A 57,671-nucleotide genomic window follows, 5' to 3' on the forward strand; every position below is an offset into this window, starting at 1 on the left:
CGCCGTGTAAAGCGCTCTGCGAGCTCGTATTCGCATAAGGCCGCCAGATAGTCACTGTGCGACCAGCCTTTTTCTACCGCGGTTTGCCAGAGTTTTTCATAGTGTCTGACGAACGCCGGCAGCCGTAATTCTTTGAGCAGTAATGCAACGGAGGAGGTCAAAATGGCACCTCCACATCGTGTTTCGCCTGGGCCTTTAATGAAGACAGCAGCGCATCATAACTTTGCAGGCTGTGCTGCTGACTCTTCAGCTCTGGCGCACGTTGCGGTGTAAAGAAGCGCGCCTGGATAGTCTGGGTACACTCAAATTGCCCCACTCTGGCCTGTTGCAGCAGAGTTTCACCCAGTGCGTGTTCGCTATCATATTCACAGGCCAACCGTAGCACCGTGACGATCCATTTACAGGCCTCCTGTGCTGGTAAGGCATCATCCACTAACTGCCACAGCTCACGGTAATTGTCGTCAGGTAAGATGTTATCCCGCAGCTGCGAGAAACGAAACGCCTGCGGTTTAGCCGCCAGTGAGCCGATAATATGCCGGTAGTTAATACACCTCGCGCGGCTTTGGCCGGGTGCCGGGTAAATTCTTGGCAAGGTCAATGCCACCTGCTGGCCCACATAGAGCACCAGTTTGTCATGATACAGTCGTACCTGCAGGCGCTCACCAATCAGCCGGGATGGCACGCTGTACACCACACGACGCACTTCGATGGTGGCACTACGGGTGACTTTAATGCTCAGTAAGGTGTAATCAACAGCACCATACTCCGGTAAGGCCTGCAGGGCTTGCTGCTCTTCTAAAAAGCGGCTGCGTGAGCGCTGGTTCAGCTTGCCGACGATTTGGTCAATAAAGGCCTGATAGGCTTCGATACTGTCAAAGTCACTGTGGCCACGAAGCAGCAGGTGCTGCGCCAGGCGGCGCTTAAATGAGCCATTAGCGCATTCCACCACGCCATTCTCATGCGATTGCCCTAAATTATTCCTTGTCGGCGTCATGTTGTAATGCTCGCACAAGTCCTGATAGGCATCTGTCCAAACGTTTTGTGTGTTGTTTCTGGCGGCACTGAGGCTATCGGTGCGGTGCTCTACCGGACAGCCACCGGCCTGCGTCAGCGCACGCTGTAAGCCGGTAGACAAGGCAGAATAACTCTCACCCCCCTGAACCACCGTCACTGAACGCCAGCCGCTATAAGCGAGGCGGAACTGATACAGTAAATGGGCAAAGGGCTGCTGCTTAATGGTGACCGGGCTATCAGGATGAGTGAAATCGGAGAAGCCCTGTAAACCGGCTTGGGCTTGCTGGCGGAAGATGACGTCTTTCTCCGGGCCATGTAGCGCTTTCCACTGCTTAACCCGCCGCTGCAGGGTGCGCAGAACTCGCTGGTCATATTGGTCTGGGTAGTGCGCCTGCAAATGCTCCAGCAAAGTAATGGGCGTGAGCTCGGGCTTGGCGTTTAACAGCACAACCAATTCGGTTTCCCATACAGCTTCCAGTGGATCTTCGCGGGTGCGCCAATCTCTATCAGCTTTAGCGCGGGGTAAGGTGTTGGACTGCTCAATACGTCGGGCAGTTCGGGTGGAAATGGCAGACTTCGCGGCAGCGATTTCTTGAGTCATGCCTTGTTGGCGATGCTGCATATACAGCTCCTCTTGTCGTTGGGTGATATGTTGTCCAGGCACCTTGAACTCCGAACAGAAAACAAGGTACCTATTGTGACACCCAACCGGCCAAGATAATTGTCGTCAACCGGTCATCCTAATTGTCGCCGAACAAAAGTCTGGGTTTTGCAGTCGATGTCAATTTATTGCGGTTTAATAGTAAATCCGATGCGGTACTGCCGTTTTTGCATGGTAAGGTTGACTTGCTGATTGCCTCGGAACTGATTCTGCCGGTATGGTTGGGCCAGCATCAGCAGCAACTCAGTGCAGTGGAAGCGGTAATCGATTTATCGGCCGTTGGGCATAATTATCTGGCATTACACCCACAACTGCCGTTGGAGCAAGTGCAGCGGTTACAGCAAGCGCTGGATCAGCTAAAAGCCAGTAGTGAATATCAGCAACTGATGCAGCACTTTTTACAACCCAAGCCATCCCTGATCCCCGCTCATCCGTAAAACGCCGCATGGCATTGGTGTCACGGTTTTGTCATGTGCTGGCGCTAAGTTAAGATTTTCTGCACTGTCTGGACATTGAAATTGTCAGCGCTAGCCCAAACCTTTGTGCTGGCTGACTAAGGCGAACTTTGCGACGCGCCGGTGGTCTGTTTTGACGCTACGACGTATCAATCAAAGCTGAGCGTTATCAATTAAAGCGATTAGCATGATTTGTTTTATTCGTTTTAAATGCTAATCATGCATGGCTACACTAGCCAGCGTTGAAACATTAACTGTTTTATTAACTGTAAGGAGCAACACATGTCTTCATTAATCAATACCAAAATCAAGCCGTTTAAAGCGACTGCTTACCATCAGGGTAAATTTGTACCAGTAACTGACCAGGATTTATTAGGTAAGTGGACTGTTGTTTGCTTCTACCCGGCTGACTTCACTTTCGTTTGTCCAACAGAATTAGGCGACCTGGCTGACTTCTATGCTAAGTTCCAGGAAATCGGTGTTGAAGTGTACTCAGTATCAACTGACACCCACTTCACGCACAAAGCCTGGCACGATGCGTCAGAAACGATCAAGAAAATCAACTACCCAATGCTGGCTGACCCAACTGGCGCTATCACCCGCAACTTCGGTGTGATGATCGAGGAAGAAGGTCTGGCACTGCGTGGTACCTTCGTCATCAACCCAGAGGGTGTGATCAAGGTATGTGAAATCCATGACCTGGGTATTGGCCGTTCAGCTGCTGAGCTGTTCCGTAAAGTACAAGCTGCTCAGTACGTTGCTAATCACGATGGTGAAGTGTGCCCAGCTAAGTGGACTCCAGGTGAGAAGACGTTAGCGCCTTCTCTGGATCTGGTTGGTAAGATCTAAGTTTGATGCAACTTGCAGGCAACTGCAGTGTTGTAAGCTGATTACAGCCCCTCGGTGAAGCTGTAATCCAGCTTCACACTGCCAAAGGAAACTTTGGTGTCTGGCCGGTGGAAACACTGGCCCGATCCTCCCTTGCCTTGCTGCGCCGCGACTTTCAGTTTTTAAGGACTTATTCTCTATGTTAGATACTAACCTGAAGCAACAATTACAAACCTATCTGCAAAACCTGAAAACCGAGGTTGAGCTGGTGGTATCTTTAGATGATAGCGCCAAAGCAGCCGAGGTAAGTGAACTGGCAACTGAGATTGCCGAATTATCGAATTTAGTCACCTATCGTCGTGACGATAGTCTGGCACAGCGCAAACCTGCGATGCTGGTGCGCTCTGTGGCCAAAAACACGCAAATTACCTTTGCCGGTGTTCCGCTTGGCCATGAATTTACTTCGTTAGTACTGGCCTTATTGCATTCTGGTGGTCACCCGATCAAGGTCGAAGCCGATCTGATCGAGCAAATTAAAAATATCAGCGGCAGCTTCCGTTTTGAGACCTATGTGTCATTAAGCTGCCAGACCTGTCCGGAAGTGGTGCAGGCGCTGAATATTATGTCGGCGATTAACCCGAACATCACTAACGTGATGATTGACGGCGCCATGTTCCAGGATGAAGTTGCAGCCAAAAATATTATGGCAGTGCCCTCGGTATACCTGAATGGTGAGCTGTTCTCACAGGGTGCCATCACGCTGGAGAAAATTATCCAGAAAATTGACATTAACGCCGAAAAACGTCAGGCCGAAGCACTGAAAAACAAAGCGGAATTTGATGTGTTAGTGGTTGGTGGTGGCCCTGCTGGCGCAGCAGCGTCAATTTATGCTGCCCGTAAAGGCTTAAATACCGGGATCGTGGCCGAGCGCTTTGGTGGCCAGGTCGCAGATACCGTCGGCATCGAGAACTTTATTTCGGTGAAGTACACCGAGGGTCCAAAGCTGGTAGCCGGTTTAGAAGCCCATGTGCGTGAATACGACGTGGATATCATGAATAACCAGCGTGCGGTGAAACTGCGCAAAACCGATAAGGTTGAACTGGAGCTGGCCAATGGTGCGGTACTGAAAAGTAAAACCCTGATTTTAAGCCCGGGCGCCCGCTGGCGCGAAATGAATGTGCCGGGTGAACAGGAATACCGTGGTAAAGGTGTGGCTTACTGTCCGCACTGTGATGGCCCGCTGTTTAAGGGCAAGAAAGTCGCCGTGATCGGTGGTGGTAACTCCGGTATTGAAGCGGCCATTGACCTGGCAGGTATCGTTGAGCACGTGACAGTACTGGAGTTCGCCGCCGAGCTGCGGGCCGATGCGGTTCTGGTGAAAAAAGCTAACTCCATGGGCAATATCACCATTATCACCGAAGCCCAGACCACTGAAGTGACAGGTGACGGCACCCGGGTGAACGGTATTAACTATACCGATCGTAAAACCGGAGAAGCGAAACGGATTGAACTGGCAGGTATTTTTGTGCAGATCGGTCTGGTACCTAATACTGAGTGGTTACGTGGTGCAGTGGAATTATCGCCGCGTGGCGAGATTATCGTGGATGAGCGTGGTCAAACCTCGATCCCTGGCGTCTTTGCCGCCGGTGATGCCACCACAGCGCCCTATAAGCAAATTATCATTGCCATGGGTGCCGGTGCTAATGCGTCTTTGGGCGCGTTCGATTACCTGATCCGTCACTAAGCAACCGTTTTACATAGCCTGGGATACTCTCTCATCCCTGTTTGGCGGCACCTTTGGTTGCCGCCTTTTTTATGATGCCTATCGTGTAATGTAACCAATATTGGTGCTAATACATTCAAAAAGTAGAACTGATTTGAACCAGGTAATATCGCTGGAGTTAACTAATTTTGCACTCTAGAGAGTGCTATTCAGCATCGGTAGTTCACAGTGCATTGTTTGCCATCATTGCTACAAGAAAACGAGTCAGGTAAGCAAATGTTGCCTCCTTTATCATCAATAATCTTAATTCCAATTTTAGCCAAATAGTCAGCTAAAGCATGCAAATCAATTGCATTTTTATCAACAACGTAATTGCGAGCTTCTACAGGGTTATGTGGAATTCGCTTGCCATTTGCATCTGTCGCGACTGGTACGTTCGCTAATGTAACATTTAGCAGCAGTCCATCGGTCAGATCATTGGTAAAATTGAAGTTAAATTTGAGCTGGCTACCATCCGAAAACACAACTGTAGAGCTTGTTCCAGTGCTTAAAGAGGTAGTGACAGAAAATATAGAATTGACGCCTAGCTGCAAGTTGGCTGCCAGTGTTTCCGCAATCGCTCTCGTATCAAAAATTGCGCGCTGTAACCCAGCATGTTGGTTGTTCAAAAAATGACTAAAGCTGCTAGAGAAAGCATCAGGATACTGCAATGCTTCTGCAGCACTACGATAAGGGAATGTATCTGGGAGCAAAATTTTACTGCCGGTTAGAACAGTTTTTAAATCTTCAATGGTCCTACGGTAAGCTAAAAGCTGTTGCTGAGTTTGTTCCTCATTGGCTAGCGTTACGCGATTCAGGTTCAACTGTATTTCATCGTCGGTGTTTCGAGGTCCAGCAGAGTGACGAATTACCTCCGCTTGATATAAATGATATTCTGCATTACTGATATTAAGTACTTTTATTTGGTGATTTCCAGTAGGCATTCTCATTGCCACTTGTTCTGCAGCAGCCTTCATATAAGCTGAAGAGCAGTCATTACATGCAACCAAAGATGTCTGCGCAGCTACTGATGAGATAGATAAACTAAGAAAAAATACTGGGTATAAGAACTTCCATATTCTGTAGGCTATGGATGGACGTAAATTGGTATTGTTCATTACGGACCTTTACTGGTTCAGACGGTTTAAAAGTGTCATTATTAATGACCAATACTAGTTCATTAATAAGATTTGCTCAATATTTATGCTTTTTGTAGTTATTGTGTTTATTTTTATGCAGCTTTGTCTCATCCCGTTCGGGGGTACCTTTGGTTACCGCCTTTTTTATGTCTGTTTAATTTTTAAGAAAATTGAGTATAAGTGTATTTGTTTTTGATAGCCTTTGGTTATAACTGAGCGCAAATTGCTATTTCCGCTTTGCCACGCTGCTGGGTAAGCTGTCAGCCTGATGATAAAGGCTGCAACCCGAGGCGACTGTGCAGTATCTGCCACTTTTTGTAAAACTAACTGATAAGCCGGTGCTGATTGTCGGCGGCGGCAGTGTAGCGCTGCGTAAAGCCGGTACCTTATTGAGCGCCGGCGCCCGCTTAACCGTGGTAGCGCCGGATTTTGCGCCGGAATTTCTTCAGTGGCAAAAGCAGGGCAAAGCCGAGTTGTTACCCGGTTGTTTTACACCTCAGCTGCTGGATGGCAAGTTGCTGGTGATTGCCGCCACCGATAATGACGAGGTGAATGCTGCGGTTTACCAGGCAGCGACAGAGCGCAATATGCTGGTTAACACCGTTGATGATCAGCCAAAGTGTGGCTTTATTTTTCCATCGATTATTGATCGCAGCCCGATCTTAATTGCCATTTCCAGCTTTGGTACCGCCCCGGTATTAGCCCGTCGGTTAAGGGAAAAGTTAGAAACGCTGTTACCGCAACATCTGGGGCCACTGGCGGAATTGGTTGGTCGTTTTCGTGACCAGGTCAAAGCGAAATTTCAGGGTTTTGCGGCGCGGCGTCAGTTCTGGGAGCGGGTATTTGACTCAGATGTGGTAAGACAACTGGAGGCGAACCGGCCACAGCAAGCGGAGCAACAGTTAGCAGAGATGCTGCAGAGTGAACAACCACGGCAGGGCGAAGTATGGATTGTCGGTGCCGGCCCGGGCGATCCGGAGTTATTAACGTTAAAAGCCTTACAACTGATGCAGCAAGCCGATGTAGTGGTTTACGATTATCTGGTGTCGCCACAGATTATGGAGCTGGTACGCCGTGATGCGGAGCGGATTTGTGTTGGCAAAAAAGCCGGTGCGCACTCGGTGCCACAGCAGGATACCAATGCGCTGCTGGTACAACTGGCGAAACAAGGTAAAAAAGTCTGTCGCCTAAAAGGCGGCGACCCTTTTATTTTTGGCCGCGGTGGCGAGGAAATTGAAGCCCTGTTGCCAGAGCAGATCCCGTTTCAGGTGGTGCCGGGTATTACTGCCGCAGCCGGTTGCGCCGCCTATGCCGGTATTCCGTTAACCCATCGGGATTATGCGCATAGTGTGCAGTTTGTGACCGGCCATTGTCGTAAAGCCGGCGATGAGCCAGACTGGTACAGTATGAGCCGGCCGCATCAGACGCTGGCTATCTATATGGGTATTCTAAAAGCAGCCGACATCCAACAGCAGTTGCTGACTTACGGCCGGGATCCGGCAACGCCGCTGGCGATTATTGAAAATGGTACCCGTCGTGAACAACGGGTGATCACCGGCACCTTGTCTGAATTAGCCCAATTGGTCGAGCAGCAACAGGTGGTTTCACCAGCGTTATTGGTGATCGGTGAAGTGGTAGCGCTACAATCGCAGTTGCACTGGTTCGGGCAGCGTCCCGGCGCTGCGGTGTTTCAGCAGCCGCTAACCCGGCTTGCCTAACGCCTTGCCGTAACAAACAGGAGAGTAGTGAGCGGTATGACAGAACTTAGCAAAGCGACGCATATTCAGTGGCAGCAATACCAGATTGATGCGGCCGCGCGCGCCCGGTTAAAGGGGCATCAGAGTGCCGTGCTCTGGTTTACCGGCCTGAGCGGCTCGGGTAAATCGACCGTGGCCAATGCGTTGGAGCAGGCATTGCTGGCGCGCGGTGTGCACACCTATTTGCTGGATGGCGATAATGTGCGGCATGGCCTGTGCGCTGATCTGGGGTTTAGCGCAGCGGATCGGCGTGAGAATTTACGCCGGGTCGGTGCTGTTGCCGGCCTGATGGTCGATGCCGGCCTGCTGGTACTGAGTGCCTTTATTTCGCCACTGCGCGAGCAACGCGAGTTGGTAAAAAGTATGCTGCCGCCGGGAAAGTTTCTGGAAATTTATATCGCCACACCGCTAGAAGTGTGTGAGCAGCGCGATGTAAAAGGTTTATATAAAAAGGCGCGCGCCGGGGAAATCGCAAACTTTACCGGCATTTCCGATCCCTATGAGGCGCCATTGGCCGCTGATTTGGTGCTGAATACAGCGCAAAGCTCGCTGGAGCAAAGTGTAGATAAATTGCTGGCGTTATTAGCCAATAAAGGGGTGATTGCCTAGTTGTTGCTTGCCGTTTGGCACAGCATTCTGATAGGTGCAGCGGCCTTGGCAGGGTAGTCTTTTCTCCACCGGCTTCAAGGATCACATCCCTGTGCCCTTTCAGCCTGCGCAGCCTCCCTGCTGCTGTTACGAAAAGACTACCCTACCAAGCCCTGAAGCAGCGTTGTTGAGTCGTCAGTTTCTTTCAATAGCGCTATTCTTAACAGCATGTGTTTGACTGCAATGCTATGATTTTCTGGAATATATAATGAACATATTAAACGCTATTATTGAGATTGCTGAACAGGCCGGTCAGGCGATCTTAGAAATTTATCAGCGGGATCCGCGAGAGTTTAATATTACTGATAAAGCCGATGCCACACCGCTGACGGCAGCCGATCTGGCCGCGCACCAGCTGATTGTTAATGCCCTGACGGAGTTGACGCCGGACCTTCCCATTTTATCGGAAGAAGCCGCCGATATTAGCTGGGCAGTGCGGCAACACTGGCAACGTTACTGGCTGGTCGACCCGCTGGATGGCACGAAAGAATTTATTAAACGCAACGGCGAATTTACCGTCAATATTGCGCTGATCGAACTGGGTGAGCCGGTGCTGGGTGTGGTGCATGCGCCAGTGCTGGCAAAAACCTATTATGCCGCCAAAGCTCAGGGCGCCTGGTTAAAAACCGCCGCCGGTAGCCAGGTGATCCAGGTTAGCCAAACTGCAGAGGTGGTTAGAGTGGTTGGCAGTCGCAGCCACCCCAGCCCGGATCTCGCCGGTTATTTAGCCAGGCTGCCGCAGTATCAACTGGTTGAAGTGGGTAGCTCGCTAAAATTTTGTTTAGTCGCTGAGGGGGTGGCCGATGTTTATCCGCGCTTTGGCCCGACTATGCAGTGGGATACCGCCGCCGGACATATCATTGCGCTGGAAGCGGGGGCCAGCGTGCAATTTGATGGCATTAGCGGCCCGGTTTATCAGCGTGAACAGCTACTTAATCCGAATTTTATGGTCTCGGCGCTAAGACAAAGCTAAACTGTCTTCATCAACTAAGGTGAATTATGCGTTTAGATAAGTTTATTTGTGATTGCACCGGTCTGACCCGTTCGCAGGCCGGCAAAAGTATCCGTCAGGGTTTAGTCAGTATTAATGGCGAGCCGGTTAAGCAAGCTGCCCGTCAGGTCAGTGTAACGGATCAGGTGGAGCTCGACGGTGAGCCACTACAGCTGATCGGCCCACGCTATATTATGCTGCATAAGCCTGCCGGCTACGTCTGTGCCAATGATGACCCCGAACACCCTATTGTTTTTACGCTACTGGATGAACCGCTGGTTGAACGTTTACATACCGTTGGCCGGCTGGATTTGGATACTACAGGTTTGCTGCTATTGACTGACGATGGTCAGTGGTCACATCGCTTAAGCTCACCAAAACACCATGTCGCGAAAACCTACCGGGTTTGGACTGCAGATCCGATCCCAGCTGAAGCCGTTGCCCAATTTGCTGCTGGCGTGATGCTTCGTGGCGAAAAAGAGCCGACCAAGCCAGCACAATTAGAGCTGGTGGCAACGCACGAAGCCCTGCTCACCATTCACGAAGGCCGCTACCATCAGGTAAAACGGATGTTTGCCGCTATCGGCAATAAAGTTGAACGACTACACCGCGAGCGGATCGGTGCTTTGCAGCTGCCGCCAGAGTTGGCAGAGGGGGAGTATCGAGCTCTGACTGGGCCAGAATTAGCGTTAGTTGAAAGTTGAGCAGCAAGCGCGCGGCAAGCTGCTCAAAATCGCTCTAGACAAGTTTTTTGAAGTCAGGGTGATTTACAACTTCTTTTAACAGCTCTTGGACAGCAGGACCAAAGGCATCCGCGACGTTTTTACAAGCTGATGGCGCACTCCAGCTGGTACCGAACGGATATTTCACTGACACTTTATAGCCTTCAGAAAGATTCGACTTTACAGTCATTGATACTTCCCAAAAGGCTGGCGTAACTGAACTGAATTTCAGCTCCTCTACTACAGCTTGGATCTCAGTGCTGGCGCTTGGGTTATAAACCTGAGCTAAAAACAATTCTTCCTGGAAGGCCGCTTCAATATACTGAGGGATGGTTTTGCCCGGAGCTACTTTTACCGGCCCCATTAAGCGACACATTGGGCTTTCATCTACACCTTGTGCAATCTGTACCTTACCCATTTTAACTTTTTTATTTTCAGCCTGAAGTGTTTGCTGAATTGAGATCACATTTGCTGAAGATGCTTTGTAAGGAATGGAATTTGTTGTTTCACAGCCCGCCAGTACCAGGGTAGATGTGATAGCTAAAGCTGCAATCTTTAATTTCATAGATGACTCCGTAGTGTTATTGTTAGATCCGGTTTGAAGCTTGTTGAATTTATAGCTATCTTGATTGCTGGGCAAGATACTGTGTAAAAAATAGTTATCCGCTTTTTAACAAAAAATAGGTTAAAGCAATTATGAATTTTATTCTGTTTCTGATTATCGGTGCGGTCGCTGGCTGGTTGGCCGGCAATATTATGAAAGGTCGTGGCTTTGGTGTGCTGGGTAATATCGTAGTCGGGATCGTCGGCTCCTTCCTCGGTGGTATGCTATTTGGTGCCCTGGGGTTAAAAGCCTTTGGTTTGATTGGCTCACTGATTACCGCAACAGTGGGTGCTGTGGTGTTGCTATATCTGATTAGTCTGGTGAAAAAAGCCTAGAACAAATCCAGTGAACCGGGTTGCGGCTCAGGTTGTGACCCGGCATTAGCTTTCTGCTGTAAGCGCGCCCGGCGCTGAGCCAGCAGTTTTAAAATGCGCGCCCGCTCTGCAGCCGGCTTTAGATGCCAGTTAAAGCGCTCTTCGCGCGAGCGCAGGCAGCCCTTGCAATAACCGCGTTGATTGCTCTCACACACCCCAATGCAGGGGTTCGGTAGCTCAAATAACTCAAGTTGGTCCACGGCCGTGGCGACCTGCTGTTTTACACCTGTACAGATACTCTAGCGGCTCACTGCCGGCGATACAAATTTTAATTATTTTCAGGAAAAGTCATTTTTTCAGCAAAAAGCGGTTGACTCCGGACAGATAGACGTCTATTAATATAGCCAATCTGCTTTTTGATTAAAGCAACAACAATTAACCGTAAGAGTTAGTGAGTATTAAATGCGTTTAGCAGCCGTTCTGAACATCATTGTCCTCGTAATCGTGGTGATTATTAATCTCCGCGGGGGCGGTGTATTGGAACGATAGCGCACACTAAGTCGACTTCCAGCAAAACCCCCGCTCCGCAAGGACCGGGGGTTTTGTCGTTTCAGGGCTGGTGAAAATTGATTCGGGCAACAAGCAAAAAGGGCAACAGCAAATGAAAGGCGCAGAATTGGTATTAAAGGTATTACAGCAGCAGGGGGTAGACACCATCTTTGGTTACCCGGGCGGCGCTATTATGCCAATTTACGATGCGATTTATCACAGCACGGTTAAACACTATCTGTGCCGGCATGAACAGGGCGGCGCCTTTTCGGCCATCGGCTACGCCCGCGCCTCTGGCAAGGTTGGCGTCTGTTTAGCGACATCTGGCCCGGGCGCCACTAACCTGATTACCTCGCTGGCTGATGCCCTGCTGGATTCGGTACCGCTGGTCGCCATTACCGGTCAGGTATCACAAGCGGTGATGGGGACCGATGCCTTTCAGGAAGTCGATGTTTTAGGCTTATCGTTGGGTGTAACCAAGCACAGCTTTATGGTCCGCGATGTCAATGAGCTGGCGCATACGTTACACGAAGCTTTCCGGCTGGCACAAAGTGGTCGCCCTGGCCCGGTATTAGTTGATATTCCGAAGGATATTCAACTGGCTGAGGTCAGTGAACCCGAGTGGCCAACGCTGCCAACTGCCCGCTTAGCGACCTCACTGGCTAACGCGGCCAAAGCGCGGCAGTTGATCGCACAGGCGAAGAAGCCGATTGCCTACATCGGCGGAGGGGTGCAGATGGCGGATGCGCTGCCACAGTTACAGGCTTTTTTGGCCGAAAGTGAAATGCCATCAGTCACCACCTTAAAAGGCATGGGCTCGGTAGCCCGCGCTAACCCGCACTATCTGGGCATGCTGGGGATGCATGGCACCCAGGCCGCCAATTTGGCGGTGCAGCAATCTGACTTACTGATCTGTTTTGGTGCCCGCTTTGATGACCGGGTAACCGGTAAGCTGGATAAGTTTGCACCGCACGCCAAAGTGATTCATGTGGATATCGATCCGGCAGAAATTAATAAGGTGCGCTTTGCAGACTGTGCCTTGCTGGGCGATATGAAGCAAATTCTGCCGGCGATCAGTACCGCCACCCAATGCGCTGACTGGCTGGCGCATTGTCAGCAATTAAAGCAGCAATATGGCTGGCGCTATGATCACCCGGGTGAACGGATTTTTGCTCCTCTTATGCTGAAACAACTGAGTGAACGGATGCCGGATAACAGCGTGGTGTGCTGCGATGTGGGCCAGCATCAGATGTGGGTGGCGCAGCATATGCGTTTTAATAGCCCGCGCAATCATTTATCCAGCGGCGGCTTAGGCACCATGGGCTTTGGTTTACCGGCGGCGATTGGTGCCAAGCTGGCACGGCCACAGGACACGGTGATCGCCGTCAGTGGCGATGGCTCCTTTATGATGAACGTGCAGGAGCTGGGCACCATCAAGCGCTTCCGGCTGCCGGTGAAGATCGTCATTATCGATAACCAACGGCTGGGCATGGTGAAGCAGTGGCAGCAACTGTTCTTTAATGAACGCTATAGCGAAACCGATTTATCGGATAACCCGGATTTTGTGGCGCTGGCAGCGGCCTTCGCCATTCCCGGCCATACCATTACCCGCAAAGATGAAGTGGCAAGCGCGCTGGAAGCGATGTTTAGCTGGCCGGGGCCCTATTTATTACACGTACGGATCGATGAAAAAGACAACGTCTGGCCTTTAGTACCGCCAGGTGCCGCGAACGAAGATATGCTGACGGAGACGAACTGATGCAACATACCCTGAATATCACCACCCGCAATGAAGCCAGCGTGGTAGAGCGTTTACTGCAGGTAACCCGCTATCGTGGTTATCAGCTGGCTGGCCTGGCGATGACCCCGCTAACTGACCGGGCCGGTTTACAAATTACCCTGACAGTGCAAAGTGAGAAACCCATTACGCTACTGACCAGTCAGCTGGTGAAGTTATATGACGTACAGCAGCTGGAATTGGCTTCGGCTGATGTTGCTGTGCTGCGTGCCTAATCGTGCTTAATTGACTTACGTTTTTTACAGGATAACAAGATGCCAAAACTCAGATCCGCTACCGTCACCGAAGGCCGTAATATGGCGGGCGCCCGTGCCTTATGGCGGGCCACCGGTGTAAAAGATACCGACTTCGGCAAGCCGATAGTGGCGGTGGTTAACTCCTTTGTCGAATTTGTTCCCGGCCATGTGCATTTGCGCGACCTCGGTAAGCTGGTAGCCGCCAGCATTGTTGAAGCCGGCGGTATCGCGAAAGAATTTAATACCATCGCGGTTGATGATGGCATTGCCATGGGGCATGGCGGTATGCTGTACAGCCTGCCGTCGCGGGAGCTGATCGCGGACTCGGTAGAATATATGGTGAATGCCCACTGTGCCGATGCCATGGTCTGTATCTCGAACTGTGACAAGATCACCCCGGGTATGCTGATGGCCGCGCTGCGGTTAAATATTCCGGTGATCTTTGTTTCCGGCGGACCAATGGAAGCCGGTAAAACCAAACTCTCGGATCAAATTATCAAGCTGGATCTGGTTGATGCCATGGTATCGGCGGCCGATCCCAAGGTCAGCGATGCCCAAAGCGAGCAAATTGAAAAAAGTGCCTGCCCAACCTGCGGCAGCTGCTCGGGGATGTTTACCGCCAACTCGATGAACTGTCTGGTGGAAGCATTGGGCCTGGCGCAGCCGGGCAATGGCTCTTTACTGGCAACCCATGCCGATCGCAAAGAATTATTTGTGCAAGCCGGTTTCCGGGTTATGGAGCTGTGTAAGCGTTGGTATCAGGACGATGATGTTACGGCCCTACCGCGTAGTATTGCCAATAAGGTTGCTTTTGAAAACGCCATGATGCTGGATATCGCGATGGGCGGTTCAACCAATACGGTGTTGCATTTACTGGCTGCCGCTATTGAAGCCGAAGTGGACTTTACCATGGCTGATATCGACCGCTTATCGCGTATCGTGCCGCACCTGAGTAAGGTGGCGCCCTCTACCCAGAAATATCATATGGAAGATGTGCATCGTGCCGGTGGCGTGATTGCAATCCTGGCGGAGCTGAACCGTGCCGGTTTGCTAAACCCCAATACGCCGCATGTTGCCGGTAGCTCACTGGCTGAGGTGTTGGCGAAGTGGGATATTAAAACCACCACTGATCAGCAGGTAAAACAGTTTTACCTGGCCGGTCCGGCCGGGATCCGCACCACTCAGGCGTTTTCACAGAATTGCCGTTACCCGTCATTAGATGATGATCGGGCCGGGGGCTGTATCCGCGATAAGGCGCATGCCTATTCGCAGGATGGGGGGTTAGCCGTGCTGTTTGGTAACCTGGCGCCAAAGGGGTGTATCGTTAAAACTGCCGGTGTCGAGCCGGAAAACCTGGTGTTTAGTGGCCGGGCGCGGGTATTTGAAAGTCAGGATGACGCTGTTGCCGCCATTCTGGGCGGCAAGGTCGTGGCCGGTGATGCCGTTATTATCCGCTACGAGGGGCCCAAAGGCGGTCCGGGGATGCAGGAAATGTTGTATCCAACCAGTTATTTAAAATCGATGGGGCTGGGCAAAGCCTGTGCGCTGATCACTGACGGTCGTTTCTCTGGCGGTACCTCAGGCTTATCAATTGGTCATGTGTCACCGGAAGCCGCCAGCGGCGGTGCTATCGCGCTGGTCGAAGAGGGCGATCGGATAGAGATTGATATTCCCAACCGCAAAATTGCCATTGCCGTCAGTGACGAGGTGCTGGCCAGTCGCCGCGCTGCGATGCAAGCCAAAGGCAGCAAAGCCTGGAAACCGGAAAACCGTCAGCGCGTGGTCAGCGCCGCGTTAAAGGCTTATGCCTTGCTAGCAAGCAGTGCCGACCAGGGTGCGGTACGCGATCTGTCAAAACTGGAGCAGTAATGGATAATCTGGCACGGGCAGCAACCGACAGCAGCGATGCTGAGGTGATGCAGCACTATCTGCGGGAAATTCTGTTGTCGCCGGTGTATCAGGCGGCGGTAGAAACGCCGCTGGATGAAATGCATAAGTTAAGCGCCCGCCTTGGGCAGCAGGTGCTGTTAAAGCGGGAAGATAAGCAGCCGGTTTATTCCTTTAAACTGCGCGGCGCCTTTCATAAACTGCATAAAGTGCAGCAACAGCAGCCTGATGCCAAAGTGATTTGCGCATCGGCCGGTAACCATGCCCAGGGTGTGGCGCTGTCCGCCGCGAAATTAGGTCTGGACGCAACCATAGTGATGCCGATCACGACGCCGGAAATTAAAGTAGCCGCAGTTCGGGCTTTAGGTGGCAAGGTGGTGCTACATGGCACCGCCTTTGATGAAGCCAACAGCTTTGCGATGCAAAAAGCGCAAACCGAAGGCGCCATCTATATTCCGCCCTTTGACGATGCTGATGTGATAGCCGGCCAGGGCACCGTGGCTAAGGAGCTGCTAAGCCAGCATAACCGCCTGGATGCCGTCTTTATTCCGGTGGGTGGTGGTGGTCTGATGGCGGGAATGGCGGTCTATATCAAAGCCATTCAGCCCCATGTCAAAGTCATTGGTGTAGAGCCGGAAGATGCCGCCTGCTTAAAGGCTGCTCTGGCAGCCGGTGAACCGGTGACCTTGCCGCGGGTGGGGCTGTTTGCCGATGGGGTGGCAGTAAAGCGGATTGGCAGCGAAAACTTTAATCTGGCCAGGCGTTTTTGTGATGAGGTGGTCACGGTAAGCAGCGATGAAATCTGTGCTGCGATCAAAGATATCTTTGATGATTTACGGGCCGTGGCCGAGCCGGCCGGTGCTTTGGCACTGGCGGGCTTAAAAAAATACAGCCAGCTGTTAAAAAACAGTACCTTACCCAGGCCGCAGCATTATGCTGCGGTGCTTAGTGGCGCTAACCTTAACTTTGACACCCTGCGCTATGTCTCCGAGCGCTGTGAGCTGGGCGAGAAAAAAGAAGCGGTATTTGCGGTAACCATCCCGGAGGGAAAAGGCAGTTTCCGCCGTTTTTGCCAAACCCTGGGTGGCCGCGCCATTACCGAATTTAACTACCGTTATGCCAGCGAGCACAAAGCGCAGATCTTTGTCGGCATTAAATTGCGCCATGGTGAGACTGAACTGAATACGGTAAAAAAGGCGCTGACTGAGGCCGGTTATCAGTATCTGGATCTGTCGGACGATGAACTGGCCAAGCTGCATGTAAGGCATATGGTCGGTGGTATGCCGCCACGGCAGTTGCAGGAGCAGGTGTATCAGTTTAACTTCCCGGAATATCCTGGGGCACTGATGAATTTCCTGAATACGCTGGGTGAACACTGGAATATTACGTTGTTTCACTACCGCAACCATGGTGCCGCTACCGGCGACGTACTGGCCGGGTTTGAAGTGGCAGAGCACAGTGCTATCGCCGGCTATCTGGATAATCTCGGTTATGAATACCGGCTGGTAACAGATAATAGTAGCTATCAGGCGTTTTTAACCGCTGCTCAGCCCTAGATCCCTTTAGTACAGCAGAGCGCTGTATATAAATTGAACTAATCACTATTGTGTTAACCTAAGCGTGCAGTTAGACTGCGCGCGTTTTTATACAGGAGAGCAATAATGAGTAAGCAAGCGGCAACCGAGCATGGCCGCGGGGAAATTCGCGACAATGCACTAAAAGCCTTAGTCACCAGTAAGCTGTTTCAACCCCGGGTGGTGAAAGCGAAAAAGGGCAAAGGCTCCTACAACAGAAAAGGGCGTAACTCGAAAGATTACGCCCTTGTTGTTTCTGCGGCCTTAGCTTGCAAGAAAGTATCTAACCAACTCTGGAGAGGTTGAGCCTGCTGCGTACCGATCAGTAAGCTGGCGCCATTTTTTAGCCTGATTCGTAGCCCTTGGTTGCCTGAAACATTATAGCAGCGATTGCGTTTTGAACCGCGAATCCCCCAGCCACCATATTCAGCTAAGGGGCTATAGGTTACGACTTCGCAGCTTTGTATTTCATGCCACTGATGTTGACGCCAGCGCCAGAAAAAAGGCGTAAATCTTACAGCCAGACTATCTTGCTCAAGCCGTAACTGTAAACTGGAAAAGTGCAAGACAGTAACCAATGACAGTAGTAGCAGGGTTAACAGTACCAGTAGCAGATCCGGTGCCGGTTTATCACCATAGGGTTGTTGCAAAATAAGTTGCTGCCAACAGCCATAGACGAAGAATAGCGCAATAGTCAGACATATCCAGTAGCCCCAGGTATAACGAAAACTTTGCTGTTCTTTATAGGATTGCGCTGGCATAACTGCCCCTGAAAAAGTCATATGTTAAAATGCGTTCAAAAATTACCATAAAGGTTAAATTATGACTTGGCAAATATTAGTCGCTTCAGCCAATCCGGCCAAAATCCGGGCGGTTGAGCAGTGTTTTCAGGTGAATTTCCCTGAACAAGCTATTGCGGTGCGCGGTATTAGCGTGCCGTCCGGTGTTGCTGAGCAGCCGCTAAGTAGCGAAGAAACTTATGCCGGAGCGAAAAACCGCTTAATGGCGTTAAAGCAGCAGGGCGCAGCCGATTTTTATGTGGCCATAGAGGCCGGTTTGGATGGTGAGATGACCTTTGCCTGGATGCTAATTGAACATCAGGGCAAGCTCGGCAAGGCGCGTTCGGCCAGTTTAATGTTACCTAAGGCGGCGCTGCAGGCGTTGGAGCAGGGCCAGGAGCTGGGCGATGTGATGGATGAGCTATTTGGTACCCAGAATATTAAACAGGCTGGTGGCGCTATCGGCTTATTAACCCAGAACCGGTTAAGTCGCAGTGGTGTTTATCAGCAGGCGTTGACGCTGGCATTAATACCATTTTTAAATCCGGACTGGTTTTAAACGTGTAGCGATTAAACCGGATACCGTCAACAGAGGTTGGCGACATCCGGCTCCGGCATAATCAGACGCTGGTATGCAACCTTACTTCGATATTGCCGCGGGTCGCATTCGAGTATGGGCAAACCTGATGTGCGGCCGCGACCAGTTGCTCAGCTGCTTGCTGTGCTAAACCAGGCAAGCTAATAAACAGGTCGACATCCAACCCAAAGCCACCCTCAATTTTGCCAATCCCGACTTCTGCACGGATAGACACATCGGCAGGCAGGCTTTGCTTGTTTTGACCGGCGACAAATTTCAAAGCGCCAATAAAGCAAGCCGAGTAGCCGGCAGCAAACAGTTGTTCCGGATTAGTGGCATCGCCCTTACCGCCCAGTTCTTTTGGTGCTGCCAGTCTAGTGTGCAGTAAGCCATCGTTTGACTGTGCCTGACCATCACGACCACCGGTAGCGGTGACCACGGCTTTATACAGAATATCCATTTTGTTACCTCATTCAGTTAAAGGTTGATTGCCAGAGCATACTAACGGCAATTAATCTTGCACGCAATATAATTGTGTGAAATATTTTTGCGCGATAGCGCCGGGCTTCAGTTATAATCAGTGCACTCATTACTTTACTCGCCCGAGGCTTGGTTGATGACGGCCAAAACACTCCCGCTACCACAGCAAGTTTGCTTCGCACTCTATAGCGCCAATAACGCGATGATGCGGCTGTACCGGCCTTTGCTGCAGCCCTTTGATCTGACCTATCCGCAATATGTGGTGCTGCTGGCATTGTGGCAGCAGGATAATATCAGCCTGGGTCAGCTTGGTGCGGCGACACTGTTTGACTCGGGTACCCTAACGCCTTTGGTAAAGAAGCTGGAACAAAAAGGCTGGCTGCAGCGGGTGAGTGATGCCAGTGACGAGCGGGTGAAAAAGGTGCTGTTAACCGCGGCAGGTCGGGCTTTAGAAACTGAGGTCGCAACTGTGATGCCGGCTTTACGTTGCCAGGTCGCACTACCGGAAAGCCAGCTGCTGGCGCTACGTGAGCAGGCGCAGCAGTTGCTGCAACAGCTGCAGCAACTGGAGGCTTGTCGTTAGGGCTTTAGCTGTTCACATTAACCAGCAAGCGGCCCTGAATGTCTCCGGCCAGCAACGCCTGGGCTTGAGGTATGGCGTCTGCCAGGCTGATTTCCTGACTGAGTAAGGTAAAGTCGTCTGTAGTTAATAACTCGGCCAGTTGTGCCCAGGCCGCCAGTCGCGGCGCCATCGGTTGCATCACGCTGTCGATACCACAAAGTGTAATACCGCGCAGAATAAAGGGTGCTACCGAGGCCGGGAAATCCATCCCCTGCGCCAGACCACAGGCTGCCACTACACCACCATAACGGCTCTGAGCACAGGCATTTGCCAGCGTGTGGCTGCCGACTGAGTCTACGACACCAGCCCATTGTTCTTTAGCCAGAGGTTTGCCCGGAGCGGACAGGCTATCACGACTGATAATCTCAGCAGCACCAAGTTGGCGCAGATAGTCAGCGGCACTGGCTTTGCCCGTCGCAGCCGTAACCTGAAAGCCCAACCGCGCTAACAGCAATACTGCAAAGCTACCGACGCCGCCGGTCGCGCCGGTGACCAGTACCGGGCCGGCTGAAGGGGTTAACTGATGTTTTAACAAAGCCTGTACGCACAGCATGGCAGTATAGCCGGCAGTTCCGATAATCATCGCTTGCCTGGCAGTCAGCGGTGCTGGTATTGGCTGTAACCAGGCGGCAGGCACAGCAGCACGTTGCGCCAGGCCACCCCAGTGCTTCTCGCCCACGCCCCAGCCGTTTAACAGCACCTGATCACCGGTTTTAAACGCCGGATTCTGGCTACTCACCACAGTACCGGCCAAGTCGATGCCTGGCACCATCGGAAAGTCCCGCACCACCGGTGCTTTGCCGGTAATCGCCAGCGCGTCTTTATAATTTAACGTGGAATACGCAACGTCCACCACAACCTCCGCTGCCGGTAACCGGCTGGAGTCGAGTTGCTGTAAACTGGCGCGATAATCAGGCGTTTTATCGATCACTAAAGCGTTGAACATTGCAAGTCTCCTTTAGGGTTGGATAGAGGCTAGTGCAAAGGATCATTTGATTCTATGCGGCTTTGGTCGTAACCGTTATAAAAAACGCCGTACATAAGAGCAACTGGCATGAATTTGCAGCCCACTACTTTGTGCCCAGCTTAGGGCATGGCGCACCAGCTTTTCGGCCAGACCCTTGCCGCGAAACTCCGGTGGCACATAGGTATGGCAAAAATCGATGTGTTCGCCGTTTAACTGGTAGTCGAGTAAGGCGCTGGCATTACCCTCGCTCAGAATAAAACGCTGGCCTGCGCTATCATGTTGGATGTTTAACTCACTCATTAATCCTCCTCCAACCAGGGCGTCTCCGGTAACAAAGCAAGATGTTCGGCATAGCGCTCTAGATTAAAGCTTTCCTGACGCTCAATCACGGCATACATTTCCGGTGCTAAGGCACATGCCATCAGCTCTAAAGCTTCGTCACGGCTGTGACCGGTCATCCGCAGTCGCATTAAGGTCGCTGTCACTTCTTTTGGGTAGTTATCGGCTAACTGGTTTTCCAGTACCTCAAAGAGTGTGTTTTGGTCTATCAAATCGTCATCTTGCATTCTGGGCACCATGCGTATGAAACAGAAAAAATAGCAGCACAGTCCTATCGCAGGCTGCTGCTTTCGGCTGTTGCTTAGGCTAAGCTAGCGCTCACCAAATAACAATCAATAATAAGCATTATGCAGCAATCGGGAATGGGGTGGCGCTACTGGGCGCAAAGTTTAGGGCCGGGCATTCTGATGGCGACGGCAGCGATTGGTGGCTCGCATCTGGTGGCCTCAACCCAGGCCGGTGCGCTCTTTGGCTGGCAGTTACTTTGGTTGATCTTACTGGTAAATATTCTGAAATATCCGTTTTTTCGTTTCGGTGTACAGTACACCCTGCAGCAGAACGAGAGTCTGGTCGAAGGCTACTGGCGTAAGGGGCGGGGATATTTTTATAGTTTTGTGCTGCTAAATGTATTGGCGGCGGTGGTGAACACGGCAGGGGTACTGATTCTGACCGCGGCACTACTGCAATATGCCCTGCCCTGGCAGTTATCACTTACCCTGCTGTGTTGGCTGATTCTGGCCAGTTGTTTGCTGATTTTACTGCTGGGGCATTATCGGGCGCTGGACCGGGTGTCGAAAGTGATTATGCTGTTGCTGACACTCACCACCTTAGTGGCGGCAGCAATAGCCTTTAATAATGGGCCTACCGCGCCGGCAGGTTTTCAGGGCCCTTCACCCTGGCAATTGGCGATGTTGGGATTTTTGGTGGCACTGATGGGCTGGATGCCGGCACCGATTGAAATTTCGGCCATCAGTTCCCTCTGGCTAAAAGCCAAACAGCGTCAACAGCCGGTGAGTCAGCGGCAGGGGCTATTCGACTTTAACCTCGGCTACTGGCTGACCACTTTTTTAGCACTGGTGTTTGTGACCTTGGGGGCGCTGGTGCAATACGGTAGTGATCAGCCAATAGCGCTGGCGGGTGCAGCCTTCGCTCAGCAACTGGTGGAAATGTATGGTCAAACTATCGGTAGTTGGGCCAAGCCATTGGTATCACTGATTGCGTTTTTATGTATGTTCGGTACCACCATTACGGTGTTAGACGGTTATGCCCGCACCTTACATGAGTCAGGACGTTTACTGGGCTGGTATCAGGCTGATAACCGCCGGATAGCGGCGTTATGGTTGTTATTGCAAGCGCTGGCAGGTATGGCGTTGATCTTGTTTTTCCGCTCTGCGTTATCGCCGATGCTCACTTTCGCCATGACGCTGGCGTTTTTAACCACTCCGGTCTTTGCCTGGCTGAACTTTAGTTTACTACGCGGCAACTCGGCACGGCCGTTGGCACCCTGGCTAACGGTGCTTAGTTGGCTGGGGTTAGCCTATTTGTTTGGCTTTGCCGTATTTTATCTGGCCTGGTATTCAGGTTTCCTTAATTCCTAATGGAGTAACTATGGCCTGGTGGCAATTAGTTGGCTTGTTTTTAATACAGCTGATGTTGATTCTGTTGGCGGCGCAGCTGTTCGGTCGGCTGGCCAGATATGTCGGCCAGCCGAAAGTCGTTGGCGAGATGATTGCCGGCGTCACCCTGGGCCCGTCTTTATTGGGTTGGTACTTGCCGGAGTTACAACAGGCGATCTTTATTCCAGAAACCCGCAGCTGGCTGTATTTCGGCGCCCAGCTCGGTGTTGGGCTCTATATGTTTTTGGTCGGTCTGGAATTTAATACCCGACTGTTCCGGCAGCAGGCGCAGAGTGCGTTAACCGTATCGCTGGCGGGCATGTTAGTGCCCTTTGGTGTCGCGGCTTTGTTGGCGCTGTGGTTATTACCTATGCCTGGTTTGTTTGCGCCCGGCATCAGCTATGCCAATGCGGCACTGTTTCTCGGTGCCGCCATCGCCATTACGGCCTTTCCGATGCTGGCACGGATTATTTATGAGCGGGGCCTCGCTGGTACTAAACTGGGTACTCTGGCGCTGGCGGCCGGCGCTATCGACGATGCGGCAGCCTGGCTGATACTGGCGCTGGTATTGGCCAGCTTCGGTGGCGGTAGTGAGCTGCTGATTAAAGCGCTGTTGGGCGGTAGCCTCTATGCCTGGTTGATGCTGACCAAAATGCGGCTCTGGTTACAACCGCTGGCGGATCGGGTGGCGTTAACGGAGCAGTTGGTGGCCTGGCAATTTATGCTGATCCTGCTGTTGTTCGCATTGTCGGCTTGGAGTATGGATTTTGTTGGCTTACATGCGGTCTTTGGCGGCTTTTTGCTGGGCGTGGCGATGCCTCGCGGTACTCTGGTTAGCTTACTGCAGCGGCGGCTGGAAAAGCCGGTGTTACTGCTGCTGTTACCGATGTTTTTTACCTATTCTGGGCTAAATACCCGGCTGGATGTGCTGGGCGCCAGTGGTCTTTGGTTGGTGACATTGGCCGTGCTGGCGTGTTCTATTCTGGCCAAATTTGTTGCCTGCTGGGCGGCAGCCCGGCTAAAAGGCGCCGATAATCCAACGGCGCTGGCGATCGGCGCACTGATGAATGCCCGGGGCCTGATGGAGCTGATTATTATCAATATTGCACTAAGCTATGGCGTGATAGAGCAAGGTTTGTTTTCGATGTTAGTGGTTATGGCGATTGTCACAACGCTGATGGCCGCGCCGCTATTTCAGTTGGTATATGGACGCTTTCAGCAAAAAGTAACGGCGACCTGAGTCGCCGTTAGCAGCTGTATCGAACACGGATGAGGCCTAAAGCGCCAGTGTCTTTTCGCCGCGGGAGATGCCAGAGACGCCGCTGCGCACCACTTCCAGGATCTGGGTACCGCTTAACGCCTGAATAAAGGCATCCAGTTTGTCGCTGGTGCCCACCAGTTGCACGGTGTAAGTAGTGGCAGAGACATCGACGATCTGGCCGCGGAAGATATCGGCACTGCGTTTTACTTCATCCCGCTGCTCGCCGACCGCTTTCACCTTGACCAGCATCAGCTCGCGCTCGATATGGGCAGCCTCGCTCAAATCCGTCAGTTTTACCACTTCAATCAGTTTATGCAGTTGCTTGGTAATTTGCTCGATCACCTGATCATTGCCATGGGTCACCAGCGTTAAACGCGACAGCGTGGGATCTTCAGTGGGGGCCACGGTCAGTGAGTCGATATTATAGCCACGCTGGGCAAACAGGCCGACCAAACGTGCCAGGGCGCCGGATTCGTTTTCCAGTAACACAGAAATAATATGCCGCATGCTTAAGTCCTCTCTGTCTTACTTAAAAACATCTCATTGACCGCACCGCCCGGAATTTGCATCGGATAAACGTGCTCTTTCGGATCGATATGGATATCCAGAAACACCAGCTGATCTTTAAGCTCGACAAAGGCGCGCTGCAGGGCCGGTTGCAACTCTTCCGGTTTGGTGACCCGGATGCCGACGTGGCCATAGGCCTCAGCCAGTTTGATAAAGTCAGGTAACGAGTCCATATAGGAGCTGGCGTAGCGCGACTCATAGTTCATATCCTGCCACTGCTTAACCATGCCCAGATAGCCATTATTCAGGTTGATAATCTTCACCCCCAAACCATATTGCTTGCAGGTCGACAGCTCCTGAATATTCATCTGAATTGAGCCCTCGCCGGTGACACAGACCACATCCGCCTGCGGGAAATTCAGCTTGACGCCCATCGCTGCCGGCAAGCCAAAACCCATGGTGCCAAGGCCGCCGGAGTTGATCCAGCGGTTTGGTTTATTAAATTTGTAGTACTGGGCGGCAAACATCTGATGCTGGCCGACATCGCTACAGACAAAGGCTTCGCCCTTAGTGATCTTGCTGACCTGCTCTATCACATGCTGGGGTTTTAACAGCGCAGAAGTGGTGTCATAGCGGCCACCATGCACGGCACGCCAGTCATTAATCTGCTGCCACCATTGCTCCAGCGCACTGCTATCCAGCTTTTTCTTTTTCTGCTTCACAGTCGCCAGCATTTCTTCCAGCACTGGCTGTACCAGGCCAACAATAGGGATATGGGCATTGATGGTTTTTGAGATACTGGCCGGGTCAATATCGATATGGATAATGGTGGCATCCGGGCAGAATTTTTTGGTGTTGTTAGTGACCCTGTCGTCAAAGCGGGCGCCGACCGCCAGGATCAGATCGGCATGGTGCATGGCCTGATTTGCCTCATAGCTGCCATGCATCCCCAGCATACCGATAAACTGCTTATCCTCACCCGGATAGGCACCCAGCCCCATTAGGGTATTGGTCACCGGCAGGTTCAGGTATTGCGCCAGTTCGGTCAGTTCGGCGGCAGCGCCACCCATAATCACACCGCCGCCCGAGTACAGCACCGGCTTTTTCGCTGCCAACAGGGCGCTAACCGCTTTTTTAATCTGGCCGCTATGGCCTTTTAGTTTTGGCTGATAAGAGCGCAGCTTAATTTCGTCCGGATAATGATACGGAAACTTATTGCTCGGAATCGTCATATCTTTCGGAATATCCAGCACCACCGGGCCAGGCCGGCCGCTTTGCGCAATGTAAAACGCCTTCTTAATTAGGTACGGAATATCCTCGGGGCGGCGCACCGACATATTGTGTTTCACAATAGGGCGGGAAATGCCCAGCATATCGGTTTCCTGGAACGCATCTTCACCAATCAGATGGCTCATCACCTGGCCGGTCAGCACCACCATCGGGATTGAATCCATATAAGCAGTGGCAATACCGGTCACCGCATTAGTGGCACCCGGGCCGGAGGTAACCAGTACCACGCCGGCCTTACCGGTGGCACGGGCATAGGCATCGGCCATATGGGTCGCGGCCTGTTCGTGGCGCACCAGCACGTGTTTTACTTTATTTTGCTGAAATAACGCATCGTAAATATGCAATACAGCGCCACCGGGATAGCCATAGACGTATTCTACCCCTTCATCGGCCAGCGCACGGATCACCATTGCTGCGCCCGATAACATCTCGGCATGTTTGGATTGGCTTGTCATAGTCAGGTCTCATCATTTTACTGAGGTCAAAGCGCCTGTTTTTCGGGTACAGAACGCTGTTGGCAGCCTAAATGCTACCTTGTGCTACGTGGTTGGCTGAACGGTATTGGCGAACCTTACCGGCGCTTTAGTGGTTAGCTCTGAGGCTTTTATAGTGCGCCTGATTAATTTACGGTAATGGCCGCGGAAAGTCGATGCCTTTTTCATGCTTTTAGACTTCTTTACTGCTTTGAAAAGCGGCATGTCGCCACCATAGTACAGGAAGTTAAAGCTAAGGAAGTGAAGTATGCAAAACCCTATTGTTGACGTCAGCCTGATCAATGCCCGCGAAGTGCTGGACCGTTCGTTACAGCAGCTGGTGATCTTCCAGTTCTGGTCGGCGCGCAGTGCGCTTTGTCAGCAGTTAAGTCCGGTATTGGAAAAAATTGTCCGCCAGTACCCACAGCAATTGTGTCTGGCCAAAGTAAATTGCGATCAGGAGCAGGACTTGGCGATGCAGTTTGGTGTGCAATCACTGCCTACCGTCATGTTGATTAAAGATGGCCGGCCGGTCGATGGTTTTGCTGGTGCTGAGACCGAGCAGCAAATTCTGACCCGGCTGGCGGCTTATCTGCCAAAACCGGAAGATGAGCTGATTGCCAAAGCGCAGCAATATTTGGCACAGCAGCAACTCGCTGAAGCTTATCCGCTGCTGGCCGAAGCGCTGACGCTGGCGCCAGAGCGGGTGGAAGTTAAACTCTGGTTAGCCGATACCGCTATTGGCCTTGGCCAGTTAACCCAGGCTGAAAAGCTGTTGGCTGAAGTGCGGCTGGCCGATCAGGACGCCTTATATAAAACCGTACTGGCCAAACTGGAGTTGGCGCAGCAGGCCAGCAATACACCGGAGATCCGGGCGCTGGAAGCCCGGCTGGCAGCAGCACCGGCAGATAACAGTTTAAAAGAGCAATTAGCCGTGCAGTACCAGGCCGTATTGCGCTCAGAAGAGGCATTAGCGTTGCTGCTGCAGATTCTGCAGCAGGATCTGAACTTTGGACAAAGCAAAAAGCTGTTTTTAGATATTCTGGCGGCTTTGCCCAAGGGCGATCCGCTGGCCAGCCAGTACCGGCGTAAACTCTATGCGCTGCTGTACTAAGGCCGCTTGTTGAGTGCCTTTAGCTGCAGTGGCGCTGAACTGGAGAAGTTGTTTAGCCAGGTTGCCGCTGTGCTTAACCGCTATCAGCGCTATTGGCAGTTACAGCCGATGGCGCGTTCTGCCTTACCCTTTGACGCTGCACTGAATAGCCTGCTACAGAGCTTATCGCTTACCGAGCTGGCGGCGCTGGAGGATAATCCTGAGCAGCAACAGCAGCTGTTTGGCGGCTTTTTCCCAGAGCTCTTTGCGCTGCCGGCGACCAGTCAGGCTGAGCCGGCAGAGGCCTTACCCGAGTGGCCATTTTGGCTCACCAATGGTATTGGCGGGCGTAAACTCTCGCAAATCCAGCATTTTTGTCAGCAGCTCGCCCCATTGGAGCTGCCGCTGTTGGAATGGTGTGCCGGCAAAGGCCATCTGGGGCGGCTACTGGCGGCACAGGGCCGGCAGGTGACCAGTGTTGAATGGCAGGCCGAACTGTGTCGACAGGGCGAGGCACTGGCAGCACAATTTCAGTTGTCGCAGCGCTTTGTCTGTGCCGATGTGTTGACGCCGGCGGGTCGGGCAGTGCTGTCGCCACAGCAACAGCTGGTCGCTTTACATGCCTGTGGTGATTTACATTTGCAGTTAATCAAACATGCGGTTGCCGTCGGCACGCACGCCTTACAGCTGGCGCCTTGTTGTTACCATCTGATTGCCGCTGAACATTATCTGCCGTTATCGACGCTGGCGCAGCAGCATAATCTGCAGCTGAGCCGACAGGATCTGAAACTGGCGGTACAGGCGCAGGTTACCGGCGGTGAACGGGTCGCACGGCTGCGGCAAACCGAAGTCAGCTGGCGGCTGGCGTATCAGTTATTGCGCACTGAACTGACGGCTGATGCCAGCTATCAGCCGCTGCCATCTTTACCTAAACACTGGTTTAGTGGTGACTTTAGCGCCTTTCTGGCCTATGCGGCGCAGCTGCAACAACTGTTATTACCGGCGGTTATCGATGATCACGCTTTGCTGGCAAGGGCTGACGAGGCGTATTTACAGCTGCAGCGTATTGATGCGGTGCGGCATCTGTTTCGCCGACCATTAGAGTTGTATCTGGTGCTGGATCGGGCGCTATACCTGCAACAACAGGGTTATCAGGTACAGCTGTCGGTATTTTGTGCTTATCAGATCACGCCCAGAAATTTCCTGATCCGGGCCTGGCGCGATACGTCAGCTCTGACTAACCGGTGTAGCCTGTAAGCTGCGTTGGTTCTGCTTCAGATAGCACTCAATTTGCTGATCTTTACGCTGCCAGCGCTGGTTCAGCCACTGCTGGAAGTTATCGCGAAATACCGGATCATTAAAATAATCACCAATGACTGCGGTATCAACCGGCAGGATCTCGGCCTGGATCACTACCCGTTTTAACCGTCCCATTAGCATATCCAGCGCAATATGCTGGGTGTTATCCGGGTAAATCAGCGTGACGTCCAGGATGGCATTAAACTGCTCGCCCATACTGGCCAGCGTAAAGGCAATACCGCCGGCTTTAGGGGGCAGCAAATGGGTAAAAGGGCTGTTTTTCGCGCGCTGTTTTTCCGGTGTGCAACGGCTGCCTTCCACAAAGTTGATGATGGTGGTTGGCGTATGCACAAACTTAGCACAGCTGTTACGGGTGGTTTCGATATCCTTGCCTTTAAGCTCAGGATGTTTGGCCAAAGTCGCGGCGCTGTAGCGTTTCATATACGGCATATCCAACGCCCAGCAGCCAGTGCCAAGGAAAGGTACCCACTTTAATTCATCTTTTAAAAAGAATTTTGGCTCTGGGATCAGGTGATAAGCAAAGGTACTGACCACTGGAATATCAACCCAGCTCTTATGGTTGGCGATCAGCAAATACCAACTGTCTTTATCCAACTGCTGCTGACCGCTGATTTGCCAGTCGACATCATTAAACAGGTTAATTAAAAAGGTGTTCACCGCCGTCCAGCCCCGGTAGCAGCGCCGGCCCAGGGCGGCAATCAGCCGGTGCGCAGCTTTAAAGGGTAACAGCAGTTTCAGGATGCCAAGCGGGGTGACCACTATGCCCCAGAATGCCAGATTTAACGCAAACAAACTAAAGCTAATGGGTAACAGTAAAAATCCGGGTAAAAAGCTTAGCATCGTTGACACACTCCGTTATTTGCCTGCGCTTGTCTCTAGCCTGGCCAGTTGCTGGTCTTTCTCTAACCACAACTGATTTAACCACTGCTGAAAGCGCTCACGATACGCCTGATCGTGGTAATCGCCTATTAACTCTTTGGCAATAGGCAGTACCTTAATATTGACTGTTATAGCATGAACCTTGCCGGAAATATAATCCCAAAATGTTGGAATGCCGCCAGGATAGTGAATGGTCACATCCAGCAGTTTATGTAATTGTTCGCCCATTGCCCCCAGCACAAAGGCGGTGCCACCAGCCTTGGGTTTTAACAGATGCCGGAACGGCGACTGCTGGCGATCGTGCTTATCACGGGTAAAGCGGGTGCCTTCGACAAAATTCATCACAGATACCGGCTTAAAGCGGAACTTGGCACAGGCTTTACGTGTCGTTTCGATATCCTTGCCCTGTAGTTCCGGACGTTTCTGTAGTAATTGTTTGCTATAGCGCTTCATAAAGGGGAAATCGAGCGCCCACCAGGCCAGGCCCATAAAGGGCACATACAGCAGTTCTTTTTTCAGGAAGAATTTAATAAAGGGGATCTTGCGGTTAAAAATATTCTGCAGAATTAAAATATCGGCCCAGGATTGATGGTTGGCGATAATCAAATACCAGTCTTTACGCGAGAGTTTTTCCAGTCCTTCAACCCGCCACTTGATCGAGGTAAAAATACGGGTCGTCAGGTTATTAACGCTGATCCAGGCTACCGCCATCGCATCCAGCAGATAGGTCATCCAGGCTTGCCAGCGTTGGATCGGCAGGAGTTTCAGAATCGCCAATAACATAATGGGTACAAACCAAAATAAGGTATTGACGACATACAGCAGAAAGGAAAGCGACCCCTTTATCGGGTGCGGTAACCAATTTAACATAAGGCACTTATCTCATTTTCAGGTGGCAATACCACCGGCTAAATGGGGAGGTGTAAGTGGTTACACCTCCGATCAGTGCCTATTCTAGCTTAATCTTCGAAGTAGGTGTAACCATAAACGCCGGCTTTCAGCTCATCCAGTAGTTCATCTTTACGTTCGTCCTGCATGTCCAGTTTAGCCAGTTGTTTGGTGTAAGAGGCAATCAGCTTCTTGGCATCAAACTGCACATAGCGCAGCACATCTGCTACCGTATCACCCTTGATAATATTGGTCAGCTTGTAACTGCCATCTTCGGTCAGTTCGACATGCACTGAATCGGTATCACCAAACAGGTTGTGCAGATCACCCAGAATTTCCTGATAGGCGCCAACCATAAACATACCAAGCAGATATTGCTGATCGTCCTTGTATTCCGGCAGCGGCAGGCTGGATTCGATACCATTACCATCCGCATAGCTCTTCAGCATGCCGTCAGAGTCACAGGTAATATCCTGAATAATGGCGCGGTGATTCAGTGGCTCCGTCATCCGCTCCAGCGGCATTACCGGGAACAGCTGATCAATACCCCAGGCATCCGGCATGGACTGGAACAGCGAGAAGTTAACGAACAGCTTATCAGCCAGTTTTTCGTTTAACTCATCGTGAATCGCGCGGTGCGAGCGGGCATTCAGATCCAGATTCGCCCGTACCTTATTAATGGTGGCAAAGTACAGCTGCTCTAACAGCGACCAATCTTGTAAGGTCAGCAGGCCATGCACATACTGGGCATGGGCATCGGTAAAGTAGTGGACAGCATCATGGTAGGACTCGACGGCACTACGTGGCGTTACATTGTTGTAGGCGTCCCACATCCCTAAAATGACCGTCGGCGCATCTTCGCTCGGCTCCGGCAGATTCACTAAACCAGGCGCCCGCTCGATATCGATGGCATCGGTTACCAGTACCGCATGGTGTGCGGTCATCGCCCGGCCAGACTCGGTAATAATATTCGGATGTGGTAAGTCGTACTCGTCACAAACTTCTTTTAAACCATTAACCACGTTGCGGGCATATTCGTACATGGTGTAGTTCATCGAACAGGCAGAGCGCGATTTCGAACCTTCGTAATCGACACCTAAACCGCCGCCGACGTCTACCGTGGTAATAGGCACGCCGAGGGTACGCAGTTCAGCGTAGTGACGAGCACATTCACGGATCGCATTGTGGATATCGCGGATATTGGCAATTTGCGAGCCGATATGGAAGTGCACCAGCTGCAGCAACTCGAGTTTGCCGGCATCGCGCAGAATATCGATGGCTTGCAGTACCTGAGTGGCGGTGAGGCCAAATTTGCCTTTTTCACCACCGGTATTTTGCCATTTGCCTTTGCCGACCGAGTTTAAGCGAATACGAATACCGATGCGCGGTGCCGCACCCAGATTATCGATTTCGCGCAGCAGGGTTTTTAGCTCTGACAGCTTTTCAACGACCACATAGACCGTATGGCCCATCATCTGACCAATGGTCGCCAGACGCAAGAACTCGCTATCTTTATAGCCGTTACAGACGATTTGCAGTGGCTGCTCGGTTACACCGAGGATTGCCATCAGCTCCGGCTTACTACCGGCTTCCAGGCCAACTTTGCCGCTATCATGGCTAATCAGGCGTTTAACTACTGAGAATTGCTGGTTTACCTTGATTGGATAGACCGCGGTATAGTTACCCTGATACTCTTTCTCGGCTTTGGCGCGTTGGAAAGACTTAATTAAGGTATCTACCCGATGCTGCAGAATATCGGTAAACCGCACCAATACCGGCAGCGTCAGGCCTTCTTCCTTAAAGCGTTGCGTCAGCTCAGGAAAGCTAATACCTGGCTTACTGTGATCCTGATCCGGGTAGGCAATCAGGTCGCCGTCCTTATTCACATCAAAATAGCCTTCGCTCCATACGGCTACGTTGTAAATAGAACGCGCCTTCTCAAAACCCCAGTCTGCCATTGTCTTTCCTCAAAAAAATTAACTGCTATAGTTTAAAGCCATTAGCCGCAAGGTGCAGCAAAAAAGCCGAAAAATTTGTATGTCAGCGCTGTCGCAGGCAAAATACGCGCCTTATACGTTGCAGGGGGTAAAAATGTCAGTATTTGATGACAAAAAGTGGCTAACCGAGGTGTTTGCCGACAGCGGTAGTGTGTTTGGTTTAGCCATTACCAAAAAACTGGATGAAGTGCAGTCGCCCTTTCAGAAAATTGCCATGTATGAGACTACCCATTTTGGCAATTTAATGGTGATTGATGATGTGATTATGCTGAGCAGCCGGGATAACTTCCTGTATCACGAAATGCTCAGTCATCCGGTGCTGTTTACCCATCCGAATCCGAAGAATGTGGTGATTATTGGCGGCGGTGATTGCGGTACCCTGCGCGAGGTGTTAAAGCATCCCGGCGTAGAGCGCGTAACGCAAATCGATATCGACGAGCAGGTTACCCGGATGGCCGAAAAGTACTTCCCGGAACTGTGCGCATCAAACAATGACTCGCGCGCAACGCTGAAGTTTGAAGACGGTATTAAATTTATGCGCGAAGCTGCGCCGGGTTCTATCGATGTGATTATTGTCGATTCAACGGATCCGATAGGCCCGGGCGAAGGCCTGTTTAACCGCGCCTTTTATGCCAGCTGTGTGGCGGCCTTAGCCAACGACGGCATTCTGGTGCAGCAGAGTGAATCACCGCTGATCCATATGCCGCTGTTAAAAGCGATGCGTCAGGCAATGAGCGATGCCGGCTTTGCCGGCCTGCAAACGCTGAATTTCCCGCAAATGGTGTATCCATCAGGTTGGTGGACCTGTACGCTGGCGAAGAAAAGCGGTGCATTTAACGGTTTCCGCGAAGCCGATGCGGCGGCTGCGCCCTTTAGTACCGAGTACTACAATGTTGAGGTACATAAGGCGGCCGGCGCCCTGCCAAATTTTGTAAAAAAAGCCTTTGCTGAATAGGCAGCTGTGAAATAGACAGCTGTAAAACACAACGCCCGGCTTAGCCGGGCGTTGTGTCTTTAGCACAAGAAATTACTCGACGATCGGTTCGATATGCACTTCTACCCGGCGGTTGCGCGCGCGGTTGGCTTCTGAGTTATTCTGAAACGCCGGCCGGTCCGGGCCATAACCGATGGTTTCAATGCGGATCGGTTGCACACCCTGCGCTACCAGATAGCTTTGCACGGACTCCGCCCGGGCGCGTGACAGGTTCATATTAAACTGATACGGACCGGTATCATCAGTATGACCGGCGACTACCACCATGGTTTTCGGATACTCACGTAAGACCTTGGCGATATCGTTTAACGCCGGATACAGGCTGGGACGAATATCAGAGCGGTTAATATCAAAAGTCAGTTGCGCCGGAATATCCAGCACTAAACGGTCACCGTCGCGTTGTACGCCCACACCTGAACCTTTTAGCTCTTCGCGCAGCGCCTTTTCCTGGTTATCCATATAGCTGCCTACGGCCGCACCGGCCAAAGCGCCGACCGCGGCACCAATAACCACCCTTTTGTTTTTATGGTTGCCAGTTGCTTTACCTGCTATAGCACCGGCTACCGCACCGATGGCCGCACCGCGGGTGGTATTTTGGTTATCGGTAGTGGCACAGCCGGCCAATACCAGGCTGCCAGACATCACGGCTACTAGTGCAACTTTTGCTTTCATCTTGTTTCTCCATTACGCAATTGGCGCTAAGTATATAGCAGTTTAGGTTAAGGGTATGAATGATTGCTGAATTTGCGGATTCGCTGAAAGAAATAGCGTTAGACATATAGACTGCCAAAGATTAAGCTTTGGACCAGCAGAATAACCCAAAGCAGATGTTGGTAAGCAGGTAGCGAAGATGGCGGTATGTGGCTGGAAACGGATCGTTTTAAAAGTAGGCAGTGCGCTGATTGCGCCTAATGCAGCCGGCTGCTCTACCCGGTATTTGTTATCTATCGCCCGCTTTATTGCCGAGTGCCGGGCGGCCGGTACTGAGGTGGTGCTGGTGTCGTCAGGCAGTGTCGCCGCAGGTCGCAATGCCATTAGCTATAAGCAGTTGCCGTTGCCAATTAACGTGAAACAGGCAATGGCGGCAGTGGGGCAGAGTCGGATGATGGCAAGCTGGGCACAATTATTTGATTTTGACTGTGCACAGATCCTGCTGACCCATGACGATTTAAAAGATCGCCGCCGTTATCTGAATATCGATAATACCCTGCGCACTTTGCTGGCGAATCAGGTGCTACCCATTGTTAACGAGAATGATACCGTTGCCACGGTCGAGTTAAAGGTCGGCGATAACGATAATCTGGCGGCGATGGTGGCGATTCTGGCTGATGCTGATGCCTTATTAATCTGCTCGGATATCGACGGCCTCTATACCGCCAACCCACGTACTGAACCTGACGCTGAGCTGGTGCCACAGGTTACGCAAATTACACCACAGATTTATGCGATGGCCGGTGGCAGCCACCATGCTATTGGTACCGGCGGCATGCAGACGAAAATTCAGGCCGCCGATAAAGCAACCCGTGCCGGTATTGATACCCTGATTATCAATGGCCAGAAAGCGGCAACCTTTGATGAATTACTGGCCAACCGGCATTGTGGTACCTTGTTTCAACGACAACAAGAGCGGCTTAGTGCGAAAAAGCACTGGCTGCGACATAGCCTGAAGCCGCACGGTCAACTGGTGATTGACGACGGTGCCGCGCAGGCACTGCTGGCCCGGGGGGCTTCGTTATTGCCTTCCGGCATCAGTGCGGTCAGTGGTGACTTTGATAAAGGCGATGCGGTACTGGTACTTAATATGGCCGGTCAGACGCTGGCGCAGGGTATTAGCCAGTATAGCGCGCTGGAGCTTAGTAAGATCCGTGGCATAAAAAGCCAGCAAATTGATACCATCCTTGGCTATTGCTCCAGTGAAGTTGCTATTCACCGCGACGATCTGGTGCTGCTTAACTAGACTACACTAAGGACGTAGTCAGCAATCGTTGGGGAATATAGTGCAGATTGCGGTAGTCGGTGGTGGCATTAATGGTCTGTGCAGTGCCTGGCAGCTGGCGCTGGCTGGTCATCAGGTTACCTTGTTTGAACGCGACCAGTTAATGCAAGCCACCAGTGTTGCCTCATCCAAACTGTTACATGGCGGCTTACGTTATCTGGAGCAAGGTGAGTTCCGGCTGGTGCGCGAAGCCTTACAGGAGCGGCGCTGGTGGTTAAAAAAGGCACCACAGTTAACCCGTCGCTTACCCATCCTTTATCCCCTCTATCAGCATTCTCAGCGTGCCCGCTGGCAGCTGAAAATCGGACTCTGGTTATACGATAGCTTTGCCGGTAAAAAGGGCATTGGCCGGCATCGCTGGTTAACGGCGGTACAGACGCTACGCTGCTCACCGCAACTAAAAGCCGAAGGTTTATTGGGTGCCTATCTGTTTTTTGATGGCCAGATGGATGATCAAAAGCTTGGCCTCTGGATGGCAGAGCAGTGCCGCAAGGCCGGCGTCAATATTGTAGAGCACAGCCCGGTATTAAAAATTCAGCCAGATGGTGAACTACAGCTCACCGGTGGCAAGCTAAAATTCGCCAGCATTATTAATGTCGCTGGCCCCTGGAGCAGTGCCCTGTTACAACAATCCGGCCTGATGGCGGCACCCCTTGATCTGGTGCGTGGCAGCCATTTGTTACTGCCTGCGATTAGCCGTTATGGCCATATGTTGGAAGTGCCGGGTGAGCGGCGTATCGTGTTTGCTTTGCCTTATCAACAGCAGTGTCTGCTGGGCACGACCGAGGTGCGGCAGCCACTGGATGATCCGGTGCAGTGCTCACCGGCAGAACGTGACTATTTACTTGGGGTATACGCACATTACTTTACGCCAGCGGCCACGCCAGAGCAGCTATTGGGTAGTTTTGCCGGCGTCAGACCTTTATTGGCGGGAAGTGCCGATGCCAGCCGCGCCAGCCGGGAGTATCAGTTTAGCTGGCAGGGGAAGATTTTGACGGTCAGTGGCGGCAAATGGACCACAGCACGGGCACTGGGGCAACAACTGGCGGCTGAGGTCAACCGCCGCTGATAGCCTGGGCTCCGGACTTACAGATCCAAAGCCAGGATTTTTGAGCGGCGCTGATAGTTATACAGCTGCTTTTTCTGGGCCGGCAGATCATCGACGGTCACCAGTTCAAAACCCTGCTCCAGAAACCAGTGAATACTGCGGGTGGTCAGGGCGAACAGCCGGCTGTATTTGCGTTGCCGGGCTTGCTGGATGACGCTTTTGAGCAGGGTAGTACCACGATCGGCATCGCGGTAATCCGGGTGTACCGCTAAACAGGCAAATTCGCCAACATTTTCTTCCGGAAACGGATAGAGCGCGGCACAGCCGATCACCAGACCATCACGCTCAATCAGCGTAAAGTAGTCGATTTCCATCTCCAGTTGTTCGCGCGAGCGGCGTACCAGTAAACCTTGCTGCTCCAGCGGCCGGATCAGATCCAGAATACCACCGATATCGCTGATTACCGCGCGGCGTAGTTTTTCTGCTGACTCGGTGACGATCTGGGTGCCGATACCATCGCGTGAGAACAGCTCCTGCAGTAATGAACCATCTTCGGCATAGCTGACTAAGTGACAGCGTGGCACGCCGGCGCGACAGGCGGTAACAGCTGCGCGTAAAAACGCCGCTGTGCCGACGCAGTGGTCCTCCTGCTGCTCCAGTTCATACAGAATATGTTCTGCCATATTCGGCATCAACTCTGCAGTAATTTCGCCATTTTCGCCGACAATACCGCCAACATCGTTAAAGCCAATCATCTTGTCGGCTTTCAGCCGAATCGCGACCTGGGTGGCAATTTCTTCCGCCGTTAAATTAAAGCTCTCCCCAGTGACCGACGCGGCTATCGGCCCCATTAGCACGATACCGTTATTATCAAGCTGCCGGCGGATACCAGCAGTATCGATACGGCGCACCTTACCGCTATGGAAATAATCCACGCCTTCATCGACACCGAGTGGCTGAGCAATGACAAAGTTACCGCTGACCACGTTAATCTGTGCGCCCTGCATCGGCGTATTGCTTAAGCTCATCGATAAGCGGGCGGTAATATCCAGCTGTAAAGCACCGGCAACCTGTTTGATCAGCCGGAACGAATCATCATCAGTGACCCGGATCCGGTTATGGTACTGCGGCTCCAGCCCGGCATTGCGCAGCACCTGATTGATTTGTGGCCTGGCGCCATACACCAGTACGACTTTGATCCCCAGACTGTTCAGCAGCGCAACATCATTAATAATGCTGCGAATGCCGGGTTGCATAATGGCTTCGCCCCCCAGCATCACCACAAAGGTTTTGCCACGGTGGGCGTTAACATAGGGGGCAGATTGGCGGAAACCGCTGACGAGTTCAGTTGTACGCACGGGCGAATGTTTTCCTTGCACGGTATACAGATAGGATAAGTCTGGCAGTTTTCCGGGAAAACTGCCAGACCAGCGCAAAAAGTTGCGGGATTTTAGCAATAAAGTGGTTTTATATCCAATATTACTGCATAAATATTCCTGTTTAATCCAGAATAATATGCGGTAAGAAACGCGAACTGTCCTTAGTGATCAGACTGTTATCTTCACGAATGCCGATCCCTGCCGCTAAATCACCGACCACCCAGCTGCCAATCAGCGTATAGCTGTCACCAAAGCGTGGTAGCGGCGCAAAGGCCTGCCGGACATAACCGCTATCGGTATAGGGTCCACCTTGTTGCAGCTTTTCACCTTGTGGTGTAATCAGTTCTACATTGGCCCCTTCACGCGAGAACAGGGGTTTACGCACCCAGCCAGGGTTCAACGCTGTTTTGCCATCATCAAAAAAGGCGGGCAGCAGATTCGGATGGCCCTGATATTTTTGCCACAATAATGGCAGAATTCCTTTATTGGAGAGCAGTAACTTCCATAACGGCTCTAAAAAGCGGGTGTCGGAGCTTAAAATGGTGCTGGCGAATTCTTCCTGCAGCATAAACTCCCACGGATAGAGTTTAAACAGCCCCTGGATCGGATAGCCTTCCAGATCGACCAGCTGGCCGTCGATATCGCCAATCTGCTCCAGCTGGATATAGCGGCTGTCCAGACCACTTTGCAGCGCAATATCCATCAGATAATCAACAGTCCCCTTGTCTTCCTGACTTTCGGTGACGCTACTGAAATAGAAAGGGCGTGGTAAAGGCAGCTCGGCAAAGGCCTGCTCCAGTTTGTCCTGCAACGAATTAAACTGATCGGCGCCCTCCGGCAACACACCACGCATTTGCTGGTCTTCCAACCACACCCACTGGAAAAAGCCAGTTTCATAAAGCGAGGTCGGCGTGTCGTAGTTCAGCTCCAGCAATTTCGCCGGGCCCTTGCCGTCATAGGCAAAATCCATCCGGCCATACAGGTGCGGCTCGGCACGCTGCCAGCTCTCTTTCACCGCGTCCCAGAACTGCTGCGGGATTCCGAGTTGGCTCAGCTGTTGTTCACTGCTAACGATATCCGGGATCAGGTCTAAGGCCATCTGATGCAGCTGTTCAGTCGGCGTTTCCAGATCATCTTCAATCTGCGCCAGACTGAACTGATAATAAGCCGACTCATCCCAGTAAGGCTCGTTATCAATGGTATGAAACTGAAAGCCAACACTTTCAGCAAAAGCCTGCCAGCCCGGGCGAGGTGCGATCGGAACCTTTTTCATTGTTTAGCCGCCATAGGTGGTTTGCCGCGGCGCAGCTGCTGCGCGTTGCTGTGCCTGAGCACCAAAGCCACCGCGACGGGCCAGGGTGGCAGGTTTGGGTTGTACTGCCGAAGGCCTGACCTGAGTTGGGCCGGGCTGACTGGCTACCGGCGTATTGCCGGCAGTGCGGAAAGTACTCTGATCATCGCGTGCTTTGTACAGAGGTTGGTTCGGTACCGTATTACGGCCACCGGCTGCGGCTGCACTTTGTTGCTGCTGTGGTGCCATACCGCCACGGTTTAGCATCTGTCCGGCTAAAAAGCCCATCATCATCGGCATAAAAAAGCTGCCCTGGGCATGCTGCTCGGGCGCGGTTTCACAGCGACCTACGCCAAAGTCCGCTTCACATTCCTGCTTATTGGCATACTTAGGTGCTACCTGTGGGTGTAATGCCTGGGCTTCGGCGAAGGCCGCCTGGCACTGAGCCGGTGGATTATAGAAGGCCGCACATTCATCCGGGGTATTAAATACCTGGGCTTCGACCGCTTGTTCGCTGCCACAGCCCTGCAACACCAGGGTTGCGGCCGGCACCATAAAGATCAGCGCCGCTTTGCGGCTGCGCTTAAAGACTTTTTTCTGCATCTCAGGCTCCTTAAATAATGCGCTAGTAGGTCATACAGGCAGCATTGAGCATACCAACACTGATTGAGCAGCCAGCGGAGAAAATACCGGCGGCGATATCACCCTGAGTGATACGTTGTGATAGATTTTTTAGTGCCAGTTGGCTGATAAAAAAGGTCAGCACTTGCACCAGCAGGGCAACCAGACCCCAGATAGCGCAATCGAGTAACGACATAGAGTGGGTAATGGCACTGGACAGCGGTAGCGCAAAGCCAATCAGGGCACCGGCAAAGGCCACGGCTGCAGCCGGATTATTGTCGCGGATCAGGCCAAATTCGTCATGGGGCGTTACCCAGCTATACAGGCGGATAAAGATCAGCACTGACACCACCGCCAGGGCAAAGTAGGCCAGAAAAGACGGTAAGCCCGCCAGTGAAGTTAAAGCGGTATCAAGCATGATAAAACTCCTGCAATAAGAACTGCGTTGATCCTGCGAAAAATTGCTGCCAATTACAAGTAAAACCGTACCGGCTTACGGCAGCGCAGGCTACAACCGGCATTTATCGCATCTGGCGGGGCTCATATCCTGTTTCGGCAGCGGTAGCAGAGCAGATTTTCTACACTCGCCACGATAAAACATAATAAGGAACTTCGTATGACAAAACTTTCCGCGTTAGCACTTGGGGTGGCTTTGGCTCTGGGCATTGCAGGTTGCAGCAGTCAGCCGGCGACAGAACAAACTCAGCTCACTCAGGCTGACAGCCAGCGTGCTGGCTTTGAGCTGAACAACTTTGATAAGAGTGTCGCGCCGCAGCAAGACTTTTTTCGTTTTGTAAACGGTAACTGGCTGGGTAACACTGAGATCCCGGCCGACAAGGCGCGTTGGGGCAGTTTTGACGAGCTGCGTGAAAACGCTGAGAAGCAAGTACTGGAAATTATTCAGGAGCTGGCAGCTACTGAGCATCCGAAAAACTCTGACGCTCAGAAAATGGCCGATCTCTACAAGTCATTTTTAAACGAGCCGCTGATTAATACGCTGGGCCTGAATCCACTGCGTGGCGACATTGCCCGTATCGAACAGGTTCGCAACCATCAACAGCTGGCTGTGCTATGGGGCGAATTACAGCGCTACCGCTATGGTACCCCGATTGCTGTGTTTGTCGGTCAGGACCAGCGGCAGTCAGACCAATATATTACCGGAGCGAGCCAGGGCGGCTTGGGTTTACCGGATCGCGATTATTACCTGAAAGATGATGAACGTTCAGTCCAGTTACTCGGTCAATACCGCGACTTTATCGCCAAATTATGGCAACTGGCCGGCTGGGAGCAACCGGAGCAAGCGGCTGACCAGGTGATTGCGCTGGAAACCCAACTGGCCAAGGTGCAGTGGAGCCGGATCCAGAACCGGGATCGTAACGCCACCTATAACAAGCTCAGTGTTGCTGAGCTGGGTAAACTGGCGCCGGGTTTTGACTGGCCGGCGTTTTTACAAGCTGCCGAGCTGGGTCAGGTGCAGGAACTGGTGATCCGTCAGCCGTCGTACTTTACGGATTTTGCCAAGCTGCAGGCGCAGTTACCGGTAAGCCAGTGGCAAACGTATCTGAAATTTCACCTGCTGCGTGCCAATGCGGCTAATCTGAGTGAGCCCTTTGTCCAGGCCAGTTTTGATTTCTACGGCAAAACCTTAAGCGGCTTGCAGGAGCAGCGCAGCCGGGAAAAACGCGCCGTCAGTCTGGTCGATAGCAACCTCGGTTTTATGGTCGGCAAAGAATATGTCGCCCGGCATTTCAAACCCGAAGCCAAGGCGCGGATGGATGAAATGATTGAAAATCTGCGTGGCGCCTTTAAAGAAGCCATTAACGAACTGGAATGGATGAGCGAGACGACCAAGGTCGAGGCTCAGGCCAAGCTGGCGAAGTTTAATACCAAAATCGGCTACCCGGATGTCTGGCGTGACTACGACTGTTTAACCATTGATGCCAACGATTTAATCGGTAACCTGCGCCGCAGCAGCGAGTGTGAGTATCAGCGGATGGTTAACCGTTTAGGTCAGCCGGTAAACCGGGATGAATGGGGTATGACACCGCAGACGGTGAATGCCTACTACAGCTCGACGATGAACGAAATTGTGTTCCCGGCCGCGATCCTGCAGCCGCCGTTCTTTAATGTCGATGCCGATGATGCGGTGAACTATGGTGCTATCGGTGGCGTTATTGGCCATGAATTTACCCATGGCTTTGATGATCAGGGCCGGCGCTCTGACGGTGATGGTAACCTACGCGACTGGTGGACACCGGAAGATGAGCGGCAGTTCCGCGAGCGCGCACAGCGTATGATCGATCAATACAATGCCTTTAATCCGATCGATAACCTGCATCTGCAGGGCGCTTTGGGTCTGGGTGAAAATATTGCCGATCTGGGTGGTTTAACGGTGGCGTTCCGTGCCTATCAAAACGCGATTAAAGATCAACCGCGGCAGACTATCGCCGGCTTTACCCCGGAGCAGCGTTTCTTTATCGGCTGGGCTCAGGTTTGGCGTATTAAGTTCCGTGATGAAGCTTTGCGTCAGCAAGTGATTACCGGGCCGCACTCACCGGGCATGTACCGGGTACTGGGGGTGTTGTCGAATATGCCAGAGTTTTATGAAGCCTTTGATGTTAAAGAGGGTGATGGTATGTACCGCAGCGAAGATGTGCGGGTCAAGATCTGGTAAGGTCGCATAACAATGCAAACCCCGGCAGTTGGCCGGGGTTTGTCTTTAATGGCGCTTAATCAGAACTGGTAATTAATACCCAGGCTCAGATTATTGGCTTTTAACTTGTAGCTGTCACTGCCGTCACGGAAGCGCTCCTGCGGTAGCTGTAAATATTCCAGGGTCGCGGTGAGTCTGGGGGTAAATTTCAGACCAGCGCCGACGCCCCAGGCAAAGCCATCCAGCGTCTCGCTATCGGTAAAACGAAAACCCTCGTTCTGCACCTCATATTTAAATTTACTGGCACCATAACCGGCTAAACCGTACAGTGAAAAGTTATCTGAAAGTGGTACGCCGGCCTTTAACAGCAGCATACTTTGTTGGTCAACGGTCAGTTCCTCCAGATAACCCGGCTCGCGGTAACGCTCGCCTTTGACACCGGTACCAAAGCGTACCTCAGCAGCGACGTAAGGGTTAAACTGGTAGCCAGCCAGTACTGATAGGGTGGTAAAGTCGAAGGAAATACTCTCACTACTGTCCGTTTCTTTTAGCTTAGTGGCGCTGACCTGGCCACCGACATAGAACGGCGAATCCATAGCCAGAGCTGGTGCAGCCAGACCACTGATCACGAAAAGCGCGATAAAGGGTTTTAACATAACAGCGTCCTCTTAGTTGGGGTAACGCTATCGATACTGCAGCCCGCCCGCTGAATTGCACCTTAATAGCGCTGACCCTTTACGTTATGTTCGCTACGACAAGGTAACAACTTGTAACTCGCAGCATAGTCTTGCTGGCGCTTATCTCAGTTTTTCTCAACATGGTCGAAAGCAAGCTGGTATTGCCGGCAAAAGCTGTTATAACAAAGGGCTAACAAAAAGACAGGGAATCCAACAATGAAGATGATCCTTCGCGCTGCCTTATTGGGTAGCTTGCTCAGTTGCAGTCAACTGGCACTGGCAACGGCTGTGGATATTGGCTATCAGCAGCCGGTAAAAGAGATTGTAGCTATCGTCGATGCGGCACCAGCACCGGGGGCGATGTTAAGCCCGAATGGCAAGCTGATGCTAAGTACCGGTTTTGCCGCCTTACCAGGTATTGCCGATCTGGCGGCGCCGGAATACCGGCTGGCTGGTGTAAGGTTTAATCCGGCGAATAATGGTCCGTCACAACCGCGCTATGTCTCGTCATTACAATTGATCGAGTTGGATACGCAGCAGACAAAAGCGATCAAAGGCTTGCCGAAGGATCTGAAAGCGGTCAATCTTAATTTCTCCCCCGACAGCCGTTATCTGGCGTTTATTCAACTGGAAGATAACGAAGCCCAACTGTGGCAGGTGGATCTGCAAAAACTGCGGGCCAGCCGCTGGAGCAATATCCGGTTAAATGCCATCTGGGGGGGCTCGCTGCAATGGACTGCTGATAGCAAAGCGATTTTTGCCGCCAGTATTCCTGCCAAACGGGGTGCTGAACCGGTGCAAAGCAAGGTGCCAACTGGCCCGGTGATTACCGAAGCCCGTGGCCGCACTGCACCAGCGCGCACCTATCAGGATTTGTTAAAAAACAAATATGATGAAGCCCTGTTTAGCTACTACTTTACCAGTCAGCTGGTAAAAATCGGCCTGAACAATAAGGTGACTACCCTGGGCAAGCCACAACTGCTGCGTGGTGCCGAGTTATCGCCGGACAATAACTTTATTCTGGTCAGCCGTATTGAGCAGCCGTTTTCCTATGCGGTACCGGTATCGCGCTTTGCTTATACCACCGAGGTGTGGGATGCCAGCGGCAAGCTGCAATATCAGGTGGTGCAGCAACCGGTAGCCGATAATTTACCGATAGCCTTTGATGCGGTTATCACCGGCCGCCGTAGTGTAGGCTGGCGCCCGGATCAGGCGGCAACGCTATACTGGGCTGAAGCGGCGGATGGTGGCGATCCGGCGAATAAAGTGACGGTACGGGATCAGCTGTTCCAACTGGCAGCGCCTTTTAACGCCGAGCCAGAAAAGCTGCTGGATTTAAGCTTCCGTTTCTCCTACCTGTTAGCGGCCGCCGATGGCAGCCTGTTGGTCTGGGAGCGTTGGTGGCAGGATCGCAATGAAAAAGTCTGGTATCTGGACCCGGCGCAGCAAGCCCGGGTATTCTGGGAGCGCTCTTCTGAAGATCGTTATAATGATCCGGGCAGTCCGTTATTAACTACCGCTGCTAACGGCCAGCGCTTGTTGCGGGTAGCGGATGGCGCTATTTATTTAACGGGCGTCGGCGCGTCACCAGAGGGTAACAGACCCTTTATCGATCAGCGTCAGCTGGCTACTGGTGAAACCCGCCGTTTATGGCGTTCGGAAGCGCCTTTCTACGAGTTCCCTTTTACGTTGTTACCATCAGGCAAGCTGTTAACCCAGCGTGAGGCGCCGGATCTGCCGCCGGATTTCTACCTGCGCGATCTCAGCAGCGGCGAACTGACTGCCCTGACCAAAACACCGCACCCGATGCCACATACCCAGGGTATTAGCCGTGAACTGATTAATTATCAGCGTGCGGATGGTATTCCAATGTCGGCGACACTGCTGCTACCTGCCGGCTACGATAAAGCCCGCGATGGCGCACTGCCGACCGTGATTTGGGCTTATCCGCGCGAGTTCCGCAGTGCTGACGCTGCCGGTCAGGTTAGTGATTCGCCGTACCGTTTTAACCGCATCAGTTACTGGACACCGCAGTTCCTGGCAACTCAGGGCTATGCGGTATTGGATAATGCCACCATGCCGATCGTTGGCGAAGGGACGCAGGAGCCGAATGATAGCTTTATCGAGCAACTGATCTTAAATGCGGAAGCGGCGATTGCTGCAGGTGTAGAGCGCGGCGTAACAGACCCGAACCGGGTGGCGATTGGCGGTCATTCTTATGGTGCCTTTATGACAGCAAATCTACTGGCGCACTCCAATTTGTTTAAAGCCGGTATTGCCCGCAGCGGCGCCTACAACCGTAGCTTAACGCCGTTCGGTTTCCAGATGGAGCAGCGTACCCTGTGGGATGATCCGGAGTTATATGTGCGGATGTCGCCGTTCTTCCATGCCGAAAAAATTAAGACACCCATACTGCTGATCCATGGTAGTGATGATAATAACGCCGGCACTTTCCCCATGCAGAGCGAGCGCTTATATCAGGCGATTAAAGGCAACGGCGGCACCACCCGCTTAGTGATGTTGCCACTGGAATCACACGGCTACCGCGCCCGTGAGTCGGTACTTCATATGCTATGGGAAACTACGGCCTGGCTGGATGAGTTTGTTAAAAACGCTAAGGCCGATACTGCCGAGTAAGTTGTGTTGCAATAAAGTTAATCTATAATAAAAAGCGCTGCTAAACCCAGCGCTTTTGCTTTTTTGGAGGTAAGCATGACATGGAGTAAGAAATTCGCTTTAGCCTTGCTGAGTTTGCTGGCGATAGTGGTGGCATATCAGCTTGGTAAGCAGATTGGTGCCTGGATAATCCGTTCTGGAACAATGATTGGTTAGTTTCAGTAAGATGATTATCCAATTTCTGCTTGAGATGACATTTGTGTCACTAGGCACTGCATTTGGATGCAAGTTGGGATTTTGCTTATCCGATAAAGAACCAAAAGCAGACGAAAATAAACAGGTTGTTTATAGTGCGCTTTACAGCGCATTGTTTTATGCACTCTTTAAAATGCTTTCGAGCTAAGCCCGGCGTTATGGCCGGGCTTATCAAGCTTTAGTCTAGCTGCGGGCCTGCTTAATTTCTTGCATCAGCTGCAGTACCTTGTTATCGCTCAGAATCGTCTCGATATGCTGCGGTAATTTACGCTGCCAGTTCGCATATTCAGTGCTGGTACCCGGTATATTGACCGGAGTTTCCAGCAATACCAGGTCTTCCAACTGATAGGCGAATAAACGCGCCGGCGTCGCTGCGGTATACAGATGACAGGCACGAACCAGAGTTGCCGCATCCGGCTGCGCAATGCCGAGCTGCTGTTGCAGGATCTGCTTTTCGCTCTCTCGCAGTTGGTGCAGGCTGTCGGCCACAGCTGGACTGGGGAATAAATCCAATTGATGACGCAGCGCTAAATCCAGTTCCTGCCAGAAGCCGACCAGCGTAGGCATATCGTGCGTGGTCACTGTTGCCAGAGCCTGCGGTGGATAGGTCAGATCCCGATGCTGATAACTGCCAGCCTTTTGCTCCAGCATAAATACCCGGTAAGACAGCACCTGATAATGCTGCATCAGCTCACTGATTTCCGCCGGTACCGTGCCCAGATCTTCTCCAATGACGACGCAGTGATTACGTTGGCTTTCCAGCGCTAAAATGGCAAACAGCTCTTGCGCCGGCATCCGTAAATAACACCCGGCTGTAGCATCGGCGCCGAGCGGGCAACACCAAAGCCGCAATAATGCCATCACATGGTCCAGCCGTAGGGCGCCGGCATAGCGCATATTTGCGCGGATCAGTTCAATAAAGGGTTGATAGGCTTTTTGCCGCAGCGTCACCGGGTTGTACGCCAGCAAGCCCCAATTCTGGCCTTTTGGTGCCATAATATCCGGCGGTGCACCTACACTTAAATCTAATAAAAAATCATCTGGCGCGCCCCAGCTCTCGGCACTGCTACGGCTGGTGCCGACAGCGACATCACAGTATAAACCGATGGCCATACCTTGCTTGCGACACTCGGCTTTCACCTCTGCCAGCTGCAGCTGTGCTAACCACTGTAAATACAGCTGCTGTTCGATAGCGCTGGCATGTTGTTTGGCAAAGGCCGCAACGGCGGGGCTATGCGGGTTTTGTAGTTCTGGCGGAAATTGCTGCCAGGCGGCGGTTTGCAGATCTTGCCAGAACAATTGGCCCTGTAGTACCGAGAATACAGCCCACTGATACAGACTCACACCGGCCTCTGCTACGAAAACCTGAAACGCCTTGGCCCTTTCACTTTGCAGCGCCAGTTCATGTTGCTGAAAATGCTGAAATAGCAAGGCCGCGACCTGCTGTTTTAAGGCGGCAACAGCCGGATAATCAACATTCGCCGTGGCGCGACAGGCGGCGAGCTGCTGCTGAAAATCGGCACTGGCGACTAGCTGTTGTGCTGCGGTGCAGGCTTGATAATCCGGCGTTTCATCCAGCGCGACATAAAGCGTGTTTAACCATAAACGGCTGCTGGGGCTGTATGGGCTGCAATCCTGTGGCAGCATCGGATAGAGCGCATGCAAGGGGTTTAAACCGATAAAATCGTTACCGGCCGCTGCTAATGGGGCAACCATAGCTTTTAAGTCAGCAAAGTCACCCATACCCCAGTTGCGGGCAGAGCGCACCGCGTACAGCTGTAAGGCCGGGCCCATGGTTTTATGCAGGATGGCGCTGTCATGCAGCTGAAAACAGCGGGCCGGCGTCACAATCAGTTGCTGGCTCAGAGGCTGCTTACCATCAGTTAGCGTCAACTGATGGTAGCCAAGCGGTAGGTCCAGCTGAAACGGCAAATTAAAAGCCAGCATCGCGACTGTATTTATTTCGGCCTGTTCCACAATATCTTTGGCCTGCAGTAATAATTCACCGCTCAGTACGTCGCCGTCTTCTAATGCGATCTGCCACTGCCAATGACTTGCCGCTTTGGCTGCTTCCAGCTGCAATCTGACACTAAAGGGTTGCTGTTGCTCAGCAACCGTTACGGCAGATAAGGGTTCCTGCCAGCGGGCTTGTTGCAGCTGCGCAATCTGGTTGGCAATAGCTTGCTCGCTACTGAGATCAAAGCCCATAGCCCGCAAAATGCTGGCCTGCACTTCTGCATCAATATGCTCTAACTGCCCATTGGCATGCACATAGCTGTCTTGTAAACCCGCCAGGGTGGCGAGTTGCTTAACTTGTCCCATAGACCACCTGAATTAAGGGAGTGGTGATTTTTGCCAAGCATAAACAGTGGCGGCTGAAGAAGAAACAACCTGCATACGTATGCAGTGCTTTACAGCGCTAAGCGTTTCAATATTGGCTTTTTCTGGCAACGGCTGCCGGCGTGTTCATACTTAAGGCAGTTGGCAGCCTGCCTGCTGCACAACGATAGTGCAGCTTGCCGGCAGTTGCACCCGCCTGGGGCATCTTTTGCACTATGAATACGTATTCATATTGAGCTGGCGACCGAATAAGTTTAATAAATGAGCATGGCAAAACTGCAGCTGACGAATTTCAGCATGGCTTTCAGTTTCGCAGTAATAAAACAACAACACTCCGGGGTAGATAGGATTATGACAAAATTTAAACTCAGTATGCTAACGCTGGCTTTAGCCGCAGCTGGCAGTAGCTCAATGGTGTTTGCTCAACAGGACAACACCGACACTCAGCAGGCACAGGAAGAGGCCGTTGAAGTGATTTCCGTACGCGGCTTTCGTCGCAGCTTACAGGAATCACAAAACATTAAGATGTTTAACAGCTCTATTGTAGAAGCTGTTTCTGCTGAAGATATTGGTAAATTACCTGATGTCAGTATTGCAGAGTCGTTAGCACGTCTACCAGGCTTAACTGCTCAGCGTTTAAACGGTCGTAGTCAGGTCATCAGTATTCGCGGTCTGGCGCCGGATTTCTCGACAGCACTGTTAAACGGCCGTGAGCAGGTGAGTTCTGGTGATAACCGCGGTGTGGAGTTTGATCAATATCCGTCTGAACTATTGAGTGGTGTGGTTGTTTATAAAACGCCGGACGCTGGTTTAATTGGTCAAGGCCTTGCCGGTACTGCCGATATGCGTTTGGTCAGCCCACTGGCGCATGGTGAGCGCACTGTAGCGGTGAATGCCCGTTACGAGTGGAGCCAAATTAGTGCGTTAAATGCTGGTGCAGATGATAAGGGCAATCGTTTTAGCATTTCGTACATTGACCAATTCGCCGACAACACCATTGGTGTAGCTTTAGGTTACGCCACTATGTCTAACCCAATGCAAATTGAACGTCTTGAAGCCTGGGGTTATGCCGACACAGATGATGGCGATAAAGTGATTGGCGGTGCTAAAGTCTTTGCGAACTCCAACTTGCTGGAGCGCGATGGCTTTATTGGTGTATTTGAATACAAACCAACTGATAGCTTTAGCAGCGCGGTAGATTTCTATTACTCTAAGTTTGATGAAACTCAGCGCACCAGCTTTATCGAATTACCGCTGTTGTGGGGTGGCGCACCGCTGGTGAACCCAACAGTAGAAAATGGTTTAGTGACCTCTGGTGGTTACACTGGAGTTAAGGGTATCGTCCGTAACCATGGTAATTTCCGCGAGGCTGATTTGCTCTCTGTCGGTTGGAAAACTGAATTTAAATTATCAGATAGCTGGGATGCCACTTTGGATCTGAGCCACTCTTCGCTGGATCGTACTGACCTGATTCTGGAATCTGATGCCGGTACCGGCCCAGCTGGTTCAGGCGCGCTGGACAATCTGTCGTTCGCGATGAGCGACCGCGGCCCGATTTTCAATTCTACACTGAACTATGCTGATCCTAGCTTAATCCTGCTAACCAGCCCGCAAGGTTGGGGTGGCGATATTATTCCTGGTGGTCAGCTGGGTTACTACAACTCACCGTCGATTACCGACGATTTAAATCAGGTACGTTTAAGTGCCAAAACCATGCTGGATAATGACAACTTCGATTCACTGGAAGTGGGTTTAAACTACAGCAACCGCGAAAAAGACAAGAAAGCCGATGAATTCTTCCTTGCACTGCCCAATGGTGCCTTGTCAGCACCTATTCCAAATATCGCCGGTACCACCAGCCTGGCGTCTTTTGGTATTCCGGGCATGGTCAGCTATGACCCACGTCAGCTAATCGATACCGGCGCCCTGGTACGGGTACGTAACCCTAATGCTGACGTGCTGATCAAAGACTGGAACGTGGCTGAAGATGTGGTAACGGCTTATGTAAAACTGGGGATTGTCAGCCGCGTGGGTGAAATCCCGGTGACGGGTAATATCGGTACGCAGATCGTCCATACTGACCAGTCGTCTTATGCGTTAGCGGCTTCAGGTACCGGTATTAATGTGTCGTCATTCCGGATTGATGGTGGTGATAAGTACTGGGAAGTGTTACCCAGCCTGAACCTGAACTTTGAAGTCGGTACCGCTAAATACGTACGCGTTGGTTTAGCCCGTACTATGGCCCGTGCCCGGATGGATCAGCTGCGTGCCAGCCAGGATTACAGCTTCAACCCGGCACTGAATAACTCGCAGGCAACACCAGAGCAGAACTCGCCATGGAGCGCGTCTGGCGGTAACCCGGCGCTGCGGCCATGGATTGCGAATGCACTGGATGTCTCTTACGAGCAGTACTTTGAAGACAGCAAAGGCTATGTGGCGATTGCGGCTTTCTATAAAGATCTGGAAAGCTATATCTACGACCAGCAAGTGATTCAGGACTTTACCGGCTTCCCATCTGGTGGTGAAGTACCAGTGATTAACCAGGGTGTCGCAACCACACCACAAAATGGTAAGGGTGGCCGCATCAATGGCGTGGAATTTACCCTGTCTGCCAGTGGCGCGATGATTATGCCTGAACTGGAAAGCTTCGGCGCCATTCTGACCGGCTCCTGGACCGACAGCAGCATTCAGTCTAACCCGAACGATCCTTCTACCCCGTTACCAGGTTTATCTGAGCGGGTAGCTAACCTGACGTTCTACTACGAGAACGATGGTTTCTCTGCCCGGGTCAGCAGCCGTTACCGTTCTGATTTCCTCGGTGAAATTTCAGGCTTTGGTAGTGGCCGTGACCTGCGGATGATTGAAGCTGAGACCGTTGTTGATGCACAAATCAGCTACAGCTTCTCAGGTCGTTATGAAGGCTTAACCCTGTTACTGCAAGCAAACAACGTAACAGATGAGCCTTTTGTGCGGGTTGAAGGTGATGACAGCCGCCGCGTGATTGAGTATCAGCGCTATGGCCGTACTTATATGGCAGGTTTATCCTATAAGTTCTAATCACACCTGACGTGAGTAAAGGCCCCTGTTACTATCGAGCATAGACAGGGGCCTTTTTTGTTGGAGGTAAGGTGAAGAATACAGCTTTAAATCAGGTGCGCCGGGTATTGATAGTCGGCGGCGGTACTGCCGGTTGGATGACCGCAGCGATGCTGGCGCGCATTCTTGGCGAACAGATCCTGCTACAATTAGTTGAATCGGATTCGATCGGTACCGTCGGCGTTGGCGAGGCGACAATTCCAGCGATTCAGCATTTTAATGCCGCTTTAGGCATTAATGAGGCCGAGTTTTTACGCGAAACTAAAGGCAGTATTAAGCTGGGTATTCAGTTTGAAAACTGGGGCCGGCAGGGTGACAGCTATATGCATGCCTTTGGTCCGGTTGGCCGCCAGCTCGGCATGGCATCCTTTCATCATTTCTGGTTAGCCGCAAAAGCCAGAGGAGATCAGAGTAGTTTTTGGGATTATTCACTTAACTATCAGGCAGCAAAAGCCGGAAAGTTTAACCCGCAGTCACAGTTGCCTGGTTCGCCGCTACCTGGGTTGCAATATGCTTATCATTTCGATGCCGGGCTTTATGCGGCCTTTTTACGCCGCTACAGTGAGCAACGTGGCGTAACAAGGGTTGAGGGTTTAATTGCTCACGTTGAGCAACAACCGTCTGGCGACATTGCTACAGTGGTGCTGACAGACGGTCGGGTATTAGCGGCAGATTTGTTTATCGATTGCTCTGGCTTAAGAGCCTTGCTGATTGAGCAAACACTGGCTGCCGGTTATGACAATTGGCAGCATTGGTTGCCCTGTGACAGTGCGCTCGCGGTGCCTTCAGAAGCGCGTTACCCGATAGTGCCCTTTACCCGCTCTATTGCGCATGGCGGTGGCTGGCAATGGCGGATCCCATTGCAGCATCGTACTGGTAATGGTTTGGTATATAGCAGTCGTTTTCTCGATGATGAGCAAGCAAAGCAGACACTACTGACTAATCTTGACGCTCCTGCACTGGCTGAACCACGCAAAATCAGTTTTGTTACCGGGCGGCGCAAGCAGCAATGGCGGCATAACTGTGTTGCCGTTGGCTTATCCAGTGGTTTTTTGGAGCCGTTGGAATCAACCAGCATTCATCTGATTCAAAGTGCGGTGGTGCGATTGGTACAGTGTTTTCCGGCAACCCGGGATATGGTGGCGTTGAGCGCAGAGTTTAATCGCCAGTCACAGCTGGAGTTTGAAGCGATCCGCGATTTTATTATCTTGCATTACCATTTAAATCAGCGAACAGACCATCCACTATGGCAGTATTGTAGAGAGATGGATTTACCCGATACACTGGCACAGCGGTTGGATCTCTTCCGGCAAAGTGGGCAGGTGTTCAGACAGCAGGATGAACTATTTACAGAGGTTGCATGGCAACAAGTTATGTTAGGACAAAATACTTATCCAATCAGCCACCATCCGCTGGCAGAAGGTCTGACAGCAACGCAACTAAGCGGATACCTTAGTGATTTGCAGCAAGTCGTTAGCAAAACGGTAATGGCGTTGCCTACGCACCAAGCTTATTTACAAAACCTGGTAGGTAATTTGAGTTAGTTCAGACGTAAATGGGCGTTATTCCACAGGTTCTGGTTAGCGCCCAGGCTAAAGAAGTTATCCGGCTCCCAGCACTGCGGCAGCAGATGGCGCAGATACTGCGCCTCGGCGTCTTTGTACAATAGTTGCAGTAATTCCTTCAGCTTTTGTTCGGGTACGTTGCTTTTCAGTCGGTCACGTGCCGGTTTAAAGTACAGGTTATATTCCGGGCTCAGGCTCATGTTAAAGGTGGTATTTTTCAGCTCCTGGCTGCGGCTGACAATTCGGCATAACGGCCGGTCCGGTTTTTCCGGATAGAAGCTATTGACGATAGCAAATTCATAGCGTGGCTGTGGTTTGCCATCGTCATTCAGCGGGATAAACACCAGCCCGAAGCCTTGTGGGAAGATCCCAACCAGCCGGAATAAGCGGTCGACAATCAAACCACTGTATTCACCCCGCTGCACTGCATCGCGCATCAACAGTGCAGCTTTGGGCAGAGTATCGTATTTATAGCGGCCACGGCCTGGCAAAACTATAGCTGAGTAGGCTTGGCTGACTTTAAATAAACTGCCAAGCGCACTGTCCGGGCGGGTACTGATAAAGAGCTGCAATTTATGCAGTAGTTGCTGATGTCGCTGCTGGTGTTGCTCCCGCTCTTCTCTTTTGCTGCCACGATAAGGCAGATCGCCTAGTCCCTGCGCCAATAAGGTGGTACTGCCAAGGCGGCACAGTGTCAGAAACTGAGCTCGCTCTTCACTATTCAATACCCGATCGGCCGACTGCTGTCCATTATCCGTTAACAGGTTTTGCGCCTGGCTATCCAGCTTACCAAAGTGCTCAAGCAAGCACGCCATCACCAGTGGCAACTGCAGTTGCTGCCGGTACGGGCATTGGTCAGGGGCGTCAGGGGTACGAAGCTGGTACCATTCCTGCCACTGCGGCTCGGTAAAAAACTTCTCGGCCAGCAGATGGTCGAGCAAGCGCAGCAGCAACACTGCCCGGTAGAAGGGTTTATACGCAAACTCCAGCAGCAAGGGCTTGTTTTTCTTGCCGTTTGCGGTGATAAACAGGCTACCCAGCAGGCGGGCACTCAGGTTTAGTGTTTCCGGACCGGTCTGGCCTTCGCTCTGTTGCAGCAGGTTTTCTGCGGCCGCCATCAGGGCACTCCAGCACTGCAGACGTTGCTTTTCGTATTCAAACTGCAAATCAGTATAGCGTTTGCGACACTGCTGAATAATCTCTGTCGCCTCTTTTTGCTGCACCGCCTGCTGCCAGCGCTGCTCGGCACCGGATAATTCCAGCTGCTGCACCTGATTGTGCGTAAAAAAACGTTTTACCAAACTATAAAAACAGCCATGGCCTGGGTTATATAACAGGGTAAGGGACTGCTCGAGGTTACGCAAAAAAACACTTTTGCTTGCTGCCGCCAGGTTCAAAACCGGATCCGCTTTGTCGATCGTAATTGCCGCTAAAAATAACACTGACCGCACACCGTTGAAAGAGTTGAGCGCAGTAATTGTTTGCAGGGACCTGAATTCGGGTTGAACGGACTAAAAATAGCAGTGAATACGTATTCATATTGCTAAACCTGTTAAACCGGTCAATAACTAAACAGATAAAAATTAACAGTATCAGCCATCTCTCCATTATGGCTGACTGATAAAAAACAACAAAGACGGGGAAATAAGGTATGGCAAGGTACAGGCTTAGCCTGCTGTCAGCAGCGATGATGACAGCGGGTGTCAGCTCGTTTGTGCTGGCGCAGGAAACAGCGCCGCAACCAGCGGAGCAGACAACAGAAGAACAGGTTGAAGTAATACAGGTGCGTGGTTTTGCACAAAGTTTATTTCGTTCGCTCGACAGTAAACGCTTTGGTGATGTGGTATCTGAAACCATTTCTGCCGACGATCTCGGGGCCTTACCCGACGTCTCGATCGCTGACGCCTTAACCCGTCTGCCTGGTATTTCTGCAGTGCGAACCGGCGGCCAGGCGGCTGAAATCAACATTCGCGGTATGTCCGGCGGCTTTGTGTTCTCCACGCTGAATGGACGAGAACAGGTCTCTACCAGTGGTAAGCGTAATATTGAATTTGATCAGTACCCGTCTGAATTAATCTCCTCTGCTGCGGTGTATAAATCGCCGAAAGCTTCACTGATTGAAGGGGGTGTTGCTGGTACCGTTGAGCTACAAACGGCGCGAGTACTGAGTAACGATAAAACCCATACTTTTACTGCCAACTTGCGTGGCATGCAAAATGACCGTGCCAACGAGGTTCCGGATGGTGAAGAGTTTGGTCATCGTTTTAGCCTGTCCTATCAGGGCAAGTTTCTGGACGATACCCTGGGCTTGGCACTGGGCTATGCGCGCTTGTATCAACCCAGCGTGGCGACACAGTTCATTGGCTTAGCTTACAACGTGAGCCGGGATTTGAATCAGGATGACACGCCGGAATATATCAGCGAAGGCTTTGAGATCCAGCATCTGGGCGGTGAGGAGACCCGTAACGGTTATCTGGGCTCATTACAGTGGCAACCCAATGAGGCCTTTAGTCTGACCGGCGATGTGTTTATTTCGCAGTTTGACCGCGAAGCCTTTGCTCGCGGTTTTCGGGTCAAATTTGAAGGCGCAACGGCAAATATTAGCAATCCAATTTATAATGGTTCGTCTTTAATTGGCGGTAACATCAGTCGCACTCGTAATGGTTTTACCCGGGTAGAAGTGGTGAATGATGACAACCGCGACGCTGATGAAGTCCATAGCTATGGCATCAAGGCTGACTGGGATATTAACGATGGGGTTAATCTGGTGTTTGACCTGTCGCACTCCAGAGCCAGCAGCGATTTCCGTAATGGCTTACTCTGGTCGTTAGTGGCGCAGGATGCTACCGTGGCCAATCCGGTGCTGGACCCGAATGTCTCTATTAACTATCAACTCAATGGCCTGAATTTACCGGCGATCGGTTTAAGTCAGGCAGATGCCTTTAGTGATATTAACCGCTTGATGGTGAGTAAGTACGGTATTTATCCATTTGTAAATACCGATGAAGTGAATGCTGCCCGGTTGGATTTGAGCTTTGATCTGGAACTGCCGGTTATCCGCTCTGTGGAATTTGGTGTGCGCTACTCGGCCCGTCGTTACTTAAATGATCGTTCGGTATTTGAATATGGTAGTGATGGTACGTTCTTAACCGGCCAGCCACCATTACGCCTAACTGCGGATATGGTAAAGCAAGTTGATTTTAAAGGTAAGTTTGCTAACTACCCAAGCTATCTGGCTATTGATCTGGATAAAGCTCTGGCAGCCTGGTTTCCGCAAGGTATTCCACAGCCGGTGCAAACCTGGGGAGCGGGTAACCCCGATGTGATTAACCGTGATCCCAACTCTACTGTCAACACAGCCTGGTCATTACTAGAAAGTGGGAGGGTTTATGAGGATGTACTTGCCAGTTATCTGATGGCAAATCTGGATACCGAACTTTTTGGCTTACCGTTAACCGGCAATATCGGGGTTAGGCGGGTTACTACGGATCAAAGTGCTACCAACCTTTCAGATGTCGACGGCGACCCTTTGCGTGGTGCACAGAATATCGCCGATGAAGTCGGGTTAATCAATACCCGTTATGCCGCAGGTATCGTAGGTGAAAAGTACACCAAGCATCTACCCAGCTTAAACCTGAATCTGGCGCTGACCGATGAGTGGCAATTACGTTTTGCCAGTGCCAAAGTGATCTCCCGCCCACCGATTAACCGTTTGGCGTCGGTCACATCCTTTAATATCAGTGATACCGGTGAAATTACCGGTAACAGTTCCAACAGTCCTTTCCTGCGGCCGTTTGAAGCGAATCAATATGATCTGTCACTGGAATATTATTTTGGTACTGGTGCCTTAGCGGCAGCGCTTTTCTACAAGGATATCCAATCTTTTATTCAGGATGATGTATTACCGGAATTTGATTTTAAAGCGGCCGGTTTCCCGGTACCGGATTTTATTATCCCGGATCCGGAATCGGGTGTACCGGTGGCAACCCGCAATGGCTCGCTATTTACCGCAGTAAACAACAGTAATGGCGGTTATATCCGTGGTGCTGAAATTGCGTGGACTCAGGTATTTAAAGCCCTGCCAGGCGCCTTATCTGGCCTGGGCGCGCAACTGAGTTACTCCTACACCGAGAGTGAAGTATCACTGATCAATAGCCTGGGTGGCGAACCGATTGAAACGACCTTTGAGGGGCTGTCGAAAAATGTCGTTAATGCCACGCTGTTTTGGGAATACGAAGGTATCGATACCCGGATTAACGCCCGTTATCGCTCACCCTTTGTCTCATCACAAGTCGGGATTAACGAGCAGATCACCAACTTTGATAGCGAAATGGTGGTGGACTTTCAGTTTGGCTACCAGTTTAACGACAATCTGAAGATGCTGTTCCAGGTGAATAACCTGACGGATGAGCCAACCAAGAGCTATTTTGGCCAGCAAGCGATGACCGGTACCTTGCAATTCTTCGGTCGTCAGTACTTCCTGGGCGCAGTGTACTCATTTTAATGCCGCGGGCATTCGTGCCCGTTGCTGGTAACACAGAATTGGAGTAAGTAAACCATGTTTAATCTGTTCAAAATGCTAAAACTGAGCAGTCTTGCGCTGTGCGCTTTACTGCTATACGGTTGTGGTGGTGGCGGAGACTCCACCAGTCCCGGCAGCGCTTTGCTGACCTGTACCCTGCCACAGATCCCAAACCCAACCAATACTGCCTGTATTGATCCACCGCCGTTCTCCTGTCCAAAAGGTCAGTTCCCGAACGAGACCAATGATGGTTGCCGGGTCGGTAAAGATCCTAACGCACCAGCCCCGGTAGTAACAGCCGGGCCGGATCAGGCGGTATTGTTCTACAAACGGCCACAAGATGGTGCCTATGAAGGTTTCCGGTTACATACCTGGAATAACGAGACCTGTGATGCTTACCAGCCGTCTTCCATTGCTCCGTCCTGGGATAATGGCTTGCAGTATAACGGTATTGATCCAAACTATGGCGCCTACTGGATCCTGAATTTGAAGCCAGGCTATGCCGGTACCGAAGGGGCTTGCGGTAACTTTGTTATCCATATCGGTACCGACGATGCGGGTAAAGACCCCGGTCCGGATATGCAGATGCCA

50 protein-coding genes (1 of these 50 running past the window's edge) are annotated in these 57,671 nt (G+C 51.7%); 28 read left to right on the plus strand and 22 right to left on the minus strand.

Features of this window, described 5'->3' with window-relative positions; translation table 11 throughout:
• Window positions 1-157: 157 nt before the first annotated feature.
• Window positions 158-1,678 carry an IS21 family transposase gene (gene istA / locus AEST_RS00970; RefSeq protein WP_193759634.1) on the minus strand — a complete coding sequence of 507 codons (1,521 nt, stop codon included), beginning with the start codon at window positions 1,676-1,678 and terminating at the stop codon, window positions 158-160.
• A gap of 80 nt (window positions 1,679-1,758) precedes the next feature.
• Between istA and AEST_RS00975 the strand changes: the two genes are divergently transcribed.
• From AEST_RS00975 to ahpF, 3 genes are all read left to right on the plus strand, one after another.
• Window positions 1,759-2,112, plus strand: coding sequence for a type 2 periplasmic-binding domain-containing protein (locus tag AEST_RS00975; protein WP_008606393.1), 354 nt, complete (start codon window positions 1,759-1,761; stop codon window positions 2,110-2,112).
• A gap of 300 nt (window positions 2,113-2,412) precedes the next feature.
• The gene (ahpC, locus tag AEST_RS00980; RefSeq protein WP_008606394.1) at window positions 2,413-2,979 is read left to right on the plus strand and encodes an alkyl hydroperoxide reductase subunit C; all 567 of its coding nucleotides are present in this window, start codon (window positions 2,413-2,415) and stop codon (window positions 2,977-2,979) included.
• A gap of 178 nt (window positions 2,980-3,157) precedes the next feature.
• Entirely contained in the window at window positions 3,158-4,702 is a 1,545-nt protein-coding gene (gene ahpF, locus AEST_RS00985) for an alkyl hydroperoxide reductase subunit F (protein ID WP_008606395.1), read from the plus strand.
• Window positions 4,703-4,890: 188 nt separating this feature from the next.
• Here ahpF and AEST_RS00990 read toward each other — a convergent pair whose 3' ends face one another.
• On the minus strand, window positions 4,891-5,838 hold the full coding sequence (locus AEST_RS00990) for a hypothetical protein (protein ID WP_008606396.1): 948 nt from the start codon (window positions 5,836-5,838) through the stop codon (window positions 4,891-4,893).
• Window positions 5,839-6,155: 317 nt separating this feature from the next.
• Here AEST_RS00990 and cysG point away from each other — a divergent pair, with 317 nt between their 5' ends.
• The 4 genes from cysG (at window position 6,156) to rsuA (ending at window position 9,959) form a co-directional block, all read left to right on the plus strand.
• Window positions 6,156-7,577: a siroheme synthase CysG gene (gene cysG, locus AEST_RS00995; protein ID WP_008606397.1), complete on the plus strand. Its 1,422-nt coding sequence runs from the start codon at window positions 6,156-6,158 to the stop codon at window positions 7,575-7,577.
• Between the two features lie 36 nt (window positions 7,578-7,613).
• Entirely contained in the window at window positions 7,614-8,225 is a 612-nt protein-coding gene (cysC, locus tag AEST_RS01000; RefSeq protein WP_039924801.1) for an adenylyl-sulfate kinase, read from the plus strand.
• Between the two features lie 247 nt (window positions 8,226-8,472).
• The gene (cysQ, locus tag AEST_RS01005; RefSeq protein WP_008606399.1) at window positions 8,473-9,237 is read left to right on the plus strand and encodes a 3'(2'),5'-bisphosphate nucleotidase CysQ; all 765 of its coding nucleotides are present in this window, start codon (window positions 8,473-8,475) and stop codon (window positions 9,235-9,237) included.
• A gap of 26 nt (window positions 9,238-9,263) precedes the next feature.
• Window positions 9,264-9,959: a 16S rRNA pseudouridine(516) synthase RsuA gene (gene rsuA, locus AEST_RS01010; RefSeq protein WP_008606400.1), complete on the plus strand. Its 696-nt coding sequence runs from the start codon at window positions 9,264-9,266 to the stop codon at window positions 9,957-9,959.
• 34 nt (window positions 9,960-9,993) lie between these two features.
• Here the strand turns inward: rsuA and AEST_RS01015 are convergent, their stop codons facing one another.
• Complete coding sequence (locus AEST_RS01015) at window positions 9,994-10,542, minus strand: hypothetical protein (RefSeq protein ID WP_008606401.1); 549 nt, start codon at window positions 10,540-10,542, stop codon at window positions 9,994-9,996.
• 131 nt (window positions 10,543-10,673) lie between these two features.
• On the opposite strand from AEST_RS01015, the gene AEST_RS01020 reads away from it, so the two are divergent.
• Window positions 10,674-10,916, plus strand: coding sequence for a GlsB/YeaQ/YmgE family stress response membrane protein (locus AEST_RS01020; RefSeq protein ID WP_008606402.1), 243 nt, complete (start codon window positions 10,674-10,676; stop codon window positions 10,914-10,916).
• On the opposite strand, the gene AEST_RS01025 is transcribed toward AEST_RS01020, so the two are convergent.
• A complete protein-coding gene (locus tag AEST_RS01025; RefSeq protein WP_008984885.1) occupies window positions 10,913-11,155 on the minus strand; it encodes a DUF1289 domain-containing protein in 243 nt (80 codons plus the stop codon). The genes AEST_RS01020 and AEST_RS01025 overlap by 4 nt on opposite strands.
• A gap of 401 nt (window positions 11,156-11,556) precedes the next feature.
• On the opposite strand from AEST_RS01025, the gene ilvG reads away from it, so the two are divergent.
• The 5 genes from ilvG to AEST_RS16900 all read left to right on the plus strand — a co-directional run bounded on the left by ilvG (window position 11,557) and on the right by AEST_RS16900 (window position 17,245).
• Window positions 11,557-13,203 carry an acetolactate synthase 2 catalytic subunit gene (gene ilvG / locus AEST_RS01030; protein ID WP_039924897.1) on the plus strand — a complete coding sequence of 549 codons (1,647 nt, stop codon included), beginning with the start codon at window positions 11,557-11,559 and terminating at the stop codon, window positions 13,201-13,203.
• Window positions 13,203-13,457 (plus strand): acetolactate synthase 2 small subunit, encoded by a 255-nt coding sequence (ilvM, locus tag AEST_RS01035; protein ID WP_008606405.1) that lies wholly within the window; start codon window positions 13,203-13,205, stop codon window positions 13,455-13,457. Before ilvG ends, ilvM begins: the two co-directional genes overlap by 1 nt.
• Window positions 13,458-13,496: 39 nt before the next feature.
• Complete coding sequence (gene ilvD, locus AEST_RS01040; protein WP_008606406.1) at window positions 13,497-15,347, plus strand: dihydroxy-acid dehydratase; 1,851 nt, start codon at window positions 13,497-13,499, stop codon at window positions 15,345-15,347.
• Window positions 15,347-16,921, plus strand: coding sequence for a threonine ammonia-lyase, biosynthetic (ilvA, locus tag AEST_RS01045; RefSeq protein WP_008606407.1), 1,575 nt, complete (start codon window positions 15,347-15,349; stop codon window positions 16,919-16,921). The genes ilvD and ilvA overlap by 1 nt, the downstream gene beginning before the upstream one ends.
• 105 nt (window positions 16,922-17,026) lie before the next feature.
• Entirely contained in the window at window positions 17,027-17,245 is a 219-nt protein-coding gene (locus AEST_RS16900) for a ribosome alternative rescue factor ArfA (protein ID WP_083840367.1), read from the plus strand.
• Here the strand turns inward: AEST_RS16900 and AEST_RS01050 are convergent.
• A complete protein-coding gene (locus AEST_RS01050) occupies window positions 17,179-17,700 on the minus strand; it encodes a hypothetical protein (RefSeq protein ID WP_008606408.1) in 522 nt (173 codons plus the stop codon). The two genes, AEST_RS16900 and AEST_RS01050, sit on opposite strands and share 67 nt — an antisense overlap.
• A 61-nt stretch (window positions 17,701-17,761) precedes the next feature.
• Here AEST_RS01050 and yjjX point away from each other — a divergent pair, with 61 nt between their 5' ends.
• Entirely contained in the window at window positions 17,762-18,277 is a 516-nt protein-coding gene (gene yjjX / locus AEST_RS01055; RefSeq protein WP_008606409.1) for an inosine/xanthosine triphosphatase, read from the plus strand.
• 61 nt (window positions 18,278-18,338) lie between these two features.
• Here yjjX and AEST_RS01060 read toward each other — a convergent pair whose 3' ends face one another.
• Window positions 18,339-18,755: an organic hydroperoxide resistance protein gene (locus AEST_RS01060; protein ID WP_008606410.1), complete on the minus strand. Its 417-nt coding sequence runs from the start codon at window positions 18,753-18,755 to the stop codon at window positions 18,339-18,341.
• A 156-nt stretch (window positions 18,756-18,911) separates the two neighbouring features.
• Here AEST_RS01060 and AEST_RS01065 point away from each other — a divergent pair, with 156 nt between their 5' ends.
• Window positions 18,912-19,358, plus strand: a complete 447-nt coding sequence (locus AEST_RS01065; RefSeq protein ID WP_008606411.1) for a MarR family winged helix-turn-helix transcriptional regulator — start codon at window positions 18,912-18,914, stop codon at window positions 19,356-19,358.
• Window positions 19,359-19,362: 4 nt separating this feature from the next.
• Here the strand turns inward: AEST_RS01065 and acuI are convergent, their stop codons facing one another.
• The 3 genes from acuI to AEST_RS01080 all read right to left on the minus strand — a co-directional run bounded on the left by acuI (window position 19,363) and on the right by AEST_RS01080 (window position 20,930).
• Window positions 19,363-20,343: an acrylyl-CoA reductase (NADPH) gene (acuI, locus tag AEST_RS01070; RefSeq protein ID WP_008606412.1), complete on the minus strand. Its 981-nt coding sequence runs from the start codon at window positions 20,341-20,343 to the stop codon at window positions 19,363-19,365.
• A 75-nt stretch (window positions 20,344-20,418) separates the two neighbouring features.
• On the minus strand, window positions 20,419-20,664 hold the full coding sequence (locus tag AEST_RS01075) for a GNAT family N-acetyltransferase (RefSeq protein WP_008606414.1): 246 nt from the start codon (window positions 20,662-20,664) through the stop codon (window positions 20,419-20,421).
• Window positions 20,664-20,930, minus strand: coding sequence for a hypothetical protein (locus tag AEST_RS01080; protein ID WP_008606417.1), 267 nt, complete (start codon window positions 20,928-20,930; stop codon window positions 20,664-20,666). The genes AEST_RS01075 and AEST_RS01080 overlap by 1 nt, the downstream gene beginning before the upstream one ends.
• A 135-nt stretch (window positions 20,931-21,065) precedes the next feature.
• Between AEST_RS01080 and AEST_RS01085 the strand changes: the two genes are divergently transcribed.
• Window positions 21,066-22,301: an NRAMP family divalent metal transporter gene (locus tag AEST_RS01085; protein WP_008606419.1), complete on the plus strand. Its 1,236-nt coding sequence runs from the start codon at window positions 21,066-21,068 to the stop codon at window positions 22,299-22,301.
• A gap of 10 nt (window positions 22,302-22,311) precedes the next feature.
• Window positions 22,312-23,559: a cation:proton antiporter gene (locus AEST_RS01090; RefSeq protein ID WP_008606420.1), complete on the plus strand. Its 1,248-nt coding sequence runs from the start codon at window positions 22,312-22,314 to the stop codon at window positions 23,557-23,559.
• Window positions 23,560-23,595: 36 nt separating this feature from the next.
• On the opposite strand, the gene ilvN is transcribed toward AEST_RS01090, so the two are convergent.
• Together ilvN and AEST_RS01100 are read right to left on the minus strand one after the other, a co-directional pair.
• On the minus strand, window positions 23,596-24,087 hold the full coding sequence (gene ilvN, locus AEST_RS01095) for an acetolactate synthase small subunit (RefSeq protein WP_008606421.1): 492 nt from the start codon (window positions 24,085-24,087) through the stop codon (window positions 23,596-23,598).
• A gap of 2 nt (window positions 24,088-24,089) precedes the next feature.
• The gene (locus AEST_RS01100) at window positions 24,090-25,832 is read right to left on the minus strand and encodes an acetolactate synthase 3 large subunit (RefSeq protein WP_008606422.1); all 1,743 of its coding nucleotides are present in this window, start codon (window positions 25,830-25,832) and stop codon (window positions 24,090-24,092) included.
• 286 nt (window positions 25,833-26,118) lie between these two features.
• Here AEST_RS01100 and AEST_RS01105 point away from each other — a divergent pair, with 286 nt between their 5' ends.
• Both AEST_RS01105 and AEST_RS01110 read left to right on the plus strand, forming a co-directional pair.
• Complete coding sequence (locus AEST_RS01105; RefSeq protein ID WP_008606424.1) at window positions 26,119-26,964, plus strand: tetratricopeptide repeat protein; 846 nt, start codon at window positions 26,119-26,121, stop codon at window positions 26,962-26,964.
• 9 nt (window positions 26,965-26,973) lie between these two features.
• The gene (locus AEST_RS01110) at window positions 26,974-28,200 is read left to right on the plus strand and encodes a methyltransferase (RefSeq protein ID WP_008606425.1); all 1,227 of its coding nucleotides are present in this window, start codon (window positions 26,974-26,976) and stop codon (window positions 28,198-28,200) included.
• Here the strand turns inward: AEST_RS01110 and AEST_RS01115 are convergent.
• The 3 genes from AEST_RS01115 to speA form a co-directional block, all read right to left on the minus strand.
• Window positions 28,171-29,103 carry an acyltransferase gene (locus tag AEST_RS01115; protein WP_008606426.1) on the minus strand — a complete coding sequence of 311 codons (933 nt, stop codon included), beginning with the start codon at window positions 29,101-29,103 and terminating at the stop codon, window positions 28,171-28,173. The two genes, AEST_RS01110 and AEST_RS01115, sit on opposite strands and share 30 nt — an antisense overlap.
• 15 nt (window positions 29,104-29,118) lie before the next feature.
• Window positions 29,119-30,012 carry an acyltransferase gene (locus tag AEST_RS01120; protein ID WP_008606428.1) on the minus strand — a complete coding sequence of 298 codons (894 nt, stop codon included), beginning with the start codon at window positions 30,010-30,012 and terminating at the stop codon, window positions 29,119-29,121.
• 89 nt (window positions 30,013-30,101) lie between these two features.
• Window positions 30,102-31,988: a biosynthetic arginine decarboxylase gene (speA, locus tag AEST_RS01125; protein WP_008606430.1), complete on the minus strand. Its 1,887-nt coding sequence runs from the start codon at window positions 31,986-31,988 to the stop codon at window positions 30,102-30,104.
• A gap of 133 nt (window positions 31,989-32,121) precedes the next feature.
• On the opposite strand from speA, the gene speE reads away from it, so the two are divergent.
• A complete protein-coding gene (gene speE, locus AEST_RS01130; RefSeq protein WP_039924901.1) occupies window positions 32,122-32,982 on the plus strand; it encodes a polyamine aminopropyltransferase in 861 nt (286 codons plus the stop codon).
• Between the two features lie 72 nt (window positions 32,983-33,054).
• Here the strand turns inward: speE and AEST_RS01135 are convergent, their stop codons facing one another.
• The gene (locus tag AEST_RS01135) at window positions 33,055-33,693 is read right to left on the minus strand and encodes a YiaD family glycine zipper/OmpA-like lipoprotein (protein ID WP_008606434.1); all 639 of its coding nucleotides are present in this window, start codon (window positions 33,691-33,693) and stop codon (window positions 33,055-33,057) included.
• 178 nt (window positions 33,694-33,871) lie between these two features.
• Here AEST_RS01135 and proB point away from each other — a divergent pair, with 178 nt between their 5' ends.
• Together proB and AEST_RS01145 are read left to right on the plus strand one after the other, a co-directional pair.
• Complete coding sequence (gene proB / locus AEST_RS01140; protein ID WP_008606435.1) at window positions 33,872-34,978, plus strand: glutamate 5-kinase; 1,107 nt, start codon at window positions 33,872-33,874, stop codon at window positions 34,976-34,978.
• 40 nt (window positions 34,979-35,018) lie between these two features.
• Window positions 35,019-36,086 (plus strand): glycerol-3-phosphate dehydrogenase/oxidase, encoded by a 1,068-nt coding sequence (locus AEST_RS01145; protein ID WP_008606436.1) that lies wholly within the window; start codon window positions 35,019-35,021, stop codon window positions 36,084-36,086.
• 17 nt (window positions 36,087-36,103) lie between these two features.
• On the opposite strand, the gene argA is transcribed toward AEST_RS01145, so the two are convergent.
• The 4 genes from argA to AEST_RS01165 form a co-directional block, all read right to left on the minus strand.
• On the minus strand, window positions 36,104-37,423 hold the full coding sequence (gene argA / locus AEST_RS01150) for an amino-acid N-acetyltransferase (RefSeq protein ID WP_008606437.1): 1,320 nt from the start codon (window positions 37,421-37,423) through the stop codon (window positions 36,104-36,106).
• Between the two features lie 142 nt (window positions 37,424-37,565).
• Entirely contained in the window at window positions 37,566-38,717 is a 1,152-nt protein-coding gene (locus AEST_RS01155; RefSeq protein WP_008606438.1) for a glutathionylspermidine synthase family protein, read from the minus strand.
• A 3-nt stretch (window positions 38,718-38,720) separates the two neighbouring features.
• Complete coding sequence (locus AEST_RS01160) at window positions 38,721-39,338, minus strand: DUF1190 domain-containing protein (RefSeq protein ID WP_008606439.1); 618 nt, start codon at window positions 39,336-39,338, stop codon at window positions 38,721-38,723.
• A 22-nt stretch (window positions 39,339-39,360) separates the two neighbouring features.
• Window positions 39,361-39,774 carry a DUF350 domain-containing protein gene (locus tag AEST_RS01165; protein WP_008606441.1) on the minus strand — a complete coding sequence of 138 codons (414 nt, stop codon included), beginning with the start codon at window positions 39,772-39,774 and terminating at the stop codon, window positions 39,361-39,363.
• Window positions 39,775-39,972: 198 nt separating this feature from the next.
• Here AEST_RS01165 and AEST_RS01170 point away from each other — a divergent pair, with 198 nt between their 5' ends.
• Window positions 39,973-42,030: a M13 family metallopeptidase gene (locus AEST_RS01170; protein WP_008606443.1), complete on the plus strand. Its 2,058-nt coding sequence runs from the start codon at window positions 39,973-39,975 to the stop codon at window positions 42,028-42,030.
• Window positions 42,031-42,089: 59 nt separating this feature from the next.
• Here AEST_RS01170 and AEST_RS01175 read toward each other — a convergent pair whose 3' ends face one another.
• A complete protein-coding gene (locus AEST_RS01175) occupies window positions 42,090-42,665 on the minus strand; it encodes a porin family protein (protein ID WP_008606447.1) in 576 nt (191 codons plus the stop codon).
• Between the two features lie 237 nt (window positions 42,666-42,902).
• Here AEST_RS01175 and AEST_RS01180 point away from each other — a divergent pair, with 237 nt between their 5' ends.
• Window positions 42,903-45,323 (plus strand): alpha/beta hydrolase family protein, encoded by a 2,421-nt coding sequence (locus AEST_RS01180; protein ID WP_008606449.1) that lies wholly within the window; start codon window positions 42,903-42,905, stop codon window positions 45,321-45,323.
• A 417-nt stretch (window positions 45,324-45,740) separates the two neighbouring features.
• Here AEST_RS01180 and malQ read toward each other — a convergent pair whose 3' ends face one another.
• On the minus strand, window positions 45,741-47,879 hold the full coding sequence (gene malQ / locus AEST_RS01190) for a 4-alpha-glucanotransferase (RefSeq protein WP_008606452.1): 2,139 nt from the start codon (window positions 47,877-47,879) through the stop codon (window positions 45,741-45,743).
• A gap of 369 nt (window positions 47,880-48,248) precedes the next feature.
• Here malQ and AEST_RS01195 point away from each other — a divergent pair, with 369 nt between their 5' ends.
• On the plus strand, window positions 48,249-50,954 hold the full coding sequence (locus AEST_RS01195; protein WP_039924902.1) for a TonB-dependent receptor: 2,706 nt from the start codon (window positions 48,249-48,251) through the stop codon (window positions 50,952-50,954).
• 71 nt (window positions 50,955-51,025) lie between these two features.
• The gene (locus AEST_RS01200) at window positions 51,026-52,537 is read left to right on the plus strand and encodes a tryptophan halogenase family protein (protein WP_008606456.1); all 1,512 of its coding nucleotides are present in this window, start codon (window positions 51,026-51,028) and stop codon (window positions 52,535-52,537) included.
• Here AEST_RS01200 and AEST_RS01205 read toward each other — a convergent pair.
• Window positions 52,534-53,922 carry a hypothetical protein gene (locus AEST_RS01205; RefSeq protein WP_238534524.1) on the minus strand — a complete coding sequence of 463 codons (1,389 nt, stop codon included), beginning with the start codon at window positions 53,920-53,922 and terminating at the stop codon, window positions 52,534-52,536. The two genes, AEST_RS01200 and AEST_RS01205, sit on opposite strands and share 4 nt — an antisense overlap.
• A 287-nt stretch (window positions 53,923-54,209) precedes the next feature.
• Between AEST_RS01205 and AEST_RS01210 the strand changes: the two genes are divergently transcribed.
• Window positions 54,210-57,062: a TonB-dependent receptor gene (locus AEST_RS01210; protein ID WP_051030602.1), complete on the plus strand. Its 2,853-nt coding sequence runs from the start codon at window positions 54,210-54,212 to the stop codon at window positions 57,060-57,062.
• 54 nt (window positions 57,063-57,116) lie between these two features.
• Window positions 57,117-57,671, plus strand: the 5' end (the start) of a protein-coding gene (locus AEST_RS01215; RefSeq protein WP_008606460.1) for an alpha-1,6-glucosidase domain-containing protein. Its footprint extends 3,435 nt past the window's final position; 555 of the gene's 3,990 nt are visible here — the first part of the coding sequence; the start codon lies at window positions 57,117-57,119; its stop codon lies beyond the right edge, outside the window.

The sequence above is a fragment of the Alishewanella aestuarii B11 genome, assembly GCF_000280055.1.
GTDB lineage: Bacteria > Pseudomonadota > Gammaproteobacteria > Enterobacterales > Alteromonadaceae > Alishewanella > Alishewanella aestuarii.

Coding starts and splice junctions, on each gene's coding strand:
- ahpC (WP_008606394.1), top strand. CDS start 2,413: ATGTCTTCATTAATCAATACCAAAATCAAGCCGTTTAAAGCGACTGCT.
- ahpF (WP_008606395.1), top strand. CDS start 3,158: ATGTTAGATACTAACCTGAAGCAACAATTACAAACCTATCTGCAAAAC.
- AEST_RS00990 (WP_008606396.1), bottom strand. CDS start 5,838: ATGAACAATACCAATTTACGTCCATCCATAGCCTACAGAATATGGAAG.
- cysC (WP_039924801.1), top strand. CDS start 7,614: ATGACAGAACTTAGCAAAGCGACGCATATTCAGTGGCAGCAATACCAG.
- cysQ (WP_008606399.1), top strand. CDS start 8,473: ATGAACATATTAAACGCTATTATTGAGATTGCTGAACAGGCCGGTCAG.
- rsuA (WP_008606400.1), top strand. CDS start 9,264: ATGCGTTTAGATAAGTTTATTTGTGATTGCACCGGTCTGACCCGTTCG.
- AEST_RS01015 (WP_008606401.1), bottom strand. CDS start 10,542: ATGAAATTAAAGATTGCAGCTTTAGCTATCACATCTACCCTGGTACTG.
- AEST_RS01020 (WP_008606402.1), top strand. CDS start 10,674: ATGAATTTTATTCTGTTTCTGATTATCGGTGCGGTCGCTGGCTGGTTG.
- ilvG (WP_039924897.1), top strand. CDS start 11,557: ATGAAAGGCGCAGAATTGGTATTAAAGGTATTACAGCAGCAGGGGGTA.
- ilvM (WP_008606405.1), top strand. CDS start 13,203: ATGCAACATACCCTGAATATCACCACCCGCAATGAAGCCAGCGTGGTA.
- ilvD (WP_008606406.1), top strand. CDS start 13,497: ATGCCAAAACTCAGATCCGCTACCGTCACCGAAGGCCGTAATATGGCG.
- ilvA (WP_008606407.1), top strand. CDS start 15,347: ATGGATAATCTGGCACGGGCAGCAACCGACAGCAGCGATGCTGAGGTG.
- AEST_RS16900 (WP_083840367.1), top strand. CDS start 17,027: ATGAGTAAGCAAGCGGCAACCGAGCATGGCCGCGGGGAAATTCGCGAC.
- AEST_RS01050 (WP_008606408.1), bottom strand. CDS start 17,700: ATGCCAGCGCAATCCTATAAAGAACAGCAAAGTTTTCGTTATACCTGG.
- yjjX (WP_008606409.1), top strand. CDS start 17,762: ATGACTTGGCAAATATTAGTCGCTTCAGCCAATCCGGCCAAAATCCGG.
- AEST_RS01060 (WP_008606410.1), bottom strand. CDS start 18,755: ATGGATATTCTGTATAAAGCCGTGGTCACCGCTACCGGTGGTCGTGAT.
- AEST_RS01065 (WP_008606411.1), top strand. CDS start 18,912: ATGACGGCCAAAACACTCCCGCTACCACAGCAAGTTTGCTTCGCACTC.
- acuI (WP_008606412.1), bottom strand. CDS start 20,343: ATGTTCAACGCTTTAGTGATCGATAAAACGCCTGATTATCGCGCCAGT.
- AEST_RS01075 (WP_008606414.1), bottom strand. CDS start 20,664: ATGAGTGAGTTAAACATCCAACATGATAGCGCAGGCCAGCGTTTTATT.
- AEST_RS01080 (WP_008606417.1), bottom strand. CDS start 20,930: ATGCAAGATGACGATTTGATAGACCAAAACACACTCTTTGAGGTACTG.
- AEST_RS01085 (WP_008606419.1), top strand. CDS start 21,066: ATGGGGTGGCGCTACTGGGCGCAAAGTTTAGGGCCGGGCATTCTGATG.
- AEST_RS01090 (WP_008606420.1), top strand. CDS start 22,312: ATGGCCTGGTGGCAATTAGTTGGCTTGTTTTTAATACAGCTGATGTTG.
- ilvN (WP_008606421.1), bottom strand. CDS start 24,087: ATGCGGCATATTATTTCTGTGTTACTGGAAAACGAATCCGGCGCCCTG.
- AEST_RS01100 (WP_008606422.1), bottom strand. CDS start 25,832: ATGACAAGCCAATCCAAACATGCCGAGATGTTATCGGGCGCAGCAATG.
- AEST_RS01105 (WP_008606424.1), top strand. CDS start 26,119: ATGCAAAACCCTATTGTTGACGTCAGCCTGATCAATGCCCGCGAAGTG.
- AEST_RS01115 (WP_008606426.1), bottom strand. CDS start 29,103: ATGCTAAGCTTTTTACCCGGATTTTTACTGTTACCCATTAGCTTTAGT.
- AEST_RS01120 (WP_008606428.1), bottom strand. CDS start 30,012: ATGTTAAATTGGTTACCGCACCCGATAAAGGGGTCGCTTTCCTTTCTG.
- speA (WP_008606430.1), bottom strand. CDS start 31,988: ATGGCAGACTGGGGTTTTGAGAAGGCGCGTTCTATTTACAACGTAGCC.
- speE (WP_039924901.1), top strand. CDS start 32,122: ATGTCAGTATTTGATGACAAAAAGTGGCTAACCGAGGTGTTTGCCGAC.
- AEST_RS01135 (WP_008606434.1), bottom strand. CDS start 33,693: ATGAAAGCAAAAGTTGCACTAGTAGCCGTGATGTCTGGCAGCCTGGTA.
- proB (WP_008606435.1), top strand. CDS start 33,872: ATGGCGGTATGTGGCTGGAAACGGATCGTTTTAAAAGTAGGCAGTGCG.
- AEST_RS01155 (WP_008606438.1), bottom strand. CDS start 38,717: ATGAAAAAGGTTCCGATCGCACCTCGCCCGGGCTGGCAGGCTTTTGCT.
- AEST_RS01160 (WP_008606439.1), bottom strand. CDS start 39,338: ATGCAGAAAAAAGTCTTTAAGCGCAGCCGCAAAGCGGCGCTGATCTTT.
- AEST_RS01165 (WP_008606441.1), bottom strand. CDS start 39,774: ATGCTTGATACCGCTTTAACTTCACTGGCGGGCTTACCGTCTTTTCTG.
- AEST_RS01170 (WP_008606443.1), top strand. CDS start 39,973: ATGACAAAACTTTCCGCGTTAGCACTTGGGGTGGCTTTGGCTCTGGGC.
- AEST_RS01175 (WP_008606447.1), bottom strand. CDS start 42,665: ATGTTAAAACCCTTTATCGCGCTTTTCGTGATCAGTGGTCTGGCTGCA.
- AEST_RS01180 (WP_008606449.1), top strand. CDS start 42,903: ATGAAGATGATCCTTCGCGCTGCCTTATTGGGTAGCTTGCTCAGTTGC.
- malQ (WP_008606452.1), bottom strand. CDS start 47,879: ATGGGACAAGTTAAGCAACTCGCCACCCTGGCGGGTTTACAAGACAGC.
- AEST_RS01195 (WP_039924902.1), top strand. CDS start 48,249: ATGACAAAATTTAAACTCAGTATGCTAACGCTGGCTTTAGCCGCAGCT.
- AEST_RS01210 (WP_051030602.1), top strand. CDS start 54,210: ATGGCAAGGTACAGGCTTAGCCTGCTGTCAGCAGCGATGATGACAGCG.